General features: G+C 57.8%; 60 protein-coding genes and 3 pseudogenes (1 of these 63 running past the window's edge). 41 read left to right on the forward strand and 22 right to left on the reverse strand.

Going from position 1 to position 55,292, the window contains the following annotated elements; genetic code table 11:
• Positions 1-142: pseudogene (locus BFR47_RS17745) on the reverse strand (IS630 family transposase); the annotation flags it as partial.
• Positions 143-244: 102 nt separating this feature from the next.
• Positions 245-1,318: a glycosyltransferase family 9 protein gene (locus BFR47_RS06270; RefSeq protein ID WP_175514068.1), complete on the reverse strand. Its 1,074-nt coding sequence runs from the start codon at positions 1,316-1,318 to the stop codon at positions 245-247.
• Positions 1,319-1,389: 71 nt separating this feature from the next.
• On the opposite strand from BFR47_RS06270, the gene waaF reads away from it, so the two are divergent.
• Positions 1,390-2,451 carry a lipopolysaccharide heptosyltransferase II gene (waaF, locus tag BFR47_RS06275; protein ID WP_071472282.1) on the forward strand — a complete coding sequence of 354 codons (1,062 nt, stop codon included), beginning with the start codon at positions 1,390-1,392 and terminating at the stop codon, positions 2,449-2,451.
• Positions 2,452-2,455: 4 nt separating this feature from the next.
• Positions 2,456-3,721, forward strand: a complete 1,266-nt coding sequence (waaA, locus tag BFR47_RS06280) for a lipid IV(A) 3-deoxy-D-manno-octulosonic acid transferase (protein ID WP_071472283.1) — start codon at positions 2,456-2,458, stop codon at positions 3,719-3,721.
• Here waaA and BFR47_RS06285 read toward each other — a convergent pair.
• The gene (locus BFR47_RS06285; protein ID WP_071472331.1) at positions 3,706-4,413 is read right to left on the reverse strand and encodes a 3-deoxy-D-manno-octulosonic acid kinase; all 708 of its coding nucleotides are present in this window, start codon (positions 4,411-4,413) and stop codon (positions 3,706-3,708) included. The two genes, waaA and BFR47_RS06285, sit on opposite strands and share 16 nt — an antisense overlap.
• A gap of 86 nt (positions 4,414-4,499) precedes the next feature.
• Between BFR47_RS06285 and BFR47_RS06290 the strand changes: the two genes are divergently transcribed.
• The gene (locus BFR47_RS06290; RefSeq protein WP_071472284.1) at positions 4,500-5,561 is read left to right on the forward strand and encodes a glycosyltransferase family 9 protein; all 1,062 of its coding nucleotides are present in this window, start codon (positions 4,500-4,502) and stop codon (positions 5,559-5,561) included.
• Entirely contained in the window at positions 5,558-6,337 is a 780-nt protein-coding gene (locus tag BFR47_RS06295) for a glycosyltransferase family 2 protein (RefSeq protein WP_071472285.1), read from the forward strand. The genes BFR47_RS06290 and BFR47_RS06295 overlap by 4 nt, the downstream gene beginning before the upstream one ends.
• On the opposite strand, the gene BFR47_RS06300 is transcribed toward BFR47_RS06295, so the two are convergent.
• Positions 6,306-7,325, reverse strand: coding sequence for a glycosyltransferase family 9 protein (locus tag BFR47_RS06300; RefSeq protein WP_071472286.1), 1,020 nt, complete (start codon positions 7,323-7,325; stop codon positions 6,306-6,308). The genes BFR47_RS06295 and BFR47_RS06300 overlap by 32 nt on opposite strands.
• Positions 7,326-7,403: 78 nt before the next feature.
• Between BFR47_RS06300 and coaD the strand changes: the two genes are divergently transcribed.
• Positions 7,404-7,883 (forward strand): pantetheine-phosphate adenylyltransferase, encoded by a 480-nt coding sequence (coaD, locus tag BFR47_RS06305; RefSeq protein WP_071472287.1) that lies wholly within the window; start codon positions 7,404-7,406, stop codon positions 7,881-7,883.
• Positions 7,884-7,945: 62 nt separating this feature from the next.
• Here the strand turns inward: coaD and mutM are convergent, their stop codons facing one another.
• From mutM to radC, 4 genes are all read right to left on the reverse strand, one after another.
• The gene (mutM, locus tag BFR47_RS06310) at positions 7,946-8,767 is read right to left on the reverse strand and encodes a bifunctional DNA-formamidopyrimidine glycosylase/DNA-(apurinic or apyrimidinic site) lyase (protein WP_071472288.1); all 822 of its coding nucleotides are present in this window, start codon (positions 8,765-8,767) and stop codon (positions 7,946-7,948) included.
• Positions 8,768-8,863: 96 nt separating this feature from the next.
• Positions 8,864-9,031, reverse strand: coding sequence for a 50S ribosomal protein L33 (rpmG, locus tag BFR47_RS06315; RefSeq protein ID WP_071472289.1), 168 nt, complete (start codon positions 9,029-9,031; stop codon positions 8,864-8,866).
• A gap of 11 nt (positions 9,032-9,042) precedes the next feature.
• Positions 9,043-9,279, reverse strand: coding sequence for a 50S ribosomal protein L28 (rpmB, locus tag BFR47_RS06320; RefSeq protein WP_014291125.1), 237 nt, complete (start codon positions 9,277-9,279; stop codon positions 9,043-9,045).
• A 131-nt stretch (positions 9,280-9,410) separates the two neighbouring features.
• Positions 9,411-10,085: a RadC family protein gene (gene radC / locus BFR47_RS06325; protein WP_071472290.1), complete on the reverse strand. Its 675-nt coding sequence runs from the start codon at positions 10,083-10,085 to the stop codon at positions 9,411-9,413.
• A gap of 123 nt (positions 10,086-10,208) precedes the next feature.
• On the opposite strand from radC, the gene coaBC reads away from it, so the two are divergent.
• From coaBC to mscS, 4 genes are read left to right on the forward strand one after another with little or no spacing between them, the layout of a single operon-like run.
• Positions 10,209-11,417: a bifunctional phosphopantothenoylcysteine decarboxylase/phosphopantothenate--cysteine ligase CoaBC gene (coaBC, locus tag BFR47_RS06330; protein ID WP_071472291.1), complete on the forward strand. Its 1,209-nt coding sequence runs from the start codon at positions 10,209-10,211 to the stop codon at positions 11,415-11,417.
• Entirely contained in the window at positions 11,401-11,859 is a 459-nt protein-coding gene (dut, locus tag BFR47_RS06335; RefSeq protein ID WP_139215120.1) for a dUTP diphosphatase, read from the forward strand. Before coaBC ends, dut begins: the two co-directional genes overlap by 17 nt.
• Before the next feature lie 17 nt (positions 11,860-11,876).
• Complete coding sequence (slmA, locus tag BFR47_RS06340) at positions 11,877-12,479, forward strand: nucleoid occlusion factor SlmA (RefSeq protein WP_071472293.1); 603 nt, start codon at positions 11,877-11,879, stop codon at positions 12,477-12,479.
• A gap of 55 nt (positions 12,480-12,534) precedes the next feature.
• Positions 12,535-13,389: a small-conductance mechanosensitive channel MscS gene (mscS, locus tag BFR47_RS06345; RefSeq protein WP_071472294.1), complete on the forward strand. Its 855-nt coding sequence runs from the start codon at positions 12,535-12,537 to the stop codon at positions 13,387-13,389.
• A gap of 48 nt (positions 13,390-13,437) precedes the next feature.
• Here mscS and pyrE read toward each other — a convergent pair whose 3' ends face one another.
• Both pyrE and rph read right to left on the reverse strand, forming a co-directional pair.
• Positions 13,438-14,079, reverse strand: coding sequence for an orotate phosphoribosyltransferase (gene pyrE, locus BFR47_RS06350; RefSeq protein ID WP_071472295.1), 642 nt, complete (start codon positions 14,077-14,079; stop codon positions 13,438-13,440).
• Positions 14,080-14,291: 212 nt separating this feature from the next.
• Positions 14,292-15,029 (reverse strand): ribonuclease PH, encoded by a 738-nt coding sequence (gene rph, locus BFR47_RS06355; protein ID WP_071472296.1) that lies wholly within the window; start codon positions 15,027-15,029, stop codon positions 14,292-14,294.
• 156 nt (positions 15,030-15,185) lie between these two features.
• Between rph and BFR47_RS06360 the strand changes: the two genes are divergently transcribed.
• The 7 genes from BFR47_RS06360 (at position 15,186) to BFR47_RS06380 (ending at position 21,764) form a co-directional block, all read left to right on the forward strand.
• Positions 15,186-16,049 carry a YicC/YloC family endoribonuclease gene (locus tag BFR47_RS06360; RefSeq protein WP_071472297.1) on the forward strand — a complete coding sequence of 288 codons (864 nt, stop codon included), beginning with the start codon at positions 15,186-15,188 and terminating at the stop codon, positions 16,047-16,049.
• A gap of 192 nt (positions 16,050-16,241) precedes the next feature.
• The gene (locus tag BFR47_RS06365; RefSeq protein ID WP_245748823.1) at positions 16,242-17,594 is read left to right on the forward strand and encodes a hypothetical protein; all 1,353 of its coding nucleotides are present in this window, start codon (positions 16,242-16,244) and stop codon (positions 17,592-17,594) included.
• Positions 17,503-18,111, forward strand: coding sequence for a condensin complex protein MksE (locus BFR47_RS06370; protein WP_083399032.1), 609 nt, complete (start codon positions 17,503-17,505; stop codon positions 18,109-18,111). Before BFR47_RS06365 ends, BFR47_RS06370 begins: the two co-directional genes overlap by 92 nt.
• Positions 18,108-19,034 (forward strand): ATP-binding protein, encoded by a 927-nt coding sequence (locus BFR47_RS18125; RefSeq protein ID WP_217645478.1) that lies wholly within the window; start codon positions 18,108-18,110, stop codon positions 19,032-19,034. Before BFR47_RS06370 ends, BFR47_RS18125 begins: the two co-directional genes overlap by 4 nt.
• 164 nt (positions 19,035-19,198) lie before the next feature.
• Entirely contained in the window at positions 19,199-20,878 is a 1,680-nt protein-coding gene (locus BFR47_RS18130; RefSeq protein WP_217645479.1) for a coiled-coil domain-containing protein, read from the forward strand.
• Positions 20,875-21,138: a hypothetical protein gene (locus tag BFR47_RS18135; RefSeq protein ID WP_217645480.1), complete on the forward strand. Its 264-nt coding sequence runs from the start codon at positions 20,875-20,877 to the stop codon at positions 21,136-21,138. The genes BFR47_RS18130 and BFR47_RS18135 overlap by 4 nt, the downstream gene beginning before the upstream one ends.
• The gene (locus tag BFR47_RS06380; RefSeq protein ID WP_217645481.1) at positions 21,087-21,764 is read left to right on the forward strand and encodes a DUF7281 domain-containing protein; all 678 of its coding nucleotides are present in this window, start codon (positions 21,087-21,089) and stop codon (positions 21,762-21,764) included. The genes BFR47_RS18135 and BFR47_RS06380 overlap by 52 nt, the downstream gene beginning before the upstream one ends.
• A 116-nt stretch (positions 21,765-21,880) precedes the next feature.
• Here BFR47_RS06380 and BFR47_RS06385 read toward each other — a convergent pair whose 3' ends face one another.
• Together BFR47_RS06385 and BFR47_RS06390 are read right to left on the reverse strand one after the other, a co-directional pair.
• Positions 21,881-23,173 (reverse strand): type II toxin-antitoxin system HipA family toxin, encoded by a 1,293-nt coding sequence (locus BFR47_RS06385; RefSeq protein WP_071472298.1) that lies wholly within the window; start codon positions 23,171-23,173, stop codon positions 21,881-21,883.
• Positions 23,163-23,444: a helix-turn-helix domain-containing protein gene (locus BFR47_RS06390; protein WP_245748824.1), complete on the reverse strand. Its 282-nt coding sequence runs from the start codon at positions 23,442-23,444 to the stop codon at positions 23,163-23,165. Before BFR47_RS06390 ends, BFR47_RS06385 begins: the two co-directional genes overlap by 11 nt.
• A 316-nt stretch (positions 23,445-23,760) precedes the next feature.
• Here BFR47_RS06390 and BFR47_RS06395 point away from each other — a divergent pair, with 316 nt between their 5' ends.
• Positions 23,761-24,129, forward strand: coding sequence for a helicase-related protein (locus BFR47_RS06395; RefSeq protein WP_071472300.1), 369 nt, complete (start codon positions 23,761-23,763; stop codon positions 24,127-24,129).
• Positions 24,130-24,185: 56 nt separating this feature from the next.
• Here the strand turns inward: BFR47_RS06395 and BFR47_RS06400 are convergent, their stop codons facing one another.
• Complete coding sequence (locus BFR47_RS06400; protein ID WP_071472301.1) at positions 24,186-25,961, reverse strand: hypothetical protein; 1,776 nt, start codon at positions 25,959-25,961, stop codon at positions 24,186-24,188.
• A gap of 116 nt (positions 25,962-26,077) precedes the next feature.
• Between BFR47_RS06400 and BFR47_RS06405 the strand changes: the two genes are divergently transcribed.
• Positions 26,078-26,866: a glycosyltransferase family 32 protein gene (locus tag BFR47_RS06405; protein WP_071472302.1), complete on the forward strand. Its 789-nt coding sequence runs from the start codon at positions 26,078-26,080 to the stop codon at positions 26,864-26,866.
• Between the two features lie 50 nt (positions 26,867-26,916).
• Here BFR47_RS06405 and BFR47_RS06410 read toward each other — a convergent pair whose 3' ends face one another.
• Complete coding sequence (locus BFR47_RS06410; RefSeq protein WP_071472303.1) at positions 26,917-27,225, reverse strand: DUF6482 family protein; 309 nt, start codon at positions 27,223-27,225, stop codon at positions 26,917-26,919.
• A gap of 349 nt (positions 27,226-27,574) precedes the next feature.
• Here BFR47_RS06410 and gmk point away from each other — a divergent pair, with 349 nt between their 5' ends.
• The 4 genes from gmk (at position 27,575) to BFR47_RS06430 (ending at position 31,915) form a co-directional block, all read left to right on the forward strand.
• Entirely contained in the window at positions 27,575-28,204 is a 630-nt protein-coding gene (gmk, locus tag BFR47_RS06415; RefSeq protein WP_071472304.1) for a guanylate kinase, read from the forward strand.
• A gap of 49 nt (positions 28,205-28,253) precedes the next feature.
• Positions 28,254-28,592 carry a DNA-directed RNA polymerase subunit omega gene (rpoZ, locus tag BFR47_RS06420; RefSeq protein ID WP_245748825.1) on the forward strand — a complete coding sequence of 113 codons (339 nt, stop codon included), beginning with the start codon at positions 28,254-28,256 and terminating at the stop codon, positions 28,590-28,592.
• A gap of 36 nt (positions 28,593-28,628) precedes the next feature.
• Positions 28,629-30,746: a bifunctional GTP diphosphokinase/guanosine-3',5'-bis pyrophosphate 3'-pyrophosphohydrolase gene (spoT, locus tag BFR47_RS06425; RefSeq protein ID WP_071472305.1), complete on the forward strand. Its 2,118-nt coding sequence runs from the start codon at positions 28,629-28,631 to the stop codon at positions 30,744-30,746.
• A gap of 170 nt (positions 30,747-30,916) precedes the next feature.
• Entirely contained in the window at positions 30,917-31,915 is a 999-nt protein-coding gene (locus BFR47_RS06430) for an alpha/beta fold hydrolase (RefSeq protein WP_245748826.1), read from the forward strand.
• Between the two features lie 22 nt (positions 31,916-31,937).
• On the opposite strand, the gene BFR47_RS06435 is transcribed toward BFR47_RS06430, so the two are convergent.
• Entirely contained in the window at positions 31,938-32,384 is a 447-nt protein-coding gene (locus tag BFR47_RS06435; RefSeq protein WP_071472307.1) for an EVE domain-containing protein, read from the reverse strand.
• Between the two features lie 174 nt (positions 32,385-32,558).
• On the opposite strand from BFR47_RS06435, the gene BFR47_RS06440 reads away from it, so the two are divergent.
• The 3 genes from BFR47_RS06440 to murQ are packed head-to-tail and all read left to right on the forward strand — an operon-like array spanning position 32,559 to position 34,801.
• Positions 32,559-32,759, forward strand: a complete 201-nt coding sequence (locus tag BFR47_RS06440; protein ID WP_071472308.1) for a hypothetical protein — start codon at positions 32,559-32,561, stop codon at positions 32,757-32,759.
• Positions 32,760-32,761: 2 nt separating this feature from the next.
• Positions 32,762-33,853 (forward strand): anhydro-N-acetylmuramic acid kinase, encoded by a 1,092-nt coding sequence (locus BFR47_RS06445; RefSeq protein ID WP_071472309.1) that lies wholly within the window; start codon positions 32,762-32,764, stop codon positions 33,851-33,853.
• 42 nt (positions 33,854-33,895) lie between these two features.
• Entirely contained in the window at positions 33,896-34,801 is a 906-nt protein-coding gene (gene murQ, locus BFR47_RS06450) for an N-acetylmuramic acid 6-phosphate etherase (protein WP_217645484.1), read from the forward strand.
• 4 nt (positions 34,802-34,805) lie between these two features.
• On the opposite strand, the gene BFR47_RS06455 is transcribed toward murQ, so the two are convergent.
• A complete protein-coding gene (locus BFR47_RS06455) occupies positions 34,806-35,129 on the reverse strand; it encodes a hypothetical protein (RefSeq protein ID WP_071472311.1) in 324 nt (107 codons plus the stop codon).
• Between the two features lie 221 nt (positions 35,130-35,350).
• Here BFR47_RS06455 and BFR47_RS06460 point away from each other — a divergent pair, with 221 nt between their 5' ends.
• Entirely contained in the window at positions 35,351-35,944 is a 594-nt protein-coding gene (locus BFR47_RS06460; protein ID WP_139215119.1) for an aldo/keto reductase, read from the forward strand.
• A 23-nt stretch (positions 35,945-35,967) separates the two neighbouring features.
• Here the strand turns inward: BFR47_RS06460 and BFR47_RS17750 are convergent.
• Positions 35,968-36,204, reverse strand: a pseudogene (locus BFR47_RS17750) (helix-turn-helix domain-containing protein); the annotation flags it as partial.
• 228 nt (positions 36,205-36,432) lie between these two features.
• Between BFR47_RS17750 and BFR47_RS06465 the strand changes: the two are divergent.
• The 3 genes from BFR47_RS06465 (at position 36,433) to BFR47_RS06475 (ending at position 38,685) form a co-directional block, all read left to right on the forward strand.
• On the forward strand, positions 36,433-37,236 hold the full coding sequence (locus tag BFR47_RS06465; RefSeq protein WP_175514069.1) for an SDR family oxidoreductase: 804 nt from the start codon (positions 36,433-36,435) through the stop codon (positions 37,234-37,236).
• A 140-nt stretch (positions 37,237-37,376) separates the two neighbouring features.
• Entirely contained in the window at positions 37,377-38,114 is a 738-nt protein-coding gene (locus tag BFR47_RS06470) for an SDR family oxidoreductase (RefSeq protein ID WP_071472312.1), read from the forward strand.
• A 127-nt stretch (positions 38,115-38,241) separates the two neighbouring features.
• The gene (locus tag BFR47_RS06475) at positions 38,242-38,685 is read left to right on the forward strand and encodes a nuclear transport factor 2 family protein (RefSeq protein ID WP_071472313.1); all 444 of its coding nucleotides are present in this window, start codon (positions 38,242-38,244) and stop codon (positions 38,683-38,685) included.
• A 104-nt stretch (positions 38,686-38,789) separates the two neighbouring features.
• Here BFR47_RS06475 and BFR47_RS06480 read toward each other — a convergent pair whose 3' ends face one another.
• The gene (locus tag BFR47_RS06480; RefSeq protein ID WP_071472314.1) at positions 38,790-39,392 is read right to left on the reverse strand and encodes a TetR/AcrR family transcriptional regulator; all 603 of its coding nucleotides are present in this window, start codon (positions 39,390-39,392) and stop codon (positions 38,790-38,792) included.
• Between the two features lie 196 nt (positions 39,393-39,588).
• On the opposite strand from BFR47_RS06480, the gene BFR47_RS18140 reads away from it, so the two are divergent.
• Positions 39,589-39,789: a hypothetical protein gene (locus BFR47_RS18140; protein ID WP_217645482.1), complete on the forward strand. Its 201-nt coding sequence runs from the start codon at positions 39,589-39,591 to the stop codon at positions 39,787-39,789.
• Positions 39,786-40,496 carry an alpha/beta fold hydrolase gene (locus tag BFR47_RS06485; protein WP_217645483.1) on the forward strand — a complete coding sequence of 237 codons (711 nt, stop codon included), beginning with the start codon at positions 39,786-39,788 and terminating at the stop codon, positions 40,494-40,496. The genes BFR47_RS18140 and BFR47_RS06485 overlap by 4 nt, the downstream gene beginning before the upstream one ends.
• Before the next feature lie 221 nt (positions 40,497-40,717).
• Here BFR47_RS06485 and BFR47_RS06490 read toward each other — a convergent pair.
• Positions 40,718-41,382 (reverse strand): annotated as a pseudogene (locus BFR47_RS06490) (IS5 family transposase).
• A 128-nt stretch (positions 41,383-41,510) separates the two neighbouring features.
• Positions 41,511-42,683 carry a BaiN/RdsA family NAD(P)/FAD-dependent oxidoreductase gene (locus BFR47_RS06495; protein ID WP_071472315.1) on the reverse strand — a complete coding sequence of 391 codons (1,173 nt, stop codon included), beginning with the start codon at positions 42,681-42,683 and terminating at the stop codon, positions 41,511-41,513.
• Between BFR47_RS06495 and BFR47_RS06500 the strand changes: the two genes are divergently transcribed.
• The 3 genes from BFR47_RS06500 to BFR47_RS06510 all read left to right on the forward strand — a co-directional run bounded on the left by BFR47_RS06500 (position 42,682) and on the right by BFR47_RS06510 (position 45,381).
• Positions 42,682-43,953, forward strand: coding sequence for a methyltransferase (locus BFR47_RS06500; RefSeq protein ID WP_245748827.1), 1,272 nt, complete (start codon positions 42,682-42,684; stop codon positions 43,951-43,953). The two genes, BFR47_RS06495 and BFR47_RS06500, sit on opposite strands and share 2 nt — an antisense overlap.
• 55 nt (positions 43,954-44,008) lie before the next feature.
• The gene (locus BFR47_RS06505) at positions 44,009-44,806 is read left to right on the forward strand and encodes an ion transporter (RefSeq protein ID WP_083399035.1); all 798 of its coding nucleotides are present in this window, start codon (positions 44,009-44,011) and stop codon (positions 44,804-44,806) included.
• A 134-nt stretch (positions 44,807-44,940) separates the two neighbouring features.
• A complete protein-coding gene (locus BFR47_RS06510) occupies positions 44,941-45,381 on the forward strand; it encodes a universal stress protein (protein WP_071472317.1) in 441 nt (146 codons plus the stop codon).
• 3 nt (positions 45,382-45,384) lie between these two features.
• Here BFR47_RS06510 and BFR47_RS06515 read toward each other — a convergent pair whose 3' ends face one another.
• On the reverse strand, positions 45,385-46,308 hold the full coding sequence (locus tag BFR47_RS06515; protein ID WP_071472318.1) for a LysR family transcriptional regulator: 924 nt from the start codon (positions 46,306-46,308) through the stop codon (positions 45,385-45,387).
• Positions 46,309-46,774: 466 nt separating this feature from the next.
• Here BFR47_RS06515 and BFR47_RS06520 point away from each other — a divergent pair, with 466 nt between their 5' ends.
• Entirely contained in the window at positions 46,775-47,641 is an 867-nt protein-coding gene (locus tag BFR47_RS06520; RefSeq protein ID WP_071472319.1) for a carboxylate/amino acid/amine transporter, read from the forward strand.
• Positions 47,642-47,744: 103 nt separating this feature from the next.
• Positions 47,745-48,719 carry an acrylyl-CoA reductase (NADPH) gene (acuI, locus tag BFR47_RS06525; protein WP_071472320.1) on the forward strand — a complete coding sequence of 325 codons (975 nt, stop codon included), beginning with the start codon at positions 47,745-47,747 and terminating at the stop codon, positions 48,717-48,719.
• Positions 48,720-48,816: 97 nt separating this feature from the next.
• Here the strand turns inward: acuI and BFR47_RS06530 are convergent, their stop codons facing one another.
• A complete protein-coding gene (locus BFR47_RS06530; RefSeq protein WP_071472321.1) occupies positions 48,817-50,232 on the reverse strand; it encodes a sigma-54 interaction domain-containing protein in 1,416 nt (471 codons plus the stop codon).
• A 205-nt stretch (positions 50,233-50,437) separates the two neighbouring features.
• On the opposite strand from BFR47_RS06530, the gene speB reads away from it, so the two are divergent.
• The 5 genes from speB to BFR47_RS06550 form a co-directional block, all read left to right on the forward strand.
• Entirely contained in the window at positions 50,438-51,397 is a 960-nt protein-coding gene (gene speB, locus BFR47_RS06535; RefSeq protein ID WP_071472322.1) for an agmatinase, read from the forward strand.
• Positions 51,398-51,448: 51 nt separating this feature from the next.
• Positions 51,449-52,837 (forward strand): YjiH family protein, encoded by a 1,389-nt coding sequence (locus BFR47_RS06540; RefSeq protein WP_083399036.1) that lies wholly within the window; start codon positions 51,449-51,451, stop codon positions 52,835-52,837.
• Positions 52,838-52,938: 101 nt separating this feature from the next.
• The gene (locus tag BFR47_RS17960; protein WP_175514070.1) at positions 52,939-53,076 is read left to right on the forward strand and encodes a hypothetical protein; all 138 of its coding nucleotides are present in this window, start codon (positions 52,939-52,941) and stop codon (positions 53,074-53,076) included.
• Positions 53,073-54,683, forward strand: a complete 1,611-nt coding sequence (locus BFR47_RS06545; protein WP_071472323.1) for a 5-guanidino-2-oxopentanoate decarboxylase — start codon at positions 53,073-53,075, stop codon at positions 54,681-54,683. The genes BFR47_RS17960 and BFR47_RS06545 overlap by 4 nt, the downstream gene beginning before the upstream one ends.
• A 24-nt stretch (positions 54,684-54,707) precedes the next feature.
• On the forward strand, positions 54,708-55,292 hold the beginning of the coding sequence (locus tag BFR47_RS06550) for an aldehyde dehydrogenase family protein (RefSeq protein ID WP_071472324.1). 864 nt of this gene lie beyond the right edge of the window; only the first 585 of its 1,449 coding nucleotides appear in the window; the start codon lies at positions 54,708-54,710; the stop codon falls past the right edge of the window.

The following is a 55,292-nucleotide window of genomic DNA, read 5'->3' on the forward strand; positions in this document are numbered from 1 at the left end:
TATGAATCTTCTTGAGCGTGCATCCTTCATAACGCAGTAGGATGGCCATGACTCGACGGGCATGCTGCTTGTCGCGCGTAGTCTGAATAATCTTGTGCATTCGGCGTCGCTCTGGGCGAGGTAGGGGTGGTAAGATCGGCATGAACTCAGTCCTTTGGGTGTCGTTTTGTTTTGTTTGGCGACTGATCAGATCGCACAAACTGGACTGAGTTCCCTTCCTTCAGTGATCTACTATTCGGAACAGCTATTTAACATTCAGTAATTTATAGATATGTTCCGACAACAAGTCCCCGTCTATACTATTAATATCGGGCGGGTTCACTTCTGATGCAAAAATACTAATTGCTAGGCTAGCATTAGGACCCCACTCTATAAAATTCTCATCATCTGGGTTATAAAGAGCCAGCAAAGGCTTATTCAGGCCGATAGCTATATGTACTGTAGCTGTATCAACCGATATGACCCATGCGGCTCGACGCATAATGGAGATGGAATCATATATTGAATTACTTTCGGGATAATAAAAAGCCTGATCATAAAATTCGCAGATATCTGCCACTTCATCTTTTTTGTCTGGCGTGGTTAATATAACCACACTGACATCATTTCTTATTTCAGCTACTTTTCCGATAATTTTTTTTATTTTCTCTTTGCTTAGCTGCCTTGATTTCCCGCTACCATAGGGGTTGAACGCAAGTATAGGCCCCTCAATTGAAGACAAAAAATCATCAACTCCATTTTGTGAGGCCTCATCATCTGGAACAATGTAAGACGAATCCTTTATATCTACTCCGGTTTGTTCGAGTAGAATGCCGAACTTATCAGCAAAATGCTTACCTTCGGTTAATTTACCCAGCTTCAAACCAACCAATCCGACAGCATCATCAAGCCCGGAAATTGTTCTCGCTTGCACCTTGTTCATGAAGTAAAGATCTTTCATCTTCAATGCTTTGCTAATGTGCACCAACAAATCGGCTTCACCTATCTCAAGGGCTAGAGACTTTAGTTCACTGTAGCTGGGTCGTTTTTTTATTTCATAAACGTGATCTGCCCCAAAATATTTCTTGAACAGATTCGACATATTCGGTGTCGTAATAACGTCAATTTTAATATTTGGATAAGCTCTTCTCCATTCTCGAAAAATAAAAGAAGAAACAATAGCATCCCCCCATTTAGCATCCCAACGAACAAGGACAACTCTTTTCAATGGTTTATCCAATTTGAACGCTGGACTCGGTCGGTCAAACAGCAAGAGACCCAGCTTTCGGCGCCAGATATCTCGAGCCAACTGTAATGAAGATATCCATTTTTTGAGCATAACTGCATTAATCCGAGTCAATATTTGACTGGCATTGTATAATGTTTGTCTGCCAAAGAGGAACATTCTCAATGCCGAAAAAAATTCTGGTCATAGGCCCTTCCTGGGTCGGGGACATGGTGATGTCCCAGAGCCTGTATATCACCCTGAAGCAGCAGCATCCCGATGCCAAGCTGCATGTGATGGCGCCAGCCTGGTGCTGTGCCCTGCTGGAGCGAATGCCCGAGGTGGACAAGGCCATCGTGATGCCTCTGGGGCATGGTGATTTCAAGCTCACCGAGCGCTTCCGTATTGGCCGGCAGCTAGCCACCGAAGGCTATGACAGGGCCATAGTACAGCCCAATTCGATGAAATCGGCCCTTATCCCGCTGTTTGCCGGCATCAAGAAGCGCACCGGCTGGAAAGGCGAATCCCGCTACGGTCTGTTGAACGATCTGCGCAGCAACAAGACCGACTTCCCGCTGATGGTCGAACGTTATGTCGCACTTGCCCACCCCAAGGCGGACATGCAGAACAATCACCGCATTCCTGCCCTGCCCTGGCCAGCCCTGCAAGTGGATACAGCAAACCAGCAAAACGTCTTGAAGGAGCTGAACCTCAATGCGGAAAGCCCCATCGTCAGCCTGTGCCCGGGGGCAGAGTTTGGCCCTTCCAAGCGCTGGCCGGAGCAACACTACGCCGAGGTAGCCCGACATCAGATTGAACAGGGAAAGCAGATATGGATTTTCGGATCGGCCAAGGATATTTCGGTCGCCGAAACCATAAAGCATCATTTACCACATAGTTTGCAGGGTAAGTGCCATATTCTGGCGGGAAAAACCTCACTACATCAGGCCATCGATTTGATGGCTCTCAGTTCGGTGGTGATCTCCAACGATTCCGGCCTGATGCATATCGCCGCCGCCTTGAAACGCCCTCTGGTGGGCATCTACGGCTCAACCTCGCCTGAATACACGCCGCCACTGGCAGAACAGGTGGCCGTGGTACACACCGATATCGAATGTCGCCCCTGCTTCAAGCGGGAATGCCCACTGGGTCACCTTAAATGCCTGAAAGAACTGCCAGCCGGTAAGGTACTTGCCGCCATTCAGCAATTGACGGACCCGGCTCATATCGCCGTCAGCCACCGGTAAGCCCATGATGTATCGCTTTATCTACAACCTGCTCATTCACCTGTTCAGCCCCGCACTGCTGGCACTGCTGTATTGGCCCAAAAAAGGCAAGCCGGGCTTTGGCAAGCGTTGGCCGGAACATCTGGGGCTGGTACCGGCGCCCACACAACAAAATCCGGTCTGGCTGCATGCGGTCAGCGTCGGGGAAATGGTTGCCGCCACCCCGCTGATCAAGGCCATCAAGGCGAAGTACCCGGGACTGCCCATTCTGGTCACCACCACCACCCGCACCGGTGCCGATCAGGCAGACAAGCTGGGCGAGCTGATAGAGCATCGCTATGCGCCGCTGGACTTCCCCTGGGCGGTAAAGCTGTTTCTACGACGGATTAATCCCCGGGCACTACTGATAATGGAAACCGAGCTCTGGCCCAACTGGCTGGCCGCCTGCGGACGAAAACAGCTGCCGGTGATGGTGCTCAATGCCCGCTTGTCGGCCCGTTCGGCCGATAAATACAAACGGTTTCATGGCATATTCAGGTTATTATCGGCGAATATCAGCCATATAGCCTGCCAACATCGGGATGATGCCGACCGCTTTGCAAACCTGGGGCTCTCTCGTGAAAAACTGAGCATGACCGGATCCATCAAGTTCGATATCGACTACGACGATGAAGTTCGTAGACAGGGGCAAGCGCTGCGCGAACAACTGGGCACGCAACGCCCGGTGTGGATTGCCGCCTCCACCCACGAAGGCGAAGACGAGCAGCTGCTCGCCGCCCACCGAATACTGCTGAAAAGCCAGCCGCAAGCTTTGCTGATCCTGGTACCCCGCCACCCCCAGCGTTTCGACCAGGTCGCAGAGCTGGTCACTCGGCAGGGCTTTACCCTGAACCGTCGTACCGAGACGACAACGGCCGCGCCGAGCCAGGTTTATCTGGGTGATACCATGGGCGAACTGCCCGCCATGCTGGCTGCAGCCGATGTCGCCTTCGTTGGTGGCAGCCTTATCGAGCGTGGCGGACACAACCTGCTGGAGCCAGCCGCCTTGGGCAAGCCGGTACTCACCGGCCCCTCGACCTTTAACTTCAGCGACATCAGTCATCAGCTCATCGAAGCCGGTGGCGCCCGGGTGATAACCAACGATGGCGAACTGGCTCACCAACTCGAAACATTGCTGGATTCACCCGAACAGGCCATACAGATGGGAGCTCAGGCCCTGAGCGTCGTCAAAGCCAATCAGGGCGCATTGACTCGCACCCTCTCCGCCATCAAGTCTCAGCTAGCCCTGTAACCACTCAACAGGGCGCGCCAGTCTGCTTCCTTCCAGTTGAATTCGGGATGCAGGTTCAGCTCCTTGCGGAAAGACCGCAACAGCCGCTCCATGTTTTCCCGGGCCCAGCTGCCGGTCTGGCGGAAATGGCATTTGTCGAAGTCGATCAGCCAGCTCTTGCCGCTGTCGTCGAGCAGAATGTTATGGCTGTTCAGATCGGCGTGATAGAGGCCGGCGTCGTGAAACTGGCGAATGGTCTTGCCAACATGGTGCCACTCCGCCTTTTCCAGCGCTCTTTCCTGCAAAATGGCCACCAGATCGCGGGAATTATCGATACGAGTCAGGATGATATCGGCACGGTAGACCAGGTTGGAACGGACCATGCGTGCGGCACAGGGTCGGGGAACCGGCAAGCCGCGGCGATGGAGCTTGGCCAGCACGGTAAACTCGGCCATGGCCCGGCTTTTGGACTCGGCGACATGCAGAAAGGTGTCTTCCATCACCCGGCCGATCATGCCGCCCCGGTAATAGTGACGCAGCACCTTGTGGCACACCTCGTCTTCCACAAACCAGGTGGTATTACGCCCCACCGCCTTGCCACGAATGGCATCCTGCTCACGCCAATAATCAATCTCAAAAAAGTCCCGGTTGAATGCGTCGAAACATTCCGGGTCATACCAGATAATCTCCGAGCCGTGCTCTATCCGTTCCATTACCGTCCCCCCCAGCGAAAACACGGATTTTACATGGCCCGCCAGCCTTTGCATAATGCCGGACTCAGATCCCGGAGACTTCATTTATGGCATTGCTCGGCTCGGCCCCCGCTACCCTCTGTTTACTGCGGTTATCCGCCATTGGCGACTGCTGTCATGCCATCGCCCTGGTGCAGGCGATACAGCGCCAATGGCCCCAGACCCGTATTACCTGGATAACCGGTAAAATCGAGGCTCAATTGCTGCAGTTGCTGCCAGATGTCGAAATCATCGTGTTCGACAAAGGCGCCGGCATCCGTGCCTACCTTGACCTATGGAAGCAGCTGCGCGGCCGCAAGTTCGACGTGCTGCTGCATATGCAGGCCGCCCTGCGCGCCAGCCTGGCCAGCTTAGGGGTTAGTGCCATACACCGGCTGGGGTTCGAACGGGAACGAGCCAAAGACGGCCAGTGGCTGTTCACCAATCACAAGGTCGCCGCCACCGGCGAGCACGTGGTAGAGGGCTTCATGGGCTTCGGTCAGGCGCTGGGACTGGCCGACCTGTCGCCGCGCTGGACACTGCCGGTGCCTGAAGAGGCAGAACAGTGGGCAACACCCTATGCCGAACGCCAGCCGCTGCTGCTGATCTGCCCCGCCGCCAGCAAGGCCTACAAAAACTGGACCGCCGAAGGTTACGCCGCCCTCGCCGATCATGCTCACGGCAAGGGCATGCAAGTAATGCTGATCGGCAGCCCGGCGAGACAGGAACGGGAGTTGGCGGCAAAAATCTGTAATTTGACGGATAACATCGCCGAAAATCTGGTAGGAAAAACCAGCCTGCCACAGCTGCTGGCCCTGATCAAGAGCGCCCGTCTGGTGGTAGCGCCGGATACCGGCCCGACCCACATGGCCACCCTGATGAATACGCCGGTGCTGGGTCTTTATGCTCATCATAACCCCCAACGCACCGGCCCCTATTATTGCCGCGATTATGTGGTCAGCGTCTACGACGAGGCCTTGCTGGCCGAAACCGGCAAGCCCGCCAATGAGCTGCCCTGGCGTACCCGGGTCAAGGATCCCGCTGCCATGCAGCGTATTACCATCGACCGGGTGGTCGCCCAGTTCGACCGCATCACCCACGACTTCAACCTGCTGCAGGAGCCCTCATGAACCCACGCCCTACCCTGGCCGCCGTGCTGATCGTCAAGAACGAAGCGGAGAACCTGGCCGACTGTTTGGCCACCCTGGACTGGGTCGATGAAATCGTGGTGCTGGACTCGGGCAGTACCGATAACACCCGTACCGTGGCCGAAGCCGCCGGAGCTCGCTTCTTCGTCAACGCCGACTGGCCCGGCTTTGGCCGTCAGCGCCAGCTGGCCCAGAGTCATGTGCAGTCCGACTGGGTACTGTGGATCGATGCCGACGAGCGGGTCACTCCCGAGCTCAGAAACAGCATAGAGGCGGTGCTCACCAAGCCGGCCACCGATACCGTCTATGCCATCTCGCGGCTGTCCTGGGTGTTTGGCCGCTTCATCCGCCATTGCGGCTGGTATCCGGACCGGGTACTGAGACTCTATCCCAAGGCCCTCACCGGCTATAACGACGCTCTGGTCCACGAAAAGGTCGAGCTGGGCACCGGCATCAAAACGGCAAGACTAAAGGGAGACCTGCTGCACTACACCTACCGGGATCTGCAGCATTATCTGGTGAAGTCGGCCGGTTATGCCGCCGCCTGGGCCGAGCAGCGGGAGCAACGGGGCAAAAAAGGCTCTCTGGCCCAGGGCTTGCTGCACGGCGTGGGTTGTTTTCTGAAGATGTACCTGCTCAAGGCCGGCTTTCTCGATGGCAAGCAGGGCCTGCTGCTCAGCCTGCTCTCTGCTCACTCCACCTTCGTCAAGTACGCCGATCTGTGGATCAGGACAGATACTCGCGGGCCCAGGGCGTAACGGCGGCGGCTACCTCGGCTACCTGCACCTGGCTCATGTCTTCCACCTCGGCACCGGCGGGGGGATGAAAGGCCAGATGGCGTCCTTCGCTGTTGAGCGGGCGCCAGCGCAGCGGGGTGGCCGAACGGCGCAACGGAAAGAAACCCACCGTCGGTACGTCCAGGGCGGCGGCAATATGCAACGGCCCGGTGCTGCCCGCCACAAAGAGGCCACCGCAGGCCAGCAGCCGGCAGAAGTCCGGCAACGGCAAGTCCTCGGCCACCACGGCCCCCTCATCGAGCTCCTCTACCACCTGCCGGGCCAGGGCCTGCTCGCCAGGCCCGGCGGTCAACACCGGCTGCGCCTCGGGAAAGGACTGCCGCAGCCGGCCTATCAGCTCCGCATACTGACCAGGAGAAAGATTGTTGGCCGAGCCACCGCTGCCGGCATGCACCAGCAGCCAGGGCCGGGCGGCATCGATACCCAGCCGCTTCGCCTGCTCCAGCCGGAAGTTCGCCAGCTCGGCTCCCTCAAAATGCAGATAGGGGGCGCTTGGCTCCATGACCGGCATGCCGTTGTGGCTCAGAAAGGCCCGCACCAGATCCAGATTGTATTCGTATTCCGGCTTGGCCGAGCGGGACCGCCGCTGAGTGACTCTGTGGTTGTACAGCAGCTGAGCCAGCTTGGTGGCCGGTGCCCAGCGCTGGCGAATGCCCGCCCGCCACATCAGCCTGGCGTTGCGAAAATTGGAAAACAGGCAGATAACGGCGTCGAAATGCCCGGCTTCAAGCTGTTGCAGCAAGGCACGCTGTGCGGCGCGCTCCGCATTTTTACCCGGATCTTCGATCACCCGGTCGATGGAAGGACAGAGTTCGGCCAGCGGCCGGGTATAGCCCGGCACCAGGGCGGTGATCTCACAGTCGGAAGACGCCTTGAGCATGGCCAGTGCCGGCCAGGCCAGCATAAAGTCGCCGATCTTGTCGTTACGAACCACCAATACCCGTATCATCTCTCTCTCCCGCTGACCATGATGCTGCGGTATTCTACCCTAAACTCTCTAGCTGTCGTTTGTTAATAAGGAATCAACATGAGCATCAGGGTCATTTATCCCGGCACCTTCGACCCCATCACCAATGGCCACCTGGATCTGATCGAGCGCGCCTCCCAGCTGTTCAACGAGGTGATCGTCGGGGTCGCGTTCAGCCCCAGCAAGCGGCCCATGTTTGAACTGGACGAACGGGTGGCGCTGGTGCAGGAAGTCACCCGTTCGCTGGGAAACGTCAAGGTGGTCGGCTTTTCCGGCCTGCTGGTAGATTTTGCCAAGGCGTATCAGGCCAACGTGCTGATCCGGGGCCTGCGGGCGGTATCCGACTTCGAGTATGAATTTCAGCTGGCCAACATGAACCGGCGGCTAATGCCGGAGCTGGAAAGCGTCTTTCTCACCCCGGCGGAAGAGAACTCCTTTATTTCCTCCACCCTGGTCAAGGAAGTCGCCATTCACGGCGGCGACATCGGCCAGTTCGTGCCGGCCGCCGTGCAAGAAGCCATTACCCGCAAGCTGGCCTGATTGAAGAGCGTGAGGGGTGAGGGGTGAGGCAAGTGTCTCCCTCAGTCCTCACGCTTCACTTTTCACTCGCTCTCGGGCTGGCACAACGGACAAAACACGGTACTGCGACCGTTCATCCGTATCTCTCTCAGCTCGGCACCACAACCGGTGCAAGGCTGGCCGGCCTTGCCATACACCTTGAGCTCCTGCACGAAGTAGCCGGGCTTGCCGTCGCTGCCGGTAAAATCCTTGAGGGTGGTGCCGCCCTGACCGATGGCACGGGCCAGCACGCTTTTTATCTCTGCCGCCAGCAGCCGATAAGGTTCACGGCCAATCTCGCCGGCCGCACACCGGGGATGAATACCGGCGGTGAACAGCGATTCGTTGGCGTAGATATTGCCTACTCCAACCACGATGTGGTTGTCCATGATGAACTGCTTGATGGCGGTCTTGCGCTTGCGACTGCGCCGATACAGATAATCGCCGTCGAAGGCGTCGGTGAGCGGCTCCGGTCCCAGTTTCGCCAGCAACGGGTGCTGTTCGGCCGGCTCCCGGGTCCACAGCAAACAGCCGAAACGGCGCGGGTCGTTCAGCCGCAGCAACTTGCCGTTGCCCAGCTCTATGTCCACATGATCGTGTTTGCCCGCCGGGGTACCATGGGGCAGCACCCGCAGGTTGCCGGACATGCCCAGATGCAGGATGGCGGTACCCCAGTCGGTGTCCAGCAGCAGGTACTTGGCCCGGCGCCGAATACCGGTGATGGTCAGCCCCACCAGCTCCTGGATCTCGCTCGGTACCGGCCAGCGCAGGCTGGCATTGCGCACCACCACCCGCATCACCGTCTCGCCCAGCATAAAAGGCGTGATCCCCTGGCGGCTGACTTCCACTTCCGGTAACTCTGGCATTCGCACTCTCCTTCATCGACTCCGGCGGCAGTATACCCCAGCCGGCCGGGCATAAAAAAACCCGGCCGGAGCCGGGTTTTTTGAGAAAGCAAAATCTTACTTGATTTTGCCTTCTTTGTAGATCACATGCTGACGAACAACGGGATCAAACTTTTTGATTTCCATTTTTTCAGGCATGTTGCGCTTGTTCTTGGTAGTGGTGTAGAAGTGACCAGTACCAGCGCTGGAGTTCAGGCGGATCTTCTCGCGAATACCTTTAGCCATGGGTTATCTCCTTAAACCTTTTCGCCACGGGCACGCAGGTCAGCGAGGACACTGTCGATACCTTTCTTGTCGATAATACGCATACCCTTGGTGGTGATACGCAGTTTTACAAAACGCTTCTCGCTTTCAACCCAAAAACGATGAGTCTGCAGGTTGGGCAGGAAACGACGCTTGGTGGCGTTGTTGGCGTGAGAGCGGTTGTTACCAACAGCTGGCCGCTTACCAGTTACTTGGCATACTTTAGACATGTCAGTCTTCTCCAAAACTTACTTTTGCTCGAGCAATTAATCACCCCGTTGGCCGTCTATCGGGGCAAAATAAGGCGGCAATTTATACAGCATACCGAGCTCAAGATCAACAAAAAGCCAAACGCCCGGCATCAAAGCCAGCCACGCTCGGCAAAAGAAACGGTTTCGCCATCACCTACCACCAGATGATCCAGCACGCGGATATCCAGCAAGCCCAAAGCGGACTGAATACGTTCGGTGATCATGCGATCGGCCCGGCTGGGCTCGGCTACTCCGGATGGATGATTATGCACCAAAATCACCGCAGCAGCACCCAGTTTGAGTGCTAAAGCAACGATTTCCCGCGGATACACCGCCGCCGCATCCAGAGTGCCGAAAAACAGCTCGTGAAAGGTAATGACCCGGTGCTGGTTGTCGAGCAGCAGCAGGGCAAACACCTCCCGGCTCTGATCCCGTAACCGGGCCTGCAGAAACTGGCGCGTCAGCTCGGGACTGGTCAGCGCGCCCTCGCGCACCAGCTTCTCACCCAGAAAGCGCTGCATCAACTCGAGGCTGGCCTGCAACTGCACAAACTTGGCCAGCCCCAACCCCGGCCCTGCACAAAAACGCTGCTGGTCCGCCAGCAGCAACTGGCGCAAGGAACCAAACTGATCGAGCAGGGCCCGGGCCAGGGTGACCGCATCCATACCCCGGGCGCCGGTACGCAGAAAGATCGCCAGCAGCTCGGCGTCCGACAGGCTGCTAGCCCCCCGGCTCAGTAATTTCTCCCGCGGGCGCTCTCCCTCTGGCCAGTCCTTGATGCTCATTCTTCCCTCCTTGGCGCCATGACCGGAATCGATTTATCAAGCCTAGTTCAATCCCCTCTGTGCACCGCACAAGCCGGTCATTTGTGATAATCTTGCCGCTCTGTCAGCCTGTGGAATAGAGCCATGCCATTAACAGGAAAACGTATTTTAATCGGCCTCAGCGGCGGCATCGCCGCCTACAAGAGCGCCGAGCTGGTGCGCCGGCTCAAGGAGCGCGGCGCCGAGGTACGGGTGGTGATGACCGAATCGGCCAAGTCCTTCATTACCCCGCTCACCCTGCAGGCGGTATCGGGCGAGCCGGTGTCGGATGCGCTGCTGGATCCGGCGGCCGAAGCCGGCATGGGGCATATCGAGCTGGCAAAATGGGCCGATCTGGTGCTGATTGCCCCGGCCAGTGCCAACACCCTGGCCCGGCTGAGCGCCGGCCTGGCCGACGATCTGCTCACCACCCTGTGCCTGGCCACACCCGCCCCGGTGGCGGTCGCGCCGGCCATGAACCAGCAGATGTATCGCCACCCGGCCACCCAGGATAACCTGGCCACCCTGGCCCGCCGCCAGACGCTGGTGTGGGGGCCGGCTCAGGGCGCCCAGGCCTGTGGCGATATCGGTCCGGGCCGCATGCTGGAGCCGATGGAACTGGTGACGTTGATTGAACGGCACTTTACGCCGAAAACGCAGCTTTTGTCCGGCATCAGGCTGATGTTGACCGCCGGCCCCACCCGCGAGGCGCTGGATCCGGTGCGTTTCATCTCCAACCACAGCTCCGGCAAGATGGGCTTCGCCCTGGCGCAAGCCGCCGTCGAGCTGGGTGCCGAGGTGACGCTGGTCAGCGGCCCGGTGTCGCTGGCCACCCCGGCCGGGGTGCGGCGGCTGGATGTGGAAAGTGCCGCCCAGATGCACAGCGTGGTGATGGAGCATATCGACGCCCAGCAGATTTTCATCGCCTGCGCCGCCGTAGCCGACTATGCCCCCAAGACGGTGGCCAGCCACAAGATCAAGAAAACCACGGCCGACACCATGGTCATCGAACTGACCAGGAATCCGGATATCGTGGCCAACGTGGCGGCGTTGCCGAACAAGCCCTTTACCGTCGGGTTTGCCGCCGAAACCCGGGATGTGGAAAAATACGCCCGGGACAAGCTCGGCCGCAAGGGACTGGACATGATCGCGGCCAACAACGTGGCCAAGGAAGGGCAGGGCTTCAATGCCGATACCAATGCGCTGACCGTCTTCTGGCCCACGGGACAGACCGATTTACCCCTGGCCGGCAAAAACGAGCTGGCCGGACACCTTCTCACCCTAATTGCAGAAAAATATCATGACACCCATTGAGCTGAAAATTCTCGACCCCCGCGTGGGCACCGACTTCCCCCTGCCTGCCTACGCCACCCCGGGCTCTGCCGGTCTGGATCTGCGGGCCTGTCTGGACGCACCGCTGACACTGGCACCGGGAGAAACCCAGCTGCTGCCCACCGGCATCGCCATCCACATTGCGGATCCCGGCCTGTGCGCCACCATACTGCCCCGTTCCGGCCTGGGCCATAAGCACGGCATCGTGCTGGGTAATCTGGTGGGGCTGATTGACTCTGACTACCAGGGTCAGTTGATGGTATCCTGCTGGAACCGTGGTGCGGAACACTTCACCATTCAGCCGGGTGAGCGCATCGCTCAACTGATGATCCTGCCCGTCGTGCAGGCCCAATTTACGCTCGTTGACGAGTTTGACCAAAGCGAACGGGGAGAAGGCGGTTTTGGCTCTTCCGGTCGCCACTAACCGAGTTGAGTTCGCCTATGGCCAATACCCAGAACAAGAAAAACCGTCGTGAACAGATCCTGCAGGCCCTGGCCCATATGCTGGAAACCAGCCCGGGTCAGCGCATCACCACCGCCAAGCTGGCGGCGGAGGTGGGGGTATCGGAGGCGGCGCTCTACCGCCATTTTCCGAGCAAGGCCCGGATGTTCGAGGGGCTGATCGACTTTATCGAAGAGACCCTGTTCTCCCGCATCAACCTGATCCTGCAGGATGAGAAGGACAGCGCCCTGCGCCTGCGTTACATACTGCAACTGGTGCTGGGCTTCTGCGAGCGCAACCCGGGCATTACCCGGCTGCTAAACGGTGACGCCCTGCAAGGCGAGCACGAGCGGCTGCTGGTGCGCATCAATCAGCTGTTCGACCGGCTGGATACCCAGCTCAAGCAGGTCATGCGCGAGCGGCGTCTGTACGAAGGTGAAGGCTTCGCCGAAAACGAAACCGTGCTGGCCAATCTGCTGCTGGCTTATGTGGAAGGGCGTATCAATCAGTATGTACGCAGCCAGTTTCGCATCAAGCCCACCCACCACTTCGATAGCCACTGGCAGTTGCTGCAGCAACAGCTCATTCCGCTGACGGCCTGATAACTGGCGCCTGCATCCCCAGGCACCCACACACAACGAATTGAGAGGCACATTGATGGAAACAGAAATTCTCAACACCGACATACTGAATCAGGCTCAAAGCTGGATTCTGAATAACCAGGAGCTGCTGATCAGATATACGGTGAACATTACCGCCGCCCTGCTGACCCTGATCATCGGTTTCATGGCGGTAGGCATGCTCACCGGGGGCATGAACCGGGTGATGAAAGCCCGCAAGATCGACAATACCATCTCCGATTTTGTCACCAGCATGCTCAAATACGGCCTGCTGGCGTTTGTCATCATCGCCGCCCTCAGCCGGGTCGGGGTGCAAACCGCCTCCTTCGTGGCCATCGTCGGTGCCGCCGGTCTGGCGGTGGGTCTGGCGCTGCAAGGCTCGCTGTCCAACTTTGCCGCCGGCGTGCTGCTGATCGGCTTTCGTTTCTTCAAGGCCGGTGACTATGTGGAAGCAGGCGGCACCGCCGGAACCGTGCAGTCGGTACAGATCTTCACCACCATACTGATGACCCCGGACAACCGCATGATAGTGGTGCCCAACTCCAAGATCCTGAACGACAACATCATCAACTATTCCAAGGAAAAGACCCGCCGACTGGATCTGGTGATCGGCGTGTCTTACAGCGCCGATCTGAAGCTGACCAAGGAAGTGCTGACCCGCATCATCAGCGAAGACGTCCGGGTACTGAAAGAGCCGGATTGCCGCATCGCGGTCAGCGAACTGGGCGCCTCTTCCGTGGACTTTATCGTGCGTCCCTGGGTCAAGGCCGAAGACTACTGGAACCTGAAGTTCGATCTGCTGGAAAAGATCAAGAACGAACTGGACGCCAACGGCATCGGCATTCCCTTCCCGCAGATGGACGTACATCTGTTCCGGGAAGACAAGGCCTGAGCACAGTATTTGCCTGTAAAAAAGCCGCTTTTCAGCGGCTTTTTTACTTTAGATACCGTACTGTTCCCGGTAGGCCCGCACCCGCTCCAGGTGTTCGGCCATGGCCGGCTGCTCGCTCAGGTAGTCGATGAGATCACCCAGGGTGATGATGGCGGTCACCTCGGCATTATAGTCCCGCTCCACTTCCTGAATGGCCGATAGCTCGCCCTTGCCTTTTTCCTGGCGGTCCAGGGCAATCAGCACCCCGGCCAGTTCGGCGCCGTTGGCCTGGATGATATCCATCGACTCGCGAATGGCAGTGCCGGCGGTGATCACGTCGTCCACCAGCATGATGCGACCGGCAAGCGGGCTGCCCACCAGGTTACCACCTTCGCCGTGAGTCTTGGCTTCCTTGCGGTTGAAGCAGTAGGGCACGTCCTGATCGTGCACTTCCGCCAACTGTACCGCGGTGGCGCTGGCGATGGGAATGCCCTTGTAGGCCGGGCCGAACAGCACATCGTATTGAGTGCCGGCATCGACCAGGGCCGCGGCATAGAAACGACCCAGGCGGGCCAGATCCCGGCCGCTGTTGAACAGGCCGGCATTGAAGAAATAGGGGCTCTTGCGCCCGGACTTCAGGGTGAACTCGCCAAATTTAAGCACCTCTTTGGCCATGGCAAATTCAATAAAGTCACGCTGGTAGGCTTTCATTGGTTGTACTTCTCCAAATGATATTTGGTTTGGAAAATATCGGTTGCCACCGTGCAAGGCAGCATTAACTGAGAGAACTGGGAACGTCCTTAATCGTGGCAAGTCGGTAAAAGGGCTCACTCCGCTGGCTCGCCGTAAACCCATCCATGGGGGCCCATCTGCGCCATCCTTGGCGCAGATGGGCAGCCGAGCGAATCCCTTTTACCGCCCACTCATCTACAGGCGTTTTTAGCTTCAATCGCCCGGCGCTGGTGTTCCACCAGCTCGTCGACGGACTTGCGGGCCAGGGCCAGCATGGCCAGCAGCTCTTCATGGCTGAAGGGTTCGCCTTCGGCGGTGCCCTGTACTTCGATCATCTTGCCTTCGGCGGTCATCACCACGTTCATGTCGGTTTCGGCGGCGGAGTCTTCGGTGTATTCCAGATCCGAAACCGCCTGGCCATCGACGATGCCCACGGAAATGGCGGCCACCAGGGTCTTGAGCGGGTCGGTCGTGATCATGCCCTGTTCCTTCATCCAGGTCAGCGCCTGGGCCAGCGCCACGCAGGCACCGGTAATGGCCGCGGTGCGGGTGCCGCCATCGGCCTGGATCACGTCGCAATCGACGGTAATGGTGAACTCACCCAGCTTGTTCAGATCCATGGCCGCGCGCAGCGAGCGACCTATCAGGCGCTGAATCTCCATGGTCCGGCCGCCCTGCTTGCCCTTGGCCGCCTCGCGATGCATGCGGCTGTGGGTAGAGCGTGGCAGCATGCCGTATTCCGCCGTCACCCAGCCCTGCCCCTTGCCCCGCAGGAAACGCGGAACGCCTTTCTCTACCGAGGCCGTACAGAGCACCTTGGTATGACCGAATTCCACCAGCACCGAGCCTTCGGCATGACGGGTATAATTGGAAGTGATGGTAACGGGTCGCATTTCGTCGACCGCGCGTCCGCAGGCTCGTGTAGACATGGCATTCTCCAGTAGGAATAAAATCGTGCCGCCCGGCGGGCGAAACGCCGCCATTATAGAGAAACTGGCCGGCCATTGCATGCGGCCAGCCATTGGCCCCGGCGGCGGCCTGTGTCAAACTCAACCGATTAACATGCAACATATAATGGGAATCACATGATCCACAGCATGACCGCCTATGCCCGGCAGGAATTCAAACAGGACTGGGGCACCGCCGTCTGGGAAATCCGTTCGGTCAACCAGCGTTATCTGGAAACCTATACCCGGCTGCCCGAACAATTTCGTAGCCTGGAGCCGCTGGTACGCGAAAAACTGCGCGCCCGCCTGCAGCGGGGCAAGGTGGAATGCGGCCTGCGTTTCGAGTCCAACCTGGCCAACCAGGGCCAGTTGCAGATGAACAAGCCACTGGCCGAGCAGTTGATCGAAGGCGCCACCTGGGTGATGGAAAAAGCCGGTCAGGGCAACCTGAACCCGGTCGATATTCTGCGCTGGCCCGGCGTGATGGAAGCCCAGGCCCAGGACATGGATGCGCTCAGCAATCAACTGATCGCCTGTCTGGACAAGGTCGTCGACGATTTCCTCGCCGCCCGCGCCAGTGAAGGCGACAAGCTGAAAGAGCTGATCGAACAGCGCCTCACCGGCATCGAACAGGAAGTGACCAAGGTCAAGGCCGAGATGCCCGCCATCATGGCATGGCAGCGCCAGCGCCTGCAGGACAGGTTCGAAGAAGCCAAGATTGAACTGGAGCCCCAGCGCCTGGAGCAGGAAATGGTGCTGCTGGCCCAGAAGGTGGACGTGGCCGAAGAGCTGGATCGCCTGGTTACCCACATCGGTGAAACCCGCAAGATCCTCAAGAAAGGCGGCGCCTGCGGTCGCCGGCTGGACTTCATGATGCAGGAGTTCAACCGCGAGTCCAACACCCTCGGCTCCAAGTCGATCAGTACCGACATCACCAATTCAGCAGTCGAATTGAAAGTGCTGATCGAGCAGATGCGGGAACAAATTCAGAACATCGAATAATGTGCTGACTTTTACCATCGCCCCTGCACAAGCGGGGGCCCATGCCGCCACACCGAACAATCCACCTTTCTGGGCATCATTATGTCCATTGGAATGAACAAGCCAATTTCTTCTTCCCCATGCACATTTCCTTCCGGCTCTGGCATACTGCCTGGAACAGGAATATCACTGTCATCAGGGAGTTAAGCACCCATGGCCACCCCCAAGAGTCTGGTTTTTCAGCTGCACCGGCACTGGGAAGTGATGGAATGCCTGTGCAGGATGTCGCGGGAGCTGCCCGCCTTTGAACCGGCCCGTGTGCTGACGGTGATCGAACGCTTTTCTTCCCCCACCGAGACTCAGGAGCCGGCGCAGATATTGCGTACCCTGTGTGCGGCCGATCTGCTGCAGCCGCTCAGTCGTTCCGACGATCTACAGCTCAACCCCGTGGTGCTGGAGTTTGTGCGCGGTCTTACCCGGGAACACGAGCTGGGGCTGTCGGCGGTACTCAAGGCCAGGGTAGAGGCCATTTGTCAGGCGACTCAGCAACTGGCAGAAGGCATTGAACACAAGAAAACGGATGACCTGCGCACCGGTGCGGCCCGGTTATCGGAACTGTTTCGCCAGATTTCCCGCCAGCTGGATCAGGACAGACATGCCATTCTGGAACTGGCGGAGCAGGCCAAGGCGAGCGATGTTGCCATGCCCCTGGCCCGGCGCTACCGGGCCGTGCTCGATGCCTACGATCAGTACGTTGAGCCCATGAACGAGATGATGGACAGCGGCCTGGGCGGCGCCTTTTATCCCCACCTAAAGCAGGCAACCCAGACCCTGGAGCGGGCCGAGGAATACCTGTCGGTACAGGGCGCGCTTTATACCCAGCAGCTGCACTTGCGCCAGGTGGCGCAACAGGCCAAGGAGCTACGCCGGCTGGGCCGGGTAGTGGCTCAGCAGTGCGCAAGCACCCTGCTGCCACTGCGGGAGGAAGCCCGTCAGCACAACCTCTTGTCCACCGCAGTGAGCGAACTGCTGGGGCAGGTACGCAAACGAGGTGCCAGGCAGGTGCTGCATGGAAGTTCCCTGCTCGGATGGCAACGGGAGCGGCGCACCCGTATTCACCTGGAGGACAAGGTACGCACCCTGATGGCCGAGGCGCGTCAGTTTGTACCCAGAGAGCAGGCTTTTCCCGAGGCGTTGCCCGGCGATCCTGCCGACATCAACGTCTGGGTAGATGAAGCCGGTTACGCCAGGCTCTGGCTCTCGCCCTGCCGGTGCCCAATCTGCTGCACTGGCTGCAGCAGCATTACCCCGCCCTGCCCGATGACGTCTTGCTGCGACTCTATCACGATCTGGTCAGGGAGCCGGACTGGCAGTCATACCTGCAGGCCAACCCCACCTGCACCGAGCTGCATAACATCAGGGTCAGTTACCACCCGCATCGCCTCAGCGCCCATCAAGAGGACAACCAAGCACCATGACCGACACCATTTCGCTGCAAAGCCTGCCCCGGCTGGGCGATCTGTTCCGGCTGTTCAATGGTGGCCGCCACCTCAACCGGCTGGCTGAGCCCGTACTCTGGGCCGAGCTGGAGCAACAACAACAAGACTATGTGGCCCTGTTTGAAGCACTGGGTTACCAGCTGGCCATTGATGGTCGTGGTTTTGCCTGGTTTCAGAACGAAGACCTCAACGCCACCGTCAGCAACCAGTCACGCCAGCTGGCATTGCTCTTTATGGTGATTTTCGATACCCAGGCCGATGCCGGTCTGGCCCTGAACCGCTTTCACGAATGGCGTATTGATCGCAACCTGCTGGAAACCACCGTTGAACAGCATCAGGAGTTGCTGATGGCAGAAGAGCTGGACGTGGATACTCTGCTGACATTGCTCGACAAGGCCGATACCTTTGGCTTTGCTCGACGTCAGGGCAACCATTGGCAGCTATTGCCGGCAGTATGTCGCTATCTGGATCATTTCGAGGCACTGGCTGAACAGGAACGGACTCACCATGACGAGCTGGTGCAGGGCATGACCGCTGAAACACCGGCGCCTTTCGAACACTCCGGCCAGGAGGGCCAGGCATGATCCGCTACGGTTTTCAGCGTCTGGTGCTGCTGGGCAGCGCCGGCTACCGGCGCGCCGAGCTGCCGCTGGACGATGCTGTGTCGCTTATTGCTCCCAACAACACCGGAAAAACCAGCCTGATCAATGCTCTGCAGTTTCTGCTGATCATCGATCAGCGGCGCATGGATTTTGGCTCCCACGACTGGCTCAAAACCCGCCGTTTCTATTTCCCCGACAACAGTGCCTACATTCTGCTGGAAGTGGTACTGCCCCAAACCGGCACCGTGGTATTCGGCTGTGTCGGCAAGGGCGTCAGCCACGAGTACGAATATTTTGCCTACCAGGGGGAACTGAATGTCGACGACTTTCGCGACAATAACGACAACCTGGTACCTCAGCCCAAACTCATCAACCACCTGGCCGGCAAAGAGCGCATCCTTTACCGCTATGACGCTGCCGAATTCGCCCGCCTTATCTATGGCGGCCGGCTGGGCCGGCGCGGTGGTGAGCCCGACTTTACCGTGTTCAGAATGGAACATGTCAGCGATGCCAAAGTATTTCAGCAGGTGCTGACCCGCACTCTGCGACTGGACAAGCTCACCTCGGCCAACGTCAAGGCCTATCTGCTGCAGATTTTTCGCCGGGATCTGCCCGACGCCAGCATTGATTTTAAACAGGAATGGGACAAGGCCTTTCACGATGTCAACGCAGAACGCGCCCAGTTCCTGGCGGCGGAGCGACAACTTGCACGCATTCATGAACTGGAACAGACCTGTGACGCCCGACTGGTGTTGCGAGGCAAGATAGCAGACTGGCGGGAACGCATTAACGACGGCCTGTCACGCTGGCAGCAGTACTATCAACAACAGCAACAGCAGCTTGACACCAGATCGAGGAAGTACGTGAGTACCAGCGCCGGCACACCGAGACTGACCGGGAGTTAACCAAGACCCAAGTTAAACTGGAAAACCAGCAAACCGAACTCGAAAAGCAGCAAGCACAACAGCAGGAACTGGAACAACGCTTTGCCCTGATCGGAGAACGCAGCCTGCTGGAGGCGCAACTGACCGGCACTCGCAACGAGCTAGAGCAGATCACCTCTCTGCTGTTGCAATCCAGCGAGCGCTCACCGGCGCTGATAGAGCAGGATCTGAAACGACTTCAGCAGCGGCTGAACGACTTGACCAAACAGCGCGCCAACCTGAACAACAATCTCTACCTGCGCCTTGAAGCCTTGCTTTCAGCCGATGAACTGGTGCGGCTGAACAAAGTACTCAGCAGTCAGGCCATGGTGTTGGGTACCCATGCATTTACCCTTGAGCTGCAGCAACTGCGCACCGCCCTGGCAGCCACGCCCGACAACCGGCTGGCGCTGCCCGGTCTGGATCTTGAGCTGAACGACCTTACCCCCCAACATCACCAACTGACGGCGGCGGAACTGGATGAGCAACTCCAGGATGCCGAACACCAGTGCGCTGGCCTGCAACAGCAATTGAACACCGCCAGCTCTCTGGAACAGGCGCAGCAGCGCAAGCAGAAGCTGGATCAGGAATGGCGGCAGCTGGAACAGGATCTGGCCGACTTTGATCTATTACAGCAACTGCTGCAAGCACCAGTGCGACAGGCCAGCCAGCAGCACCTGCAATCCGAGCTGGCGCGGGTCGAACACGAGCTGGCCCATGCCCAGGAGCAGGCCGAGCAACTGCGCTCCCGGCTGGAAGAGCTCGACAAGCAGTACAATATGCTTGAACTCGTACACCAGAACATTTCCCGGTTGCGTAACAACCGGGCCGACACCGCCGAGGAATTCGGCTACCTGACGGAGCTGCCCCATCATCCCTGGCTGGGGGAAAGTGACTGGCCACTGGAAAGCCTGGCCGAGCGACTGCAGGAATATCAGAGTGACTGCCGCCAGCTGCAGCGACACAACAGCGAGCTCAGTGCCGGACTCAATGAACTACATTCCGCCGGCCTGACCAAGTACCAGTACAGCGACAGCCAGGATGCCGAACTCAGGCGCATTATCGACTTCGGCCACCAGCTGCCTCAGGAGCGGGAAGCACTGGAGAAAAAGGCTCGCAGCGCCGTGGTCAACGTGACCGCCAGCCTGCGGGAGCTTCGCGACGGTCTCTGGGCCTTTCAGGGCAAAATGAACGAGTTTAACCGGCTGATCAACCACCGCCAGTTATCGGATCTGAATACCTTTCGCATTGAAGCTAAAGATGAAATCCAACTGGTCGAAGCCATCGACACCCTTATCGGTAAGGCCGAGAAGATCGATACCGGCGACAGCTTTGATCTGTTCAACCAGGCCAGTGTAATGGATGATGAGCCACTGGATGCGGCCAAGCAAGTTTTGATCGAGGAAGGCAATGCTCGTCAGGGGCTGAAGGTGGCGGATCTGTTCCGACTGGTGTTCGTGGTAGGCAAGGTGGAGCAGGCACCGGAATCCTTTGAAGACATCGACAGCGCCGCTTTCAACGGCACCGTGCTGATGGCCAAGCTGGTAACCGGCCTGGCCATGTTGCATCTAATGCAGGACCAGCGCCACCGATTGCACGCCATCTGCTATCTGGACGAGGCTCTGGCCCTGGATGGCCGTAATCAGGCCAGCCTGATCGCCACCGCCCACGAGTTTGGCTTCGCCTTGATTTTTGCCTCGCCGTCCCCCCTGACCACGGTACGCTACTGCGTGCCCATTCATCACCACAAGGGATCCAATCATATCAGTCGCGACAGCTGGCAGATTCTCGAGCCACTCGATACACCCGGCGAGGCAACCTCATGAGCCGGGCCCTGCGCGCAGCCCTGACTCGACTGCTGGAAGCGGATGATGGCCGACTGTCCGCCTCTCAATTCACTCATGCCCAGCAGCGAGCGCTGGATGATTGCCGGGCTCGCACCGGTGCCCTGGGCCTGCAGCGCAGTGGCCGGGGTAGCGTTTATTACCTGACAGACCGTGCTGTGATTGAGCGGCATCTGCGTCGCTGGCGCCGTTGGACGATGGCAGTGCAACCGCTTCTCTGCCCCGGCGAGCCGCCCATATAGGCCGGGCTCGCTCCAGCAAAAGCGGCCAGCACCATCATGAATGGGACTATCTGTTACTACGGGGTAGCGCCCCCGTCAACTGGCAAAGCGATGACGGTAAAACATTGGATTTGCAGGCCGCCACTCAGCAACAGGGGGCCGCCGCTTTTCGCATAGGCTCCGAGAAAGATATGGGCTGGCATACCACAGGGCCGCTCTGGCTGGTGGAAAACCAAGCTCTGTTCGACAGGCTGGACTGGCTTCCCGCAGGCCAGCCAGCCTCCGTTCTCTGGTACAGTGGTCAGCTGCGCCACAGCCTGATGCACTGGCTGGTACAGCGACCACGAGCCGGCTCGGTAATACTGTTTCCCGACTACGACGGCGTCGGCCTGCACAATTACACCCGGCTGGCAAAGCAATTGGGGGATAAGTGCCGCTTCTGGCTGATGCCGGACTGGGAGCAAAAACTGGCCCGCTATGGCAATAATGACCTATGGCAAAAAACGGCCCGGGAATTCAATGCCGCCCTGCCGGCGCTGGCTCCGTTGTTTGCAGCCGAACCGGTACTTAAACAACTCGTCATCGCCATGCAAACTCAAGGACTGGCGTTGGAGCAGGAAGCGGTATGGCTACCAACTAAAGCGTGATTAGCTCCGAGCCTGCTACCGTCGTGTACCTCGCCAAACACGTCATTGCCGACATGCTGGCTACCGACAGCCTGCTGGCACTACTACTTCAGGAGAGCTGACTATGGCCAACAGCATCACGGTTGCAGCAGCCCCTTGTTTTCCTGCCGGATGTCTTCCTGTCGACCCGCAATCAGCTCAATCGTTTCGGCACTGACGTCCAGCTCTCTGGCAACCGAGCGGAATGACGTCACCACCTCCACAATTTCCGCTATGGCTTGCCGTGCCTGTTGCCAGTTGCCAAATCCGGCATGAGTCGCCAGCTTCTGTATGGCCTTGAGCGGGGGACGTTTACCAAAGCCGGAAAATGCCGTTGCGTGTTCCGCAAAGGGATGGGGGCTGAAGGTCACATCGTAAAACGGCGCCGGCGTCCACTGGCCTTTATCATCCTGCAGAAACGCCCAGTTTTTGCTGTGATCATCCTGGTTACAGGCAAATAGATTGAACATCGCCCGACGAAACTGCAGCTGGCCCACGGCGGGCGATTTGCAAAGTTGTCGGCTCGCCCTGATCAAATCCTCGTAATCCAGACTGGGGGTGCGGTAATCGGCATCCAGCAGGCCGCAGGCGCTGTGCATGTGATAACGCCCCGCACCATGGCTACTACCGCCTAACCAATCAAACCGTTTCACCGCCAGCCAGGCCCGGGCACCACTGCGCGCGGGGGCATCGAGCAGTTGCCAGGTAGGCGGATCCAGCTTCGCGGTTTTTGCCAACTGCAAATAAGCCGCTTCGCACAGTCCTTCTTCATGGCCCAGGGGCAGATTTTGCGAAGTAAACTTCACCAACCATGCTTCATCACCCGGTTGAGCTCGCGTTCGGCACTGCTGCAACTGATGAGGAGGCATGAAAATTTGTGCTTTCGGCCTGGCCCCGCCGGAACTGCCGGCGGCCACCAGGGCGGCCAGTACCTGGTCCGTCTGACCATCAAACAGCGCCTGAGCCTCGAGACCCAGTGTCGCCAAATCAATCTGGCTCCGGGCGTCCGGTGCAAAGTCGGATTCCGGCTCAAAGGCCAATGCTCCCATGCCGGCGTGCCCGACAAAGGCCAGCCTGTCCATCGCGGTCAGCTGCGAAGGCAGGATCCCCTGCTGACGAAAGACACGATCTTGCAGCAAGGTGCCCCAACCATCCGGCAAACAGTCACCAAAAACACCGTGAATGCCTTGATGAGGCGTTTTCGGCGCCAATTGCAATGCCGTGGTCGAATTCAGGGTAAAAGGTGACAGGTTGCCGAACCGCTCGAGGTAACCGGCCTCGTACTGGAAGAATACCCCCTGGCGGTTTTGCGCCAGCGCCCCCACCCTGACTCGTGCGCCGGTTGACAGGGTGCGACTCACATCGAGCTTCTGAATGGGCTTAAAGGTCATCTTTAAGCACCTCTTCAATCGAGGTAGGCATCACGGCGTGCTTCACCGGGCTCCGGGTCAAGGCAAACAGACGCGCCAGATCATCCAGACTTTGCCAAAGCAGCAGCAATTGCCGAAAAGAGATCTGGCCGGTGAGTTCAAACTTCTTGATCGTCGCGGCCGGCACGCTGCTGCGCTCGGCCAGCGCCTCTCTCGATAGCTTCGCCTGCTCGCGCAGCAGACGCAGATGCGCAGCGAAGGCCCGTTGCACGTCCGTATCATCCAGTAACAAGAATTGTCCCATCAGACACCCACAAAATAGATACAATAATATCCATGATAGACTAAAAAATGAATAAATGGATATCATGATATCCATAACTGTTTTTTACGTCTGGAATTGATATCGTACCGGCGACGACCAGCTTACCGATCGATGCAGAGGAGCTGGCGTCGACCATACTGGGCAAGCGGTCCGGCATTTTTTACTGGGCCGGTAAACACACCGGCTGAATCAGGCTCCGGACCGGGATGAGCTCACCTGTTTATCCTGCACCCCCGCCGTATTAAAGTAGCCACCTACCGCCACACCTGGAGCGCCTAACTTCATGCACTTCACCCTCAACGATATCCAGCAAATGACCGGCCCCGCAGCCTTCAAGCGGGGCGAGGTGCGGGTATTTCTGATCAGCCTCAAGGCCGGCGGCAGCGGCCTGAACCTGACGGCGGCGGATGTGGTCATTCATGTGGATCCCTGGTGGAACCCGGCTGTGGAAAACCAGGCCACCGACCGGGCTCACCGCATCGGTCAGGACAAGCCGGTGTTCGTGTACAAGCTGGTGGCCGCCGATACGGTAGAAGAACGCATTCAGCAGATGCAGCAACAGAAACAGGCGCTGGCCGACGCCCTGTTCAGCGATGCCGGCAGCGCCGGCCTGCCCTCGGATTCAGACAGCCTGCTGGCGCTGCTGAGTTGATACCGGGTCGAAGGGGCAACGCTTCCGGCTTTAACGCCCTCAAGCCTCACAATAGATTACACCATGCCATAACCGACCTGATGCAGGGCCTGGCGGAAGTCCTGCTCCCGGCGAGGCTCGATCAACAATCGATTGTCGCCCGCCGCCTGGCACAGATTTGCAGTCAACGGATGGACGGCAATGGCGGTCGCCGTCTGCTCGTCCCGGCAATGCAGCAGCAGCCGGGGACCTACCACCGTCACCGCCCGGGCATTGGCTTCGCAGCTGGCCAGCAATTGCTCGCTGTCTTCCGGCAAGAAGGGCTGAGGATCGCGTTTAGCAATAAAATCGCGCAATGGCGTCAGGCTGCCGCCGTTTTCCAGCAGGGTCAGCATTTTCTCTTCAGACAACCGCCAGCCATGCTCGCCCGCGGCGTCCGCATAGCCTTCGATCAACAACAACTCGGCATCACTCGGCGGTTCGCTGAAATGCAGTCGGTAACCTTTTTTCATGGTCAGGGGCGTCCGCTGGCTGGCCGACGGATCCTCATAGTCTCTGGTCAGTCCCAGGCAATAGGCGCCCAGTGCATTCAGCCGCACATAAAGCAGGCCGTCGTAACGGCTCAGGCATTCGAGGTCATCGGCACCCCACATATAGTCGTAGTCGGGCTCCGGCTGCTGGGGCGGGGCCAGCACCACATCAATCAGCCCCAGGGTGGCGGCGTATTCCAGCAGCAGGCAGCGCAGATACCGCCCCTGCAGCACCTCCCACTCAGCATGGTAAAGGGTGCCATAATGGCGCTCATAAAGGTAAAGGGTGCTGACATCCTCGGTGACCTCGAATTCATGGCCGCCGGTCAGCATAAAACGGGAAAAGGCCGGATAGGACACCCAGCCGCCGGCCGGAGCTTCGGTCAGGGCCGCCGCAATCGCATGCCGGCGATCCGGCACCGGCGTCAGGCTCTTGGCACCCTTGCCGGTCTGTCCCTTGATGATCTCGATGCGGGAAAACTCGTCCAGCAGCTGGCTATCCAGCCAATCCAGCCACAATTGCCTCAGGGTCCGATGCAGCGGAGTCGACAGTTGCTTAAGCCCCTCACAAGTCAGTACCAGCCGGCCGGCCTTTCGTTGTACCCAGTGTGAGGCCTGCAACAGCATGATCCAGCCAAAGGCCTTGATATGAGCCACACCAGGGGCATCTTCGCCGGGGTCGTCCGGATAATACTCTTCCAACCGGGCCGAAAGCTTTTGCAGCAACGCCTTTCCCGGCAGGCCGGTTTTATCGCTGACCTTGAGCTTTCCCTCCTGCAGCAATGCCAGCATCAGCCGTAACTCCCTTGCCGCCGACCGCTCTCGCCCCACGATCACCGTATTGGCGGGCAGCGAGACAGGCAATTCCTCGGGCTGCAATCGCGCCGGTTCCGGAGGCGACACCAGCGATGTGAGCCGCTCCTGCAGCCAGTCCGGAATGCGCTGCCCCAACTGGTGGCGCCCCGGCGGATAGAAAAACCACCCCAGTTTGTACTGCTCGTCCGGGGTGTGGTAATAGTGGTACCGCTCGGTAAACCAGGCCGGCAGAGTACCAAATTCAACTTCAAAGCGACGCTCGTCAAACCAGCCATCGTGGCAATACAGACTAACGCGTACCGCCTGCTGCTCCAGCGGCGAAAGCGACTGCCACACCAGAGCCAGTCCGCCTCCGGACATCCAGGCCTTCATGGCGCTTACCAGCTCCGCCTTGCGGGCCGGTGCCGTGCCGGCTGCTGGGCAGGACTTGAACCGGGGCTTGAGTTGATCCACGGTCAGCAGGTTCAGAATATCCAGAAAGGCCTGGTCATAATTGTTGGCCGGCACGGTAAGCTCCTTTTAGTGGGGTATGCCATCTTTGTGGACCGTCAGGGGTCGGTCTGCAGGCCGGACATGCTAGAATAAATCGGGTTTTACCTCCACGACTTGCCACAGGAGCTCCAGTGACGGCGCACATACTACTGACCAGCCGGTTGATCAAACTCTTTGCCAACATTACCAAGGTGCTGAGCTACGGCTTTCATGCCCTGCTTCCCAACAAGCGCTTTACCCTGCCGGAACGCTCTGGCGCGCTGCTCAAGGGCAAGGACAGGCCCATTCCCCGTATCATCTGGCAGACCAACTACACCAACAAGGCCACCCTGCCGGTGTATCTCAACTATCTGTTCAACCGCATCATCTCGCCGACCTTCGAGTATCGGTTCATGATCACCGAGGCGCGGGCCGACTTCATCAAAGCCAACTATTCACCAGAGATATTTGAGGCCTACTCCCGGTTGCAGATCGGGGCCGCTCAGGCGGACTTCTGGCGGCTGCTGGTACTGCAAAAGCATGGTGGCGTGTATCTGGATATCGATGCCCATGCAGTCTGGCCGCTGGGTCATATCATCAAGCCCGAGCATGAAGAACTTTATATCATTCGTCAGCACAACGAGCTGACCAACTACTTCATTGCCAGCAAGCCCGACAATCCCAACCTGGCCCGACTGATCGAGCAAGTGTTGACCAATATTCAGGAAAACAAGATTAACGGGGTTTACGATATGACCGGCCCGGGCGTGTTCAACCAGGTACTGGATTACCAGAAGGTGCCCACGACCTTCTATCGCACCACCTGTAATCAGGGCAGCTTTACCAACGAGCATTTTCAGTACATCGACAAGCCTCAGGGCAAGTGGACCAAGGAGCAGCACAAGGTCGATGTGGTTCGAAAAGGCCCGCCGGAAAGCTGAACAGGCGATCCCATGCCCCGGCCAATGCTCACGGCCGGGATCATGCCTGACTACCCCAGTTGTCTGGCAGGCCAGACGATGTCGAGCTCCAGCGGGGGAACGGACTCCTCCGCCAGACCGATCATTTCATGATAGGGGGAGTGCTGTACCAGCACGGCGCCGGCAACCTCCAGCTCCGCCAATGCTTCCTTGATATGCTCGATGCTACGAAACACCCGCGGCCGGCCATCCTCGCCCGCCAGCACCTCCGGCTTTCCGGCCAGCGTCAATTCCACCAGATACATGCACATATCGTGAGACTGAATGACGAGCCGATCCACTTTCGATGTTTCTGCCAGTAGCCGAGTCAATGTGATCATCTTCCTTCCCCTCTACTGCATAAAAAAACAACAATCATGAGGTATCCAAGACCGGGGGATCGGCACCGATCATTCATGGATACAGGCATCGGCGACCCCGCTCGGCCGAATAATAACTCGGTTTTTACGAGCTTTTTATCAGGTAAAAACTGATAGAGCCGAAGCAGCGCGCTGATCATAATGCAATTTGCGTGGAGGGCACTTCCGCAGCAAGCTATAGTTACTTTTGACTGGTCGTTGTATTTGCAGCGGCCATTTTTTTATCCGCCGTCTTCTGGTAAGCTTTGCCGCCCTTGGTTCCAGCCCCATGCTCGGCGCTGGCAGATCCCCCCAGAACGGGCACAAAATTATGGCGCACATCGGTACCTTATTTATCATTTCTTCCCCCAGTGGCGCGGGCAAATCCAGCCTGATCCGAGCCCTGCTCGAGCGCCCCAGCGCCGATGGCAAGCTGCAGGTTTCCGTCTCTCATACCACCAGAGCCATGCGCCCGGGTGAAGCAGACGGTGTTCATTATCATTTTGTGGACAAGGAGCAGTTCCGGAGCCTGATCGATCGCGGCGCCTTTTACGAGTGGGCCGAGGTGTTCGGCAATTACTACGGCACCTCCCGCGAATGGATCGATGAGCAGCTGGCGAAAGGTATCGATATTCTGCTGGATATCGACTGGCAAGGCGCCCGTCAGATCCGCGAACAGTCGCCCAGCGCCAAATCCATCTTTATTCTGCCACCCAGCCGGGAAGAGCTGGAACGCCGGCTGAACGCCCGTCAGCAGGACAGCGCCGAGGTCATCAAGGGCCGGATGGACAAGGCGGTATCGGAAATGTCCCATTACAACGAATACGACTATCTGCTGGTCAACGACACCTTCGATCATGCGTTGAACCAGCTCAGCGCCATTATCGAGGCCGAGCGAGCCAATACCGGCAAGCAGGCGATACGTTTCCAGGACTTGCTTTCCGGACTACTGGCGGAATAAGCTAAGATCCATTAGAATTTTGCACCTTTTTTAATCATTGGAGTCCATTATGGCACGCGTTACTGTTGAAGATGCTGTTGAGCAGGTAGGCAACCGTTTTGATCTGGTTCTGGTTGCTTCCCGTCGCGCCCGCCAACTGGCCACCCAGGGCAAGGATCCGCTGGTCGCTCCCGAGAACGACAAGCCGACCGTTATCGCCCTGCGGGAAATCGAACAAGGCCTGGTTAACCATGCGGTGATGGATGTGCAGGATCGCCAGGAACAGCAGGAAATGGAAGCCGCCGAACTGGCCGCCGTTGCCGCCATCGCCGAAGGCGCATCTAAATCCGGTGTGCCCTCCGGCCTGCGCCGGCGGGCCCGCTTCAGTCCTAGCGGGCCTTACCTCTGAATTGCGTATAAACGGCATCGACTGTCGGGGTATCACTTGTATCTATTTGAATCTCTCAGGGAGCTCGCCACCAGTTACCTGCCGACCGAGCAGGCAGAGCAGCTAAAGGCCGCCTATATAGTGGCCCGGGATGCCCACCAAGGGCAAACCCGTTCCAGCGGTGAACCCTATATCACCCATCCGGTGGCGGTCGCTCGCATTCTGGGAGAGATGCACCTCGATCACGAAACCCTGATGGCAGCCCTGCTGCACGACGTCATCGAAGATACCCCGGTCACCAAAAGCATGCTCGAACAGCAGTTCGGTGCCGCGGTGGCCGATCTGGTGGAAGGCGTCTCCAAACTCGACAAGCTCAAGTTCCGGGATCGCAAGGAAGCCCAGACCGAAAACTTCCGCAAGATGGTGCTGGCCATGACCCAGGATATCCGGGTCATCCTGATCAAACTGGCCGATCGCACCCACAACATGCGTACCCTGGGTGCCCTGCGCCCGGACAAACGCCGCCGCATCGCCCGCGAAACCCTCGAAATTTATGCGCCCATCGCCAACCGGCTGGGCATTCACAGCATCAAGAACGAGCTGGAAGAGCTGGGGCTGGAAGCGCTCTACCCCATGCGCACCCGGGTGCTGCGCGAATCGGTGCGCCGGGCCCGGGGCAACCGGCGCGAGATCATTCAGTCGATTCTGGAAGAAGTCAGCGGACGGCTGGATGACACCCGCATCGAGGCGCAGGTCAAGGGCCGGGAGAAGAACCTGTTCTCCATCTACAACAAGATGGTAAAGAAAGAACTGCAGTTCCACGAAGTGATGGATATCTACGCCTTTCGAGTGATCGTGAAAGACATCGATACCTGCTACCGGGTGCTGGGCCAGATGCACACCCTGTACAAGCCCCGTCCGGGCCGTTTCAAGGACTACATCGCCATCCCCAAGACCAACGGTTATCAGTCGCTGCACACCTCGCTGGTGGGCCCCCACGGCGTACCGGTGGAAGTCCAGATCCGCACCGAATACATGGATCAGATGGCCGACAAGGGGGTCGCGGCCCACTGGGCCTACAAGCAGGACGGAGAGCGTTCCGATACCACCGCTCAGGTGCGGGCCCAGCGCTGGATGCAGAGCCTGCTCGAACTGCAGCAGAGCGCCGGCTCCTCGTTCGAATTTATCGAAGGGGTCAAAACCGATCTGTTTCCGGACGAGATCTATGTGTTTACCCCGGAAGGCCGCATTCTGGAGCTGCCCTCGGGCGCGACTCCGGTCGACTTCGCCTATGCGGTGCACACCGACATCGGCCATGCCTGCGTCGGTGCCCGGGTCGACCGCCAGCCGTTTCCGCTCAGTCAGCCGCTGCACTCGGGTCAGACCATCGAAATCATCACCGCCCCCAGCGCCCGGCCCAATGCGGCCTGGCTCAACTTCGTGGTCACCTCGCGCGCCCGTACCAAAATCCGTCAGTTCCTCAAGAATCTGCGTACCGAAGAGTCGGTGTTGCTGGGCAAGCGGCTGTTGAATCATGCGCTGGGCAGCAAGAACCTGGAAGACATTCCGGCCGAACGCATCGAACAGGTACTGAAAGACACCAAACATGGTTCGATCAGCAACCTGCTGGCCGACATCGGCCTGGGTAACGCCATGAGCGTGGTGGTGGCCCGCCGCCTGTTGAGCAAGCCGAACGAGATGCCGGCAGAGCGCAGCAAGTCGCCGAAGAAAATGCCCATTCGCGGCGCCGACGACATGCTGCTCAACTTCGCCAACTGCTGTCGCCCCATCCCCGGCGATCCCATCGTCGCCCATATCAGCCCCGGCCGTGGCCTGGTGGTGCATCTGGAGTCGTGCAAGAACATTCGCGGCTACAGCAAGGAACCGGACAAATATCTGCCGGTACAGTGGGACATGGAGCAGGATTTCGATTTCGAATTCAAGACCGAAATCGGCATCGAGATCATCAACCATCAGGGGGCTCTCGCCGAGCTGGCCAACGTCATTGCCGCCACCGGCGCCAATATTCACAGCATTGCCACCGAAGAAAAAGACGGTCGGGTCTATGTGGTGGAACTGCTGATCACCACCAAGAGCCGCATCCATCTGGCCAATATCATGCGCAAGATCCGGGTCACCCCCAACGTGCTCAAGGTGTACCGACTGCGGAAGTAAATGCCGCAGGCCGTGAAGGGTGAGGAGCAGCAGATTCGCCTCACCCCTCACGCAAGGACTGTGTAATCCCACCGGCTTTGGCGCTACACTGCTACCCACCTTGTACCCTAGCGAACCGCCCGGAGCCCTCCATGCTCGCTCGCCTGTTCCTGATCGGGATTTGCCTGCTTATGAATACTGCCATTGCCACCCCCCGCCTGACGACCGAAGCCGAACTCGGCGAGCTGGGACGGGCCGGGCTGGAGGCGTTCTGGCAGCAGCAGGCGGAGCAGGGCCGGTTCAACGGCGCCGACGGTCTGGCATTACCTTATGCCCGGCTGAGCCGCCCGGAGCACCAGAAAGCCATCATCGTCGTGAACGGGCGTACCGAGTCCTACCTCAAGTATCAGGAGCTGGCCCGGGATCTGTTCAACAATGGCTACAACGTCTATCTCTACGATCACCGGGGGCAGGGTCTCGCGCCCCGGCTGCTGCAAAATCCGCTGGTGGGTTATGTGGCCGACTTCAACGATTACGTGCAGGATCTGGAGCAGTTTGTGCAGCAGGTGGTGTTGCAGGAGCCGGTGGACAGCCTCTATCTGCTGTCCCACTCCATGGGCGGCACCATATCGGCACTGTGGCTGAGCGAAACCCGGGTCCGGTTGCAGGCGGCGGCGCTGTCGTCGCCCATGATGGGTATCTACCTCGGCCCCCTGCCACGCTGGCTGGCCGACGGCCTGCTTGCCGTACTCGATACCGGTTGCCACTGGCTGGGCCGCCAAGTCTGCCTCGCTCCCGGTCAGGGCGGCTATATGGAAGTGCCCTTCGCCGACAACGATCTGACCCACAGCGAGCTGCGTTATCAGGGCTTCCGTGACCTGTACCGGCAGCAACCCGAACTGCAACTGGGCGGCGCCAGCCTGCACTGGTTACGCCAGAGCCTGCAGGCCGGCGACAACGCCATCGCCCAGGCGGGCCGTATCGCCATCCCCTTGCTGGTATTGCAGGCCGGCAACGACGTGGTGGTGGACAACCGTGCCCAGAACCGCTTCTGCCAGAAGCTGGCCCATTGCCATGGTGGCGCCCCCCTGAAGATAAAGGGCGCCGCCCATGAACTGTTTATCGAGCAGGATCGTCAGCGCCAGCAGGCGCTGGAAGCCGCGCTGTCGTTCTTTGAACAGAATACCTGAGGCAAGGCGTCGGTTACGCCACTCATACCATCGACAGTACCGCCTGCCACTCGGCTTCGCTCACCGGCATCACCGACAGCCGGCTCCCCTTCTGCACCAGCGGCAGCCCGCTTAACGCCGGATTGGCCTTGAGCGCGGCCAGCGGCAGCAAGGGCAGATGGCGGCTATAGCTCAGCTCCACCGCATACCAGCGCGGAGCCTGTGGGTCCGATTTGGGATCGAAGTAGGGACTGTCCGGGTCGAAGGCGAAGGGATCGGGAAAACCGGCCCGCTCCACCTTGCCGATCCCGGCGATACCGACCTGTTTGCAGCTGGAATGATAGATAAACACCTCATCCCCCACCTGCACCTGATCTCGCAGGAAGTTACGGGCCTGGTAGTTGCGCACCCCTTCCCACAGGGTATTGGCCCGGGCCAGATCGTCGATGGAAAAGGTGTCGGGCTCGGTCTTGAACAGCCAGTAGGCCATGGTATTTCCTCATCGTTTATTTTATGGCGCCATGCTGGCAGCCGGTGGTCGGCTGTGGCAACCTTGTTTGATAGTCACTATTATCCTGCCGAGCCTCCCGGCCCGGCAATGCCGGTGTCGGCCAGAGGCGAGATCGGCCAACCGCATTCGTCATCTTTCATGGAGCAATGCCCAATGTACAACACCCCCCGTTACGCGTCGTTATGGCTCGGTATGGCGCTGATCCTGTCCGCCTGTAGCGGCACTCCCGAAGCACCACCACCTGCGCCCGAGCCGGCGCCGGTGGTCGCCCCCGACCCCGGGCCACAGCCCTTCGAAAATGAGGTGATCAGCGTACCGGTCAGCCCGGTAGAAACACTGCCAAGCGACTGGTGAGCATGGAAAAGTACATCGGCATCATGTCCGGCACCAGCCTGGACGGCATCGACGCCGTGCTGGTCGCCACCGACGGCGAACAGGTCCGGCTGCTGGCCCGAACCTCCAGCCCCTTCGAGCCGGATTTGCGCCAGCGACTGCTGACGCTGGCCGGTGGCGGCACCGTGACCGCCCGGCAATGGGGCGAGCTGGATACCGAACTGGGCAAAGCCTACGCCGCCGTGGCCAACAGGTTACTCGCCGAGTCGGGCCACAGTGCCGGGCAGATCAGGGCCATCGGCTGTCACGGCCAGACCGTCTGGCATCAGCCCGACGGGCCCTTGCCGTTTTCGCTGCAGCTGGGGGACGGTAATCGGCTGGCGGCCGACACCGGCATCATCGCCATCAACGACTTTCGCCGCAAAGACATGGCCCTGGGTGGCCAGGGCGCGCCGCTGGTGCCCGCCTTTCACCAGCGGGTGCTGGGTGGCGTGAACCATGTGCGCATCCTGGTCAACATCGGCGGCATCGCCAACATCACGGTGCTGGCACCGGGGCAGCCGGTGCTGGGGTACGATGTCGGCCCCGGCAACATGCTGCTGGATCTATGGTGTCGGCGAAAACTCGGCCAGCCCTATGACAAGGACGCCCACTTTGCCCGGCAGGGGCAGGTCAATGCTGCGCTGCTGGCCAGCCTGCTGGCCGAGCCCTGGCTGACCCTGCCCCCGCCCAAGAGTACCGGCCGGGAGCTGTTCAGCGAAGACTGGCTGGATGCCCGGCTGCCGGACGGCATGGCGCCGGCGGATGTGCAGGCGACCCTGGCCGAATTGACCGCCACCGCCATCGCCAACGAGGTCGCCAAATGGCCGGCCGGCGAGCTGCTGGTCTGCGGCGGCGGTGGCCACAATCCGCTGTTGATGCAACGACTGTCCGCCCTGTTGCCCGGCTGGCGAGTCGATACCAGCAACAGTGCCGGCGTGGATATGGATGCCATGGAAGCCATGGCCTTCGCCTGGCTGGCCCATCAGACCCTGCACGGCCTGACCGGCAACCTGCCCGACGTCACCGGCGCTCGCCGCCCCGCCATTCTGGGCGCCATTCACCTGCCCGGCTGACCCCTTTCCCCGATATGGAGAACGTTCATGGACACCAAAGACCTGCTTCAGGATCTGGCCAGACTCACCTCCGAGGGCCGCAATCCCGACACCCTGCACATCGACCGGCAATCGACCCTCGAGATCCTCACCACCATCAACCGGCAGGACCAGCAGGTGCCGGAGGCGGTCGCACGGGTGCTGCCGGCCATCACCACCGCCGTGGACACCATAGTGGCGGCCTTTCGCCGGGGCGGCCGGCTGATTTACATGGGAGCCGGTACCAGCGGCCGGCTGGGTGTGCTCGATGCCTCCGAGTGCCCGCCCACCTTCAGCGTGCCCGAGGGCATGGTAGTCGGGCTGATCGCCGGTGGTCCCCAGGCCATGTTTCGCGCCCAGGAAGGCGCGGAAGACAACGAACAGCTGGGTGCCCAGGACCTGCAACAACTGGAACTGAGCGCGGATGACGTGGTGGTGGGTATCGCCGCCAGCGGTCGTACTCCCTATGTGCTGGGCGGACTGCATTATGCCCGCAGTCTGGGCGCCACCACGGTGGCACTGGCCTGCAACGGCGGCTCGGCCATCGGTCAGGCCGCTGACATCGCCATCGAACCCGAGGTGGGCCCCGAGGTGATCACCGGCTCGACCCGGCTGAAATCGGGTACCGCCCAGAAGCTGGTGCTCAATATGCTAACCACCGCCAGCATGATCCGGCTGGGCAAGGTCTATCAGAACCTGATGGTGGACCTGCACGCCAGCAACCTGAAGCTGCAGGCCCGGGCCCAGCGCATCGTGATGCAGGCCACCGGGGTGGACGAAAAGGATGCCGCCCGGGCGCTGAGCCAGGCGGACAACGACGTGAAGCTGGCGATTCTGATGCTGCTGTCGGGCCTCGGCAAGGCCGAAGCCCGCACCCGGCTGGCGCAGCATCAGGGGGTGTTGGGAAAGGCGGTGGAGGGTGAGGACTAAGGAATTACGATTCCTTGTCTTCATTCAGCCGGGAGCGCAGTTTTTCTTCCCGGCGCCGATACCAGCCGGCCTTGAACGCCGTCCACCAGTCCTGGGATAGCTCGCCGCCGTGGGCTTCCAGTATGGCGATGACCCGGTCCAGGGTCAGGACGGCGGCATCGTAGTCGATGTCCAGCCACTGCTTGCGCACCACCACCTTGGCCACACCGGGCTCGGCGGCAAACACCTCGGCCAGCAGCTCTATCTGCAACTGCTTGAGGTGATCGAGCTTCAGGTGCCGTCTGACCAGTACCACCTCGGCCGGCCCTTCGCTGAATGATGTGCTCATACGCCTTTCTCCAGATACCATCGGCCATGGTGACAACCTGACCTAGAGCCCAGGGTAAATGACAGCTCCCTGCGACACGACTTGATTTTCGTTCTTGCCTATCAAGACCGAGTCAAGCGCAAGCCGTGTTCAAAAGCAAGTGCCAGTGCATTGCAAAGGTATGCCCACTGGCTCACCATAATGTGGAAGCCACTTCCATAATTCATTATCGAGGGGTCACCATGGACGCCACCGTTACCCTCAAGGCCACCGCCACCCAGCCCGCCGTGACGCTGCCCGCCATCGGTCAGGGCTCCTGGTACCTGGGCGAAGGCCTGGCTCCCCGCCGCGACGAAATCCGCGCCCTGCAACAGGGGTTGGATCTGGGCCTTCGACTGGTCGACACCGCCGAGATGTATGCCGATGGCGGCGCCGAAGAGATAGTGGGCGAGGCGCTCAAGGGGCGCCGGGATGAAGCGTTTCTGGTATATCCCTGGAATGCGGGCAGACACAGCGCCATTGCCGCCTGCGAACAGAGCCTGCAGCGGCTGGACACCGATTATCTGGATCTGTATCTGCTGCACTGGCCCGGGAGCATACCGCTGGACAAAACCCTGGCCGCCTTCGAGCAGCTACAGGCCGACGGCAAGATAAAACGCTTCGGGGTGTCCAACTTCGATATCGACGAACTGCGGCAGTGGCACCGGCTGAGCGGTGACGACAGCGCCGTCAACCAGGTGCTCTACCACCTGGGCTCACGAGGCATAGAACAGGCGCTGCGCCCCTGGCAACGACAGCAGAAGATGCCGATGATGGCCTACTGCCCGCTGGCCTAGGGCGGCCGCCTGCGCCGGGAACTGTTTGGCCACCCCGAGCTGCAGACCCTCGCCACCGAACTCGGGGTAACCGTCCCCCAGTTGCTGCTGGCCTGGGCCATACGCCCGGTCGACGGCGTTGTACACTTAAACTTGCGTGCGGCTTTCGGAGTCAAATCTTGACGCTTCATACTGGCGGCAATGGTTTTAACATTATGGCTATCACCGTTTTCAGCCAGCGCTTTCTGGATGCGCCTCGCACCGTCTAGGCTTTTTTTACTATATCTAGCTCTTCAGCTTGCTCAGCCAGTTGCCTTTTGAGCTTTGCGACAACTACAAAAGCAAAGCATGTTACTTCTTTATCAATCACTAAAAAATGTTGAATTCGCCATTGACATTACGTATCGATCGATACAGAATGCGCACATCAAATCAGTATCGATCGATACAGAATCTCATCGGTCAACCCGATCTCTTATTCAGTTCAACAGAATATGCAGGAAAGAACGATGACTCAAGAAACAGCAATTCAGAAAGGTGACAACATGAAAACAGTAGTAATTACAGGCAGCAGCAGTGGCTTTGGTAAAATGTCAGCAAAGCAGTTTGCAGATAAAGGGCACAGAGTTTACGCAGCAATGCGCAATGTAGATGGAAAAAATTTAGACGCTAAAAATGAGCTTCAATCATATTCAGAAAACATCGTTGTGGTTGATATGGATGTGTCTAGTGAAGCCTCAGTCAATGCTGCAATTACACAAATCATGCAAAAAGAACAGGCGATTGATGTGCTTATCAACAACGCAGGCATTATGCACATGGGCGTAACCGAAGCATTTAGTGTTGAGCAGGCACAGCAACTGATGGACACCAACTTCTACGGCGTTATCCGCACTGTACAAGCGGTTGCACCACATATGCGTAAAGCGGGCAAAGGCCTCATCATCAATACAACGTCTGTTATTGGTCGCGTATCATGGCCATTTACGGGTACTTACAGCGCGAGTAAAGCGGCAGTAGAAGCGTACTCTCAGAGCCTGAAATTTGAATTAGCGTCAAGTGGTGTTGAGGTGATTTTGGTTGAGCCAGGCCCATCAGCTACTAATCTGGCAGACTCATTTAAACCGGAAGCTCACGCGCAAGTGGTTGCAGAAAACTCGCAGCTAAAAGAGATCATCGACAATATGATTGGCTCTTTCGATCAGGTATTGCAAGACCCTAAAACCGATCCGCAACACGTGGTTGATGCATACTTAAAACTGGTGGATATGGAGCACGGCACACGCCCAACGCGCACTGCCATTGGCTGGTGAACAACGTGGATAAAATCAACGATTTCTTCCAGCCACTTCAAGACCAAGTGATCACCGATTTCCAACTGGATTTCATGTTAGAAACAAAAGTGAACGGTTAACACCACTTGTCTCTCAACGTAAATTAAAGGTATCAGCGTATGTCATTCAACATTTCAAACAAAGTCGTCTTCATCACTGGTGCGAACCGAGGTATAGGTAAAAGCATCACCGAGCACTTTATTGATCAAGGGGCGAAGAAAGTGTACTTGGCGGTTCGAAACCCAAATTCAACCAAGGCACTAGAAGAAAAATATGGTGAAAAAGTTGAAACGATTCAAGTCGATATTACCGATGAAGCGTCTATTCTAGCAGCCGCTAAAAAAGCAACGGATGTTGATGTTGTTATCAATAACGCTGGGATTATTTCGACAGTGCAGCCTTTAGCGGACAATGCGCTTGATACATTGAAAGAAGAAATGGAAGTGAATGTCTACGGGCTGATGCGTGTTGCTAAAGCATTTGAAGCGACCTTGATTGCAAAGCAAGGTGCGCTGGTGCAATTAAATTCGGTCGCTTCTATCAAAAACTATTATGATATGACAACATACTGTACATCAAAAGCGGCATCTTATTCTGTGACGCAAGGTTTGCGTGATCATTTTAAGCCACATAATGTGAGTGTGCTGAGTGTTCACCCTGGCGTGGTTGCAACAGATATGGCGGATCTTGCTGGTTTTAGTGATATCGCATCGTCACCACAAGTCGTGCCAGTCGGAATTCTTTCTGCGTTGGATGAGGGGAAATTCCACGTATTCCCGGATGCCGTTGCAAAACAAATGGAAGCGGGATTTCAATCTTACGCAGACAACGTCATCATGAAAGACTTTGCGGGATAACGACAAAAAATCACGACTTGATGGAAAACAAGCAACCAGACATAGATACATTTTTGGATCTATGTCTGGCTTGATCATAAATCTGCATACATTAGATATAGTCTAGTTACAGAGTCACGAGAATAGTATGGCACTAACATTAGAGCAAAGAATTCAAAAGCTAGAAGACTTGGAAGAGATCCGAACGCTACAAGCGAACTATGGTCAATCTGTCGATAAAGGTTGGAACGGCAAAGAAATGGACACTGATAAAGTGCCAGAGTTGTTTTCAGAAGATGCCACTTGGGAAAACCCTAAGATGAACATCCATCTAAATGGGCATCAGCAAATCACCGAGTTCTTTACCGCAATGAATGCGAATAATTCGTTCTTTATGCACAGCTTCACCAACCCTCGTATTGAGGTTGACGGAGACAGTGCGAAAGCAAAATGGGTTCTCTTCTCGCCAATGAAACCTAATAGTCATCTTGTTTGTATGCTTGCAGATTATGATATGGAATATGTACGTACGGCGGAGGGCTGGCGAATCCAGTCGCTTCGATTAAATGTGGCTGAGTTTCTTGGTCAATAATGTTTTGGTACTTACTGTTTTTACTGAATGACCTCTGGTATTTCCGGAGGTCATTTTTTGTCGCCGCTTTTCGGTGGCGTTTTTATATAGCGCTTCAGGCTGTATTACTGACCGCTGCGAGTCGGTATCGAATTGAGTGCATAGTCCATGATTGATTCTGCAACCTGTCGTGACTCTCCCGCCCGAACCTGAGTAGAAAGGCCATAAAGAACCGACAATAGGTACTTTGCCTGCAGTTCTGCCGTCGCAGACTCGGTTATGACCCCCTCAGATTCAATCAAGGTAGTGATCATCTGTAGGGTTTTAAACCCAAATTGTTTGATGTATGCCGTTGCTTCTTCAGGAAAGGCTACGCTGTCAGATTCATTCACGCTTTTTACTAATAAGCATCCTAGCGGAGTATCAGCATCTGAAAACTCTTGAATCAGTTCATAAAAACACACTCGTAGCTTTTCTACGAAAGGGAGGTCAGAAGGCTCAGTGATATGCCGATAACACGGTTCAGTGTGTTTTGCGATGTAGTGCGCGATCACTTCTTTGAACAGCTGCTCTTTATTACCAAAAGCGGCATACAAGCTAGGCGTATTGATCCCAAGCTCTGAGGTTAGATGCGAGACAGATGTCGCTGCAAAGCCGTTGTTCCAAAATAGGCGCATTGCTTTATCGAGTGCGATATCTCTGTCAAACGATCTTTTTCTTCCGGCCATTACCGATGGTACTCCTACCTGAAATGTCATTATTGATGCATATTCTGTAGCAATCGATAAGAAATGTCAATTTCGTTATTGACTTTCCTTATCGATCGATACAAAATTCGCTTACTGAAATTGTAGCGATCACTATGAAATGTCGGTGATCGTGCAGACGTCTTCATGAATACCAACCAATTTATAGGAAAAAATAATGACGATTAAAGCACTAAGAACGCCAGAAGAACGTTTTTCAGTATTACCAGCGTTTCCTTATCAACCTAATTATGTTGATGATCTAAGCGGTTATGAATCGCTGCGTATGGCGTATATTGATGAGGGAGACAAGTCGGCTGAGTACACATTTCTTTGTTTGCACGGCGAGCTTCATGGAGTTACCTCTACCGTAAGATGATCCCTGTTTTCACTGGAGCAGGGCACCGTGTCATTGCACCAGATCTGTTTGGATTTGGCCGTTCAGACAAGCCTGTTGACGAATCTGTTTACAATTTTGAATTCCACAGAAACAGCCTAATTAAATTGATTGAGCATTTGGATCTCAAGAATGTGGTATTGGTGTGCCAGGATTGGGGTGGTTTTCTAGGGCTGACCCTGCCGATGGATATGCAAGACAGGTTCAAAAAACTCATCGTTATGAATACCGGTATTGCAACCGGAGAGCCGCTAACCGAAGCCGCAAAACAGTGGATTGGCTTTTGCACCACTGTGCCAGAAATCCCGGTCGGTGGTTTATTTGCCTGTGATGCTGGCGCAGCAGTAAACCCTATGGATGTGGTCGCCTATGATGCTCCGTTTCCTGATAACAGCTACAAAGCAGGTGTAAGGAAGTTTCCTAAAATGATCCCAACCGACACAAACGATGATGCCGTTAGATATGGCCTTCGCGCTATCGAGTACTGGTCGAACACCTGGGAGGGTGACAGCTTTATGGCAATCGGAATGAAAGATGTGGTATTGGGCGAGCCTGCGATGATGGCACTACGAAGTGTGATTAAAGGCTGCCCTGAGCCAATGAAAATAGCCGAAGCTGGCCACTTTGTTCAAGAATACGGCATTGAAGTGGCAGAGCAAGCTCTTGCTCATTTTGGGCTAAATAGATAGTTAATGATCTTGGCTCTTGCAAGAGCGTGTTGTTGATAGAGGCCCCCATCAGCGCATTTCATCAGGGACAGAGGTAGCAGCATCACCTCGGAACAGTCCGGATCTATGGCGGCAATCGAAGACCTGTATGTCAACATGGTATTGTTAGCTTGGCATACGGGGGCGACCATCTATGATCAAATCGGGGCCGGGACAGCCCGTCCCTACAGGGCTTGATGCCCTTAACTGACTGGCTGACGAATGGGCATACCAAGTCCTATGATTTTGTTCATGAACTTAACACCAGCCAGGATTTCAGCGCAGTGACAGCCTCATTCCTCGGATGCCCTTCGTCCCAATAGCCGGCATTCTTTCGGGGTGGGATGGTCGCGATACAACCTTTTCTGAGCAGTAACTGATGGCACTCTCTGGTATCGTAAGCGCCATCGACCGCAAGGTGTAACTTACGCCAGACCCGGCATTGACTCTTGCCATGTTTGCGTTGTTTCCATTCACCTTCACCGAAAACTTTTAGTCCGGTGGCATCGATGACCAGGTGAGTAACTGCGCCTTTACTCGGCAAGCGGTACTTCACGTCCACGGTCTTGGCTCGTTTGCAGATGCTGCTGTATCCCGGCGAGGTCAGCGGCACATCCATCAGCTGAAAAATGGAATTAATAAACCCTTCCAAGGCCCGCAACGGCAAGCCGAAGAAAGCTTTGAGCATCAGCGCCGTTTCAATGGCGCTATCGCTATAGTGGAAACCACGGCCCCGACGGCCATGGTGCTCATGACAATGCCACTGCTTGATAGCCTGTTCATCCACCCAGAAGGTGAGTGAGCCGCGATTGCTCAAGGCCCGGTTGTTCTGCCGCCAGTTACTGATGTTGTGTCGTGCCTTGCCCATCTGTCGGCTCCTGAGTCCGTTCGTCAGGAGGTCGGATCACGAGAGAAGCGGATAGTTCCCCGATTTAGGAAACAACGCCACTTTTCAGTCTAACTTTTAGTTACCTGTACTTTATTGTCACTGCACATTTAAACCACCTGCCCCGCGCACCAGCCGGCGCTCCAGGCCCACTGGAAGTTGTAGCCCCCCAACCAGCCGGTGACGTCCACCACCTCGCCGATGAAGTAGAGGTTGGGCACCTTGTTGGCCATCATGGTCTTGGACGACAGCTCATTGGTGTCCACGCCGCCCAGGGTCACCTCGGCGGTGCGGTAGCCCTCGGTGCCGCCGGGTTTCAGCGGCCAGGCGGACAACAACTGCTCGATGGCCGCCAGCTCTTTCGGCACATACTGCTTGAGCGGCTTGCTGGTGATTTTCTCTCGCTCCAGCAGGGTTTCCACCAGCCGTTTGGGCAGGTAGCGACCCAGCCAGGTTTTCAACTCCTGATTGGGGCTGTCGGCCACGCCCTGCGCCAGCCGACCGGCAGGCAACAGCTCGAAGTGAACCTGCTCACCCGCCTGCCAGTAGGATGAAATCTGCAGCACAGAGGGGCCGGACACCCCTCGGTGGGTAAACAGCAGGCTTTCGGCAAAGCGGGTGCCGTCTTCGCTTTCGGCCACCACCGGCAGGGAAACGCCGGCCAGCGGCTCCAGGGTGGCCTTGTCTTCCGGTTGCAGGGTAAATGGCACCAGACCGGCGCGAGTGGGCAGCACTCTGAGTCCGAACTGCTCTGCCAGTTTGTAACCGAAGGGCGAGGCACCAATCTTGGGCATCGACAGGCCGCCACTGGCCACCACCAGCGACTGGCAACTGACTTCGTCGCCCGCCGTGGCCACCATGAAGCCTTCGCCCAGTCGATCGACCTGAAGGATCTCGGCACGCAGCCGAATGGTCACGCCGGCGTCTTCGCACTCCTTGACCAGCATATCGACGATATCCTGCGCCGAGTCGTCGCAGAACAGCTGACCCAGGGTCTTTTCGTGATAGGCGATACCGTGCTTTTCCACCAGGGCGATAAAATCCCACTGGGTGTAGCGGGCCAGCGCCGACTTCACAAAGTGAGGGTTGCCGCACAGATAGGCCGCCGGTTCCACGAAGTAGTTGGTGAAGTTGCAGCGCCCCCCGCCCGACATCAGGATCTTGCGACCGATGCGCTTGCCGTGGTCCAGCAGCAACACCTTGCGGCCACGCTTGCCCGCCTCGGCGGCACACATCAGGCCGGCGGCTCCGGCACCGATCACAATCACATCCCAGGCTTTCATGGCACTCCACACTCTTGGTTACGGCAAAGGCGCTATTCTAGCGGTCGCGCCGCCGCCCGGCTATGCCGACACCGGCGACAGGGTTATAATCCGGGCCATGAGCGACCTTGCCACCCAATTTCAACAGCTAAGCACCCTGCTGCATCGCACCCGTGGCGACTGGCAGCGCATTCCCTTTGCCTGCCGTGAACTGCCCTGGCCCGAGCTGGCACCGGCGCTGGAGGCGCTGGATGAAGCCCAACTGGATGCCCTGGATGAAGACGAAGAGGCCGCGCTGGCCTTTTTGGCGCCGCTGCGACCCGATACCGTCGCCGCCCATCGTGTTCATCCGCCCGAGCTCCAGCGATCCGCCGACTACGCCACGCCGCGCTGGAGCAGCGGCATTCCCGGTCGAAAATGGGCACAGATCAAGGATTTTGCCGCCAATATACCGGCAGAGCACCCGATACTGGAATGGTGCGCCGGCAAGGGTCATCTCGGTCGTCTGCTGGCCCAGCAGGGGGCGCCCTCGGTTACCAGCCTGGAATGGGATGCCGAGCTGTGCCAGCAGGGCGAGCAGGTCGCCAGCCAGTTGCAGCTCGAGCATCACTTTGTCTGTGCCGATGCCCTGAGTACCGATGCCGCCAGCCTGTTCCGGCCCGAACAGCAGGCGCTGGCGCTGCATGCCTGCGGCGAGCTGCACCTGCGCTTTCTGCGTCATGCCGCCGCCGCCGGCACCCGTCAGCTGGCCCTCTCGCCCTGCTGCTATCATCTGATTGACGGCGAGCATTATCGTCCGCTGTCGGCGGCCGGTCGGCGGCAGGATCTGCAGCTCAGTCGCCACGATTTGCGGCTGCCGCTGCAACAGCAGGTCACCGGCGGCGAACGGGTACGCCGCCTGCGCCACATCGAGCTGAGCTGGCGGCTGGCCTTTGACGAGCTGCAACGGGAACTCAGAGGCTGTGACCAGTATCTGCCCCTGCCCAGTTTTGCCAAGCAACGGCTGAGCGGTGACTTCGCCGACTTCGCGCGCTGGGCCTGTGCGCAAAAGTCGCTGCCCGCGCCGGACAACCTCGACGGCGAGCACTGGCTGCAACGTGCCGACGCGCGCCGCCTGCTGGTGAAACGCATCGAGCTGGTCCGTCACCGTTACCGCTACCTGCTGGAATTGTGGCTGCTGCAGGATAGGGCCCTGTACCTTGAAGAACAGGGTTATGAGGTCACCCTGGGCACCTTTACCGCCCAGGCCCATACCCCGCGCCGCTACCTGCTGCTGGCCAGCCGGCGCTGACCGGACATCCGTGGCTGGTTTCACCACCACGCCTGAACAACGGACAGGAGAGCCCGTGAAAACACCCTTACGCATCATTCCCCCCAGCGCCATCGAACTGGTGATGATGGTCTTGTCCATCATCTCGGTGATTGCCGTGGTGCTGCACCAGTTCGGCCCCTTCAACGAGGCGGAAAAAGAGCTGCTGCTTTATGTCGATACCGTGATTTGCCTGATCCTGCTCAGTCACTTCTTCTACAGCCTGCTGCGGTCTCATGACAAGGGACGCTTCCTGCGGATCCACTGGATTGATTTTGTCGCCTCCATTCCCGCCGTGGACATCCTGCGCTACGGCCGGATTTTTCAGGTCGTACGGGTGTTGCGGATGCTGCGGGTCGCCAATCAGGTGATCAGGCATCTGGTACAGAACAGCGGCAACACCGTGCTGGCATCCATGCTGCTGATCCTGGTGGTGGTACTGAGTGGCAGCGCCATCGCCATACTGATGACCGAAGCCGGCAGCGAAGGCTCCAACATCAACACCGCCGAAGACGCCATCTGGTGGACGCTGGTCACCATCTCCACCGTCGGCTACGGCGACTACTATCCGGTCACCACCGCCGGGCGGATCATCTCCGCCGTGGTGATTTTCACCGGGGTGTCCCTGTTTGCCGGTATCTCGGGCGTGGTGGCCTCCTCGCTGCTGAATCCGAAAACCGAGAAACTGGAAACGTCGGAACGAGAGCTCCAGGCCAGTGAGGAAAAAAGCCAGCGGGAAGTGGCCCTGCAACTGACCAGTTTGCAGCAGGAGGTATCGTCACTGCGCGAAGAAATCCGTTCGCTCAAGGCATTGCTGCAAAACCGGGAGCAATAGTGTGCTCCCGGTGCAACGGTTCTGCTTGTCGCGGCACCGGTATCTGGCCTATGCTGCGGGGGGTGCGAAGTTTCCACCCAGCTCACAGTTTATCTGCTAATGGATTGATAGACTTATAAAAAAGGAGAGGTGCCATGACAGAACCCTATCAGTATAAACACATACTGGCGGCGGTCGACATGACCGAGAAAAACCGCAAGGTCATCGCCAAGGCGGTGGACCGAGCCAGAGCCAACAACGCCAAGCTGTCGGTGATCCACGTGGATGTGGATCTCAAGGACCTCTACACCGAAATGATCGATATCGACATCGACAATATCCAGGATCAGGTGGTGGCCGATGCCAAGCAGCGGCTGGAAGAGTATCTGAGCGAGATTAACTATCCGATCGAGAAAAAACTGGTTATCTGCGGCGATCTGGCACTGAAGGTGAACGAAGCGGTCGACCAGCATGAAGTCGATTTGCTGGTTTGTGGTCATGAGCAAAGCTTCTGGAGCCTGCTCACTTCCTCGGCCCGTCAGCTGATGAACACGGTGCCCTGCGATATGCTGGTGGTTCCCCTGCCCAAAAACTGATCTTCAGGGCGACTGGCGCAACCGGTCGCCCATCTCTGCCAGCAACTGACGAAGCCAGAGCAACGCCGGATCAAACTCGGTCAGCGGATGTTGCGCCAGCACATAGGTACTGTGCAAGGGCTCACTCAGTCGATGTTGCTGCAACGAATAATAGTGACAAAAATCCCGCGCAATCAATTCGGGCACCATCGCTAGGTAACGACCGGTAGCCAGCAGCCTGGGCAGGGCCTCGAAGCTCGGCACCCATACCGCAATATGCCGTTGCAGCCCCTTTTTCTTCAGCCAGCTTTCTATCAGGGTCTGATTGTGGCCCCAGGTCGAGGTAGACACATGGCTCCAGCCGACCAGCCGCTCGGCAGAGAGCCGCTCCGGCAACCCGCTATCCCGGGATGACAGACACACCATGGGATTATCGAACCAGGGCTCGACCCGCAAACGGGGCGACAGATGATCGCCATCGGCAAACGCCACCACCAGATCCAGTCCACCGCCGGACAGGCTGTCTTCGTAGTCTGAATGCACCAGTTCGGTCACGGCCAGCCGACACCCCGGGGCCCGGTGATGCAGCAGCTCGACCAGCTCCGGCACCGCTGCATGTTCGATGGAAGAAGGCACGGCCAGCCGAAAGGTGCGTTCCGATAACGCCGGGTCAAACACCGCCGACTGCCGCACCCCCTGCTCCAGCAGCATCAACGCCTGACGCACCGGCGTCGCCAGCGCCTGCGCCCGGTGGGTGGGCCGCATTTCCTTGCGGGTCATCACGAACAGGGGATCATCCAGCGACTGTCGCAACCGGGCCAGTGCATGGCTCACCGTAGACTGGGACAGGTTCAGCTGTTCGGCGGCCCGGGTCACGTTGCGGCTTTGCATCAACACATCGAACACCCGCAGCAGGTTCAGATCCAGTCGCTGATAAAGGTTATCCATCGATATTCACCATGGTTTTATGATGATAATTCATTTTTGACATACACGATCTGACCATAGAATAGCGCCCTCAAACAAGTTTATCGTCGGCGTGGTGATGGTATTTCATCCTGCCGCCGAGTCGAACAAGGTTCTGGGCACGGTGGCATCATGGGGGGTACTACCTGTCTATCGTCGCGGTCGGGTTATTCGAGGTAAGCCGGCCAGCGCGGTACAAACGGAATATTCAAGACTCGGTGGCGTGGATTAACCACGCTGACAACCTATTGCGGGCCAAGGCCCAGAAGTTCTGCGTGTGGTGTTGAACCACCTTGTTTAGGGACGTCATTCTCTCCTTTATGACAAACCTGATGTTGGTCCCAGGCCGGTGCATTGCGCCGGCTTTTTTTATGTCCCGCATTCTGGATTACCCCAGCACTTTACGCCATCATGACGCCCCGTCCTGACCAATATCGAAGTTTCAAGCATGTCTTATCTGGTATCCGTGACCCTGTTGTGGGCCTTTTCCTTCAGTCTGATCGGCGTCTATCTGGCCGGCACCGTCGACAGCTACTTTTCGGTGCTCAGCCGCATCCTGCTGGCCACCCTGCTGTTCATGCCGCTGATGTCCTGGCGTCAGCCGCCCCGACTGGCCCTGGGGCTGATGGCCTGCGGTGCCCTGCAACTGGGCTGCATGTATCTGTTTTATTATCAGTCGTTTCTGCTGCTCAGTGTGCCGGAAGTATTGATCTTCACCGTGCTCACGCCGGTCTACGTCACCCTGATCTACGACCTGCTGCACCGCCGTTTCAACCCCGGCTATCTGCTGACCGCCGCCCTGGCGGTGCTCGGTGCCCTGGTGATCCGCTTCGACGGCATCACCAGCAATTATCTGCTCGGCTTTGCGGTGGTGCAGGGCGCCAACCTCTGCTTTGCCCTGGGTCAGGTGGGTTACAAGGTACTGATGGAGCGCTATCCCGCTCACCCGCCCCAGCACCGGTTGTTCGGCTATTTCTACCTGGGGGCGCTGGCGGTGGTGGTGCCCGCCTGGCTGCTGCTCGGCGGCGACAAGTATCCCACGACCAATGTGCAGTGGGGCATACTGCTGTGGCTGGGCCTGGGCGCCTCCGGCCTGGGTTATTTTCTGTGGAACAAGGGCGCGACTCTGGTCAATGCCGGCGCCCTCGCCATCATGAACAACGCCCTGGTGCCTGCCGGTCTGCTGGTCAACCTGCTGATCTGGAACCGGGAGGCCGATCTGTTGCGTCTTGGCCTGGGCGGAGTCATTCTAATCGCCTCTCTCTGGCTCAACGAAGCCTGGATAAAGCCCGCCGCTGCCGTGCGAGGCCGATGACGCCGGGCTCACAAAATCGACATTTGACACATTCCATCATGGCTTTCCGCAACCATCGCCCTAGACTGGGCTGCGGAAACCGTGCTCATGAAGGAGAAAAGAGATGTTCAAAGCTCTGTTGCTAGAAGAAGCAGGTAAAAAAACCCTCGCCGGCCTGCAACGCCTCAACGAAAATCAGCTCACCACCGGTGACGTGCTGATCAAGGTCGACTATTCCACTCTCAACTACAAGGACGCCCTGGCCATCACCGGCAAGGGCAAGATAGTGCGTCAATGGCCCATGGTACCCGGCATCGACTATGCCGGCACCGTGCTGGCCTCGGATCATCCCGACCACCGTATCGGCGATGAGGTCATCCTCACCGGCTGGGGCGTGGGCGAGCAGTACTGGGGCGGTCTGGCGGAAAAAGCCAGCGCCAAGGGCGACTGGCTGATCCCGCTGCCGGCGGGCATGAGTGCCAAGCGCGCCATGGCCATCGGCACCGCCGGCTTTACCGCCATGCTCAGCCTGATGGCACTGGAGCACGCCGGCGTAAAGCCGGAGCAGGGCCCGGTGCTGGTCACCGGTGCCACCGGTGGTGTGGGTTCGGTGGCGATACGGCTGCTGGCCAGGGCGGGCTTCGAAGTGCATGCCGCCACCGGCCGCCCCCAGCATGGCGACTGGCTGCGCGAACTCGGGGCCAGCGCCATCGTCGATAGAGCCGAACTCGATAAAGAGCCGGCGGCCCTGGAATCCCAGCACTGGGCCGGTGCCATCGACTCGGTCGGCGGCCGCACCCTGGCCAGGATCCTCAGCCAGACCAAAATGGACGGTGCCGTGGCCGCCTGCGGCCTGGCCGGTGGCGTTGCCCTCAACACCACAGTGATGCCCTTCATCCTGCGGGGCGTGCAGCTGCTCGGCATCAATTCCGTCTATATGCCGAAAGAGAAACGCATCGAGGCCTGGCAACGACTGCAGGACAGCCTGCCGCTGGACTTTGAAGACCAGGCCCAGGTATTCACCCTGGAGCAGACCATAGAGGCCGCCCAGGACATGCTGACCGGCAAGCTCAAGGGGCGGGTAGTGATCCAGCCTTAAAACAGACCTCGGTAAGTCCGTCTAAGAGATGCTGTTCCGCCGATTCAGGGTCTGGATGGTGGAGCAGCTCTCATGCCAAAACGCTTGAAGGCCTCATCTAGTCAGATACCCGACGAGTGATACACAGGCCATATTTTTGTAGTTTACGGACCACACTGGGCTGGCTGATAGACAAACGTTCGGCCAGCGCATAAGTGCTGGGTAACTGTTGGCACAGTGCGGTCAGAATATCTCGCTCGTAACTCTCCAGGGCGGCCTTCAGGCTTTGGCCCGGAGCAAGACGTCTGGCACATTCGTCATCTGTCAGCCCGGCAGAGGGATAGCCTGCTGTTAACTGCACCTCGGCATCACTGGCACCAATCTGATCGCCAGGTGTTGATAGCCAGGATCGCTCCATCCAGTTTTCCAGCTCTCTCACATTACCGGGCCAGTCATGGTTCATCAGCTCAGGCCAGACACTGGGGTGCAATATTTTTTGGCTCCCATAACGCTGGTTCAATCTGGTGAGTTGCAGCTCGACCAGGCTGGGAATATCTTCACGCCGTTCACGTAACGGAGGAATGGTCACCGGAATGACATTGAGCCGGTAGTAGAGATCCAGACGAAAGGAACCCTCCTCTACCTGCTGAGCCAGGTCTCTGTTGGTGGCCACCACCAAACGAAAGTCCACCCGTCTGGAACGCGTATCACCCAAACGGGTGATACTCCCATCCTGAATTACCTTGAGCAGCTTGGTCTGCATGGCCAGGGGCAGCTCACCGATTTCATCGAGGAACAAGGTGCCTCCCTGAGCTTGCTCCAGAATCCCCGCCTTGCCCTGACGAGCCGCACCGCTGAAGGCACCGGGCTGATAACCGAACATTTCCGACTCAAACAATGTCTCCGGAATGGCTCCACAGTTAACATCGATAAAGGGTGCCTGATTACGTTGACTCCAACGATGCAACTGATGAGCGAAAGCCGTTTTACCCACCCCAGATTCACCCAACATCATGACGGTTGCGTCTGTTGAGGCTACTCGCTTGAGCAGCATCACCACTTCACGCAGCAGACTGCTACGCACCTCCAGGTTATCCAACTCCAGAACATCATCCAGCAAGGGAGTCCCTCCCCGCTTCAGATGCTCGCTGAAGCGCTGTTGCAGCAAGGCATATTCATCCTGTAGCAGCTGCAGATCGGTGAGATCCCGAGAGCGACTGACGACATAGGTCAGTTTGCCATTCCAGTAAACAGGGTAGCCCTCTGCGATGACTCGCCGCCCGGTGCTCGTATTCTGCATGACCTGGGCTGGCTGACCGGTGCGGATTACTTCCAGTGTCACCGAAGGTGACAAAACCCCCCTCTGCTCCAGCTCCTGCGCCGTGCTGGCACAAAGCTCATCCTGACTCATGCCATAAACGGCTGCACTACCAGGGCTCACCTTCAGAACACGCCCTGCGGCATCGGTCAGAAACAGGTGATCGTAGGCTATGTCGATAATGGTATCGAGCACCTTGGTATCTATATCCGACATCCCGTTTCCTTACTCACTGGCGATACAAAAAAGAATCATGATGCATTATTGAATCACCCCCTCCCCATAATTGATACACCATTGCATCATAAAATTTAAAAACACATATTTTTCAATAAATTAACATTGGCACGATAACTGCTTTTCAATATGAGTCATTTGAAAATTTATCTCACTACTCGACAGTGATTTACAGGAGAGAAACATGAACACAGTGCCGAACACCTTTAACCAGCCTCTGGGTGGTAACGAAATGCCCCGCTTCGGTGGCCCTGCCACCATGATGCGACTCCCTACTCAAGAGACCGCGGCCGGACTTGATGCTGCCTTTATCGGTGTCCCCTTCGACATCGGCACCTCGAATCGCCCTGGAGCCCGTTTAGCCCCTCGCCAAATCCGTGACGAGTCCCGAATGCTGCGCCCCTATAACATGGCAACCCGCGCTGCTCCCTTTAATAGTCTGCAGGTAGCAGATATCGGCGATGTTCCGATTAATACCTTCAACCTGCAAAAAAGCATGACCATTATTGAATCTTTTTATGATGAAGTACTCGAGCACGACTGTCGCCCACTGACGTTAGGAGGCGATCACACCATAGCTCTGCCCATACTACGTGCCATGCGCAAGAAGTACGGCCCGATAGGTCTGATCCATGTGGATGCTCATGCCGATATCAACGAGCATATGTTTGGTGAAAAGATAGCTCACGGCACTCCGTTTCGGCGGGCGGTGGAAGAGGGACTACTCGATTGTGATCGGGTGGTACAAATTGGTCTGCGTGGCACCGGCTATGCCGCTGATGACTTCGACTGGAGCCGGGAGCAGGGTTTTCGGGTCGTTCCCGCCGAGGAATGCTGGAACACCTCTCTGGTGTCATTAATGGCAGAGGTACGCGAAAAAATTGGTGGCGGCCCCGTTTATATCAGCTTCGATATCGATGGCATTGATCCCGCCTACGCGCCAGGCACCGGCACCGTTGAAATTGCCGGCCTGACCGTACCGCAAGCACTGGAGATTATTCGTGGCGCCTGGGGGCTGGATATCGTTGGTGGGGATCTCGTAGAAGTCTCTCCTCCTTACGATACCAGTGGTAATACCGCCCTGCTCGCCGCCAACCTGCTCTATGAAATGCTGTGCGTGTTGCCTGGTGTGCAACGAAAGTAACGGATACTGACGCACTGAATGCTCATTAAATAAACAATGGAGTGTACTCCCATGTCTTCTTCTCTGGAAGCCACCGCAACACAGGCAAAAACGACCGGTCAATCATTAGGCTGGAAGAGACTGCTGAAGTTCTTACTACCCTCGCTGCTGGGCATAGGTATGTTCCTGGTTCCCATTAGTCTGGATGATCAGGTCACTATCGGTCTGGGGATGATGGCAGAGGAGCTCAAGACCCTGCTTGGCGCAACCCTGCCAGCCATTACCGTTGCCATATTGTGCCTGTCTGTCGTACTGACGGCCTTGGTCAAGATAGTCAGGCCGGGCTGGTCCAGAGAAGGAGTCTGGCACGATATGTTTGATGTCGCTCCCGTCTGGTTCATGATACGGGTACTGGGTGCCCTCTTCGGTCTTCTTACCCTGTACCAGTTCGGCCCGGAGTTCATCTGGAGCCGCAACACCGGCGGCGTGATGTTGCAGGATTTGGCGCCCGTATTACTGACGTTCTTTTTCTTTGCCGCCTTACTGCTGCCCTTTTTGGTCGATTTCGGCTTTATGGAGTTCATCGGTGCCCTGGTGAGTAAACCCTTCCGCTTTATTTTCCGTTTGCCTGGGCGTAGCGCCATCGATGCGACCGCCTCCTGGCTTGGCTCGGGGACGGTTGGGGTGCTGATCACCGCACAGCAATATGAACAGGGCTTCTATAACCGGCGTGAAGCGGCAGTCATTGCCACCAACTTCTCGGTGGCCTCCATCGCGTTCAGTCTGCTCATCACGACCTTTGTCGGACTGAATCACATGTTTATCCAGTTCTACCTCACCGTAGTGGTTGCCGGACTCACCGCCGCCATTATCGTGCCTCGCCTGCCGCCTCTATCCCGTAAGCCTAATACTTATTACGAGCCGGTAGGTTGCCAAATTGATGAAATGGCTCCTTGTGACAAAGGACTGTTTCGCTACAGTCTGGAATTGGCCGTCGCCCGTGCGGATAAGGCTCCCGATGCCGGTAAACTGGCCAAGAGTGCGTTAGTCAACGTCATGGATATCTTCCTTGCCCTGCTGCCGCTAGTCATCGCTATTGGTACCGTGTCTCTGATACTGGCTGAATACACTCCGCTGTTTGTCTGGTTATCCTACCCTATGATCCCGCTGCTCGAGTTGCTGCAGCTACCTGAAGCCGCGGCGGCAGCACCGGCAACATTGGTCGGTTTTGCCGACATGTTTCTACCCGCAGTACTGGTTAAGGATATAGACAGCGAGCTGACCCGCTTCGTGGTGGCCTGCCTGTCGCTGACCCAACTTGTGTATATGTCGGAAGTGGGTGCGCTGTTATTGAAGTCCAAAATTCCGCTCAACTTTTTGGAATTACTGATTATTTTCGTGCTACGTACCCTGGTGACCCTGCCCATCATCGCCGTGATGGCCCATGTATTCTTTTTCTAGGTGGCTGGTCGTCCCAATGCCAGCCTCATTGGCGGCATTGGGCTGATTTATGTACAGCAATGGTGAATACAGCCCGCCGACAGCTGGCTAAAGGAGAACCTATGTATACCAAAAGTAAGATTGTTAATTATGGACAAGGCAAAAGCTACTCCCGTCATAAGCTGGCTTACTTTATCCCCATGGTGCAGCGTATCTTTGCTCGCTCGCCCTACCAATTCATTCAAGGAGCAACATCATGACCTGTGCCGAACTGCTGGTGCGCCTGCTGCGCGATATCTATGGCGTCAACACCCTGTTCGGTATTCCCGGGGTTCACACCATAGAGCTGTATCGAGGCCTGGAGGATAGCGGGTTGCGACACCTGACTCCGCGACACGAACAGGGCGCTGGATTTATGGCCGATGGTTACGCCCGTACGACCGGCCAGCCCGGTGTGTGCTTTATCATCACCGGCCCGGGTATGACCAATATCGCCACCGCCATGGGCCAGGCGCTGGCCGACTCCATTCCCATGCTGGTCATTTCCAGCGTCAGCCGGCTGGATACCCTGGGGATGGGCCAGGGCCGCTTGCACGAGCTGCCCTCCCAACAACAACTGATGTCCGGAGTCGCACGCTTCAGCCACACCCTGCTTGATGCCAATACCCTGCCGGACGTGCTGGCCCGCGCTTTTGCCCTGTTTCACGGTGCCCGCCCCGGCCCGGTACATATAGAAATTCCCATCGATCTGCTGGCCGCTCAAGTCACGGAGCCCACACAACAGACACGACCGATGCTGTACCGGCCGGCCCCGGATCCCGAAGGACTGGCGATGGCTGCCGCCTGGTTACGTACCGCCAAGAAACCCCTCATTTTGCTGGGTGGAGGCTGTGTCAGTGCACCGGAAGCGGCATTGAACCTCGTAGAACGACTCGATGCCCCGACGGTGACCACTATCAATGCCAAAGGGCTTCTGGGCCGGGATCATCCACTGGATCTGGGGGCCAACGCCGCCTTGCCAGCAGTGCGCGCATTGGCACAGGAAGCGGATGTGATACTGGCCGTCGGCACCGAACTGGGAGAAACCGACTACGATGTCGTGTTCGATGACGGCTTTCACCTGAATGGTAAGCTGATCCGTATCGATATTGACCCAGAGCAGCTGGCTCGCAATCAACCGCTGGCGTTAGGCCTGGTTGCCGATGCAGGCCGCAGTTTAGAACTGCTGCTCGAACATTTCCCCGAGCATGTTGAGCGAGGCGGCGTCGATCGCACTCGCTCGACACTCTCGGCGCTTGCCTTGCACGAAGACCCTGCGCTTTCCCCCTTCGTTCCCTTGTTTGATACGCTGCGCGAGATCATGCCCGATGCCATTCTGGTGGGAGACTCTACTGCCACTGTTTATGCCGCCAATCACCTGGTCTCTCAGCCAGCACCACGACGCTACTTCAACGCCTCTACCGGTTACGGAACTCTGGGCTATGGGCTGCCAGCCGCCTTGGGTGCCGCACTGGCCACTCCTGGATTGCCCGTCGTCGCACTGGTCGGTGACGGAGGCATCATGTTTACCCTGAGCGAGCTGGCAACCGCAGTGGAAGAGCGCCTGCCGGTCGTTATTCTGCTCTGGCACAACCATGGCTACGAAGAAATACGCCGTTATATGGATAACAATGGTGTCAGCCGAGTCGGCGTCGATATTTTACCGCCCGATTTCCAGAAACTGGCTTCCGGCTTCGGCTGCCAGGCGAGCCGTGTCACCAGCCCGACCGAATTAGCACAGGCTCTGGCAGATCGTCCCTCCGATGGCCCTCTGCTGCTCGAGGTAGATGCCGCGGCCTGGCAACAAGCGATTACCCGTCAGCATTAATGCTTGCTGTGTGAGGATTTTATGATGCAACGTTTATTACAACAGTTTATTGGTAATCGCTGGCAGCCAAGCCATGGCGAACGACAGTTGGTGGTGATCAATCCCTATACCGAGGAGCGTATCGCCGAGATAACCGCAGGACACCCGGCCGATGTCGAGGCCGCCGTTCAGTCGGCTCGTCATGCATTAGCCGATTGGAGCCAGAAAAACGGAGCAGAACGAGCCAGTTATCTGGAAAAAATAGCCGATGGATTAAGTCGACGACGAGAAGAGCTCAGCAGACTGTCCTCCATCAACAATGGCAAAATCCTGGAAGAAGCCCGGCTGGATCTTGATGATGCCATCGCCTGCTATCGCTATTATGCGGGTCAGGCCCGGGATCTGGATCGGCGTCAGGGGCAGCCGGTCACGCTGGACATGCCCGGCATGCAGGCTCACAGCTACCAGGATCCCGTAGGAGTCGTCGGCCTGATCACGCCCTGGAACTTTCCATTGGTGACCAGTGCCTGGAAACTGGCACCGGCGCTGGCAGCGGGCTGCACCGTGATCTTCAAGCCTTCCGAAGTCACCCCCTTGCCCGAACAGGTCTTGGCCGACATCATCACGGAG

This window comes from Oceanisphaera psychrotolerans (assembly GCF_001870485.1).
Lineage (GTDB): Bacteria > Pseudomonadota > Gammaproteobacteria > Enterobacterales > Aeromonadaceae > Oceanimonas > Oceanimonas psychrotolerans.

Excerpts from the sequence above, each read along its gene's own strand:
- BFR47_RS06270 (WP_175514068.1), bottom strand. The coding sequence starts at position 1,318 with ATGCTCAAAAAATGGATATCTTCATTACAGTTGGCTCGAGATATCTGG.
- waaF (WP_071472282.1), top strand. The coding sequence starts at position 1,390 with ATGCCGAAAAAAATTCTGGTCATAGGCCCTTCCTGGGTCGGGGACATG.
- waaA (WP_071472283.1), top strand. The coding sequence starts at position 2,456 with ATGATGTATCGCTTTATCTACAACCTGCTCATTCACCTGTTCAGCCCC.
- BFR47_RS06285 (WP_071472331.1), bottom strand. The coding sequence starts at position 4,413 with ATGGAACGGATAGAGCACGGCTCGGAGATTATCTGGTATGACCCGGAA.
- BFR47_RS06290 (WP_071472284.1), top strand. The coding sequence starts at position 4,500 with ATGGCATTGCTCGGCTCGGCCCCCGCTACCCTCTGTTTACTGCGGTTA.
- BFR47_RS06295 (WP_071472285.1), top strand. The coding sequence starts at position 5,558 with ATGAACCCACGCCCTACCCTGGCCGCCGTGCTGATCGTCAAGAACGAA.
- BFR47_RS06300 (WP_071472286.1), bottom strand. The coding sequence starts at position 7,325 with ATGATACGGGTATTGGTGGTTCGTAACGACAAGATCGGCGACTTTATG.
- coaD (WP_071472287.1), top strand. The coding sequence starts at position 7,404 with ATGAGCATCAGGGTCATTTATCCCGGCACCTTCGACCCCATCACCAAT.
- mutM (WP_071472288.1), bottom strand. The coding sequence starts at position 8,767 with ATGCCAGAGTTACCGGAAGTGGAAGTCAGCCGCCAGGGGATCACGCCT.
- rpmG (WP_071472289.1), bottom strand. The coding sequence starts at position 9,031 with ATGGCTAAAGGTATTCGCGAGAAGATCCGCCTGAACTCCAGCGCTGGT.
- rpmB (WP_014291125.1), bottom strand. The coding sequence starts at position 9,279 with ATGTCTAAAGTATGCCAAGTAACTGGTAAGCGGCCAGCTGTTGGTAAC.
- radC (WP_071472290.1), bottom strand. The coding sequence starts at position 10,085 with ATGAGCATCAAGGACTGGCCAGAGGGAGAGCGCCCGCGGGAGAAATTA.
- coaBC (WP_071472291.1), top strand. The coding sequence starts at position 10,209 with ATGCCATTAACAGGAAAACGTATTTTAATCGGCCTCAGCGGCGGCATC.
- slmA (WP_071472293.1), top strand. The coding sequence starts at position 11,877 with ATGGCCAATACCCAGAACAAGAAAAACCGTCGTGAACAGATCCTGCAG.
- mscS (WP_071472294.1), top strand. The coding sequence starts at position 12,535 with ATGGAAACAGAAATTCTCAACACCGACATACTGAATCAGGCTCAAAGC.
- pyrE (WP_071472295.1), bottom strand. The coding sequence starts at position 14,079 with ATGAAAGCCTACCAGCGTGACTTTATTGAATTTGCCATGGCCAAAGAG.
- rph (WP_071472296.1), bottom strand. The coding sequence starts at position 15,029 with ATGTCTACACGAGCCTGCGGACGCGCGGTCGACGAAATGCGACCCGTT.
- BFR47_RS06360 (WP_071472297.1), top strand. The coding sequence starts at position 15,186 with ATGATCCACAGCATGACCGCCTATGCCCGGCAGGAATTCAAACAGGAC.
- BFR47_RS06365 (WP_245748823.1), top strand. The coding sequence starts at position 16,242 with ATGGCCACCCCCAAGAGTCTGGTTTTTCAGCTGCACCGGCACTGGGAA.
- BFR47_RS06370 (WP_083399032.1), top strand. The coding sequence starts at position 17,503 with ATGACCGACACCATTTCGCTGCAAAGCCTGCCCCGGCTGGGCGATCTG.
- BFR47_RS18125 (WP_217645478.1), top strand. The coding sequence starts at position 18,108 with ATGATCCGCTACGGTTTTCAGCGTCTGGTGCTGCTGGGCAGCGCCGGC.
- BFR47_RS18135 (WP_217645480.1), top strand. The coding sequence starts at position 20,875 with ATGAGCCGGGCCCTGCGCGCAGCCCTGACTCGACTGCTGGAAGCGGAT.
- BFR47_RS06385 (WP_071472298.1), bottom strand. The coding sequence starts at position 23,173 with ATGACCTTTAAGCCCATTCAGAAGCTCGATGTGAGTCGCACCCTGTCA.
- BFR47_RS06395 (WP_071472300.1), top strand. The coding sequence starts at position 23,761 with ATGCACTTCACCCTCAACGATATCCAGCAAATGACCGGCCCCGCAGCC.
- BFR47_RS06410 (WP_071472303.1), bottom strand. The coding sequence starts at position 27,225 with ATGATCACATTGACTCGGCTACTGGCAGAAACATCGAAAGTGGATCGG.
- gmk (WP_071472304.1), top strand. The coding sequence starts at position 27,575 with ATGGCGCACATCGGTACCTTATTTATCATTTCTTCCCCCAGTGGCGCG.
- rpoZ (WP_245748825.1), top strand. The coding sequence starts at position 28,254 with ATGGCACGCGTTACTGTTGAAGATGCTGTTGAGCAGGTAGGCAACCGT.
- BFR47_RS06430 (WP_245748826.1), top strand. The coding sequence starts at position 30,917 with ATGAATACTGCCATTGCCACCCCCCGCCTGACGACCGAAGCCGAACTC.
- BFR47_RS06435 (WP_071472307.1), bottom strand. The coding sequence starts at position 32,384 with ATGGCCTACTGGCTGTTCAAGACCGAGCCCGACACCTTTTCCATCGAC.
- BFR47_RS06440 (WP_071472308.1), top strand. The coding sequence starts at position 32,559 with ATGTACAACACCCCCCGTTACGCGTCGTTATGGCTCGGTATGGCGCTG.
- BFR47_RS06445 (WP_071472309.1), top strand. The coding sequence starts at position 32,762 with ATGGAAAAGTACATCGGCATCATGTCCGGCACCAGCCTGGACGGCATC.
- BFR47_RS06455 (WP_071472311.1), bottom strand. The coding sequence starts at position 35,129 with ATGAGCACATCATTCAGCGAAGGGCCGGCCGAGGTGGTACTGGTCAGA.
- BFR47_RS06460 (WP_139215119.1), top strand. The coding sequence starts at position 35,351 with ATGGACGCCACCGTTACCCTCAAGGCCACCGCCACCCAGCCCGCCGTG.
- BFR47_RS06465 (WP_175514069.1), top strand. The coding sequence starts at position 36,433 with ATGACTCAAGAAACAGCAATTCAGAAAGGTGACAACATGAAAACAGTA.
- BFR47_RS06470 (WP_071472312.1), top strand. The coding sequence starts at position 37,377 with ATGTCATTCAACATTTCAAACAAAGTCGTCTTCATCACTGGTGCGAAC.
- BFR47_RS06475 (WP_071472313.1), top strand. The coding sequence starts at position 38,242 with ATGGCACTAACATTAGAGCAAAGAATTCAAAAGCTAGAAGACTTGGAA.
- BFR47_RS06480 (WP_071472314.1), bottom strand. The coding sequence starts at position 39,392 with ATGGCCGGAAGAAAAAGATCGTTTGACAGAGATATCGCACTCGATAAA.
- BFR47_RS18140 (WP_217645482.1), top strand. The coding sequence starts at position 39,589 with ATGACGATTAAAGCACTAAGAACGCCAGAAGAACGTTTTTCAGTATTA.
- BFR47_RS06485 (WP_217645483.1), top strand. The coding sequence starts at position 39,786 with ATGATCCCTGTTTTCACTGGAGCAGGGCACCGTGTCATTGCACCAGAT.
- BFR47_RS06500 (WP_245748827.1), top strand. The coding sequence starts at position 42,682 with ATGGCACTCCACACTCTTGGTTACGGCAAAGGCGCTATTCTAGCGGTC.
- BFR47_RS06495 (WP_071472315.1), bottom strand. The coding sequence starts at position 42,683 with ATGAAAGCCTGGGATGTGATTGTGATCGGTGCCGGAGCCGCCGGCCTG.
- BFR47_RS06510 (WP_071472317.1), top strand. The coding sequence starts at position 44,941 with ATGACAGAACCCTATCAGTATAAACACATACTGGCGGCGGTCGACATG.
- BFR47_RS06515 (WP_071472318.1), bottom strand. The coding sequence starts at position 46,308 with ATGGATAACCTTTATCAGCGACTGGATCTGAACCTGCTGCGGGTGTTC.
- BFR47_RS06520 (WP_071472319.1), top strand. The coding sequence starts at position 46,775 with ATGTCTTATCTGGTATCCGTGACCCTGTTGTGGGCCTTTTCCTTCAGT.
- acuI (WP_071472320.1), top strand. The coding sequence starts at position 47,745 with ATGTTCAAAGCTCTGTTGCTAGAAGAAGCAGGTAAAAAAACCCTCGCC.
- BFR47_RS06530 (WP_071472321.1), bottom strand. The coding sequence starts at position 50,232 with ATGTCGGATATAGATACCAAGGTGCTCGATACCATTATCGACATAGCC.
- speB (WP_071472322.1), top strand. The coding sequence starts at position 50,438 with ATGAACACAGTGCCGAACACCTTTAACCAGCCTCTGGGTGGTAACGAA.
- BFR47_RS06540 (WP_083399036.1), top strand. The coding sequence starts at position 51,449 with ATGTCTTCTTCTCTGGAAGCCACCGCAACACAGGCAAAAACGACCGGT.
- BFR47_RS17960 (WP_175514070.1), top strand. The coding sequence starts at position 52,939 with ATGTATACCAAAAGTAAGATTGTTAATTATGGACAAGGCAAAAGCTAC.
- BFR47_RS06545 (WP_071472323.1), top strand. The coding sequence starts at position 53,073 with ATGACCTGTGCCGAACTGCTGGTGCGCCTGCTGCGCGATATCTATGGC.